Source organism: Fontimonas sp. SYSU GA230001 (assembly GCF_040066175.1).
Taxonomy (GTDB): Bacteria; Pseudomonadota; Gammaproteobacteria; order Nevskiales; family Nevskiaceae; genus Solimonas.
In genome coordinates this window covers 1-56,476 of sequence record NZ_JBEAAM010000023.1, presented here as the reverse complement: position 1 = coordinate 56,476, position 56,476 = coordinate 1, and the positions used below count along the sequence as shown (strand labels likewise).

General features: G+C 68.3%; 52 protein-coding genes (1 of these 52 cut by a window edge). 27 read left to right on the top strand and 25 right to left on the bottom strand.

The features are described from left to right. The 5 genes in view from AAG565_RS12405 to AAG565_RS12385 are tightly spaced (at most 45 nt apart) and all read left to right on the top strand, a layout consistent with a single transcriptional unit that may run on beyond the window. Positions 1-547 carry the 3' portion of a DUF1302 family protein gene (locus AAG565_RS12405; protein ID WP_348819916.1) on the top strand. The gene continues 2,021 nt to the left of window position 1, outside the view, so the window shows 547 of its 2,568 coding nt (coding positions 2,022-2,568); its start codon lies off the left edge, out of view; its stop codon occupies positions 545-547. Positions 548-561: 14 nt separating this feature from the next. Next, the gene (locus tag AAG565_RS12400) at positions 562-1,917 is read left to right on the top strand and encodes a DUF1329 domain-containing protein (protein WP_348819915.1); all 1,356 of its coding nucleotides are present in this window, start codon (positions 562-564) and stop codon (positions 1,915-1,917) included. 34 nt (positions 1,918-1,951) lie between these two features. Continuing rightward, positions 1,952-3,091 (top strand): acyl-CoA dehydrogenase family protein, encoded by a 1,140-nt coding sequence (locus tag AAG565_RS12395; RefSeq protein WP_348819914.1) that lies wholly within the window; start codon positions 1,952-1,954, stop codon positions 3,089-3,091. A 45-nt stretch (positions 3,092-3,136) separates the two neighbouring features. Then, on the top strand, positions 3,137-3,355 hold the full coding sequence (locus tag AAG565_RS12390) for a DUF4266 domain-containing protein (RefSeq protein ID WP_348819913.1): 219 nt from the start codon (positions 3,137-3,139) through the stop codon (positions 3,353-3,355). A 1-nt stretch (position 3,356) separates the two neighbouring features. After that, positions 3,357-4,526, top strand: a complete 1,170-nt coding sequence (locus AAG565_RS12385) for a DUF3570 domain-containing protein (RefSeq protein WP_348819912.1) — start codon at positions 3,357-3,359, stop codon at positions 4,524-4,526. A gap of 7 nt (positions 4,527-4,533) precedes the next feature. Here AAG565_RS12385 and AAG565_RS12380 read toward each other — a convergent pair whose 3' ends face one another. Further along, positions 4,534-6,252, bottom strand: a complete 1,719-nt coding sequence (locus AAG565_RS12380) for a potassium/proton antiporter (RefSeq protein WP_348819911.1) — start codon at positions 6,250-6,252, stop codon at positions 4,534-4,536. An 89-nt stretch (positions 6,253-6,341) separates the two neighbouring features. Between AAG565_RS12380 and AAG565_RS12375 the strand changes: the two genes are divergently transcribed. Together AAG565_RS12375 and AAG565_RS12370 are read left to right on the top strand one after the other, a co-directional pair. Next, complete coding sequence (locus AAG565_RS12375) at positions 6,342-6,827, top strand: c-type cytochrome (protein ID WP_348819909.1); 486 nt, start codon at positions 6,342-6,344, stop codon at positions 6,825-6,827. Between the two features lie 262 nt (positions 6,828-7,089). Further along, positions 7,090-7,803 (top strand): TorF family putative porin, encoded by a 714-nt coding sequence (locus tag AAG565_RS12370; protein WP_348819908.1) that lies wholly within the window; start codon positions 7,090-7,092, stop codon positions 7,801-7,803. Positions 7,804-7,847: 44 nt separating this feature from the next. On the opposite strand, the gene AAG565_RS12365 is transcribed toward AAG565_RS12370, so the two are convergent. The 3 genes from AAG565_RS12365 to AAG565_RS12355 form a co-directional block, all read right to left on the bottom strand. Continuing rightward, entirely contained in the window at positions 7,848-9,356 is a 1,509-nt protein-coding gene (locus AAG565_RS12365) for a YifB family Mg chelatase-like AAA ATPase (protein WP_348819907.1), read from the bottom strand. Positions 9,357-9,454: 98 nt separating this feature from the next. Continuing rightward, positions 9,455-9,703 carry an accessory factor UbiK family protein gene (locus AAG565_RS12360; RefSeq protein WP_348819906.1) on the bottom strand — a complete coding sequence of 83 codons (249 nt, stop codon included), beginning with the start codon at positions 9,701-9,703 and terminating at the stop codon, positions 9,455-9,457. Between the two features lie 51 nt (positions 9,704-9,754). Next, a complete protein-coding gene (locus tag AAG565_RS12355; RefSeq protein ID WP_348819904.1) occupies positions 9,755-11,002 on the bottom strand; it encodes a sodium:proton antiporter in 1,248 nt (415 codons plus the stop codon). A 239-nt stretch (positions 11,003-11,241) separates the two neighbouring features. Here AAG565_RS12355 and glnK point away from each other — a divergent pair, with 239 nt between their 5' ends. From glnK to AAG565_RS12335, 4 genes are all read left to right on the top strand, one after another. Continuing rightward, entirely contained in the window at positions 11,242-11,580 is a 339-nt protein-coding gene (glnK, locus tag AAG565_RS12350) for a P-II family nitrogen regulator (RefSeq protein WP_348819902.1), read from the top strand. Positions 11,581-11,805: 225 nt separating this feature from the next. Beyond that, a complete protein-coding gene (locus AAG565_RS12345; protein ID WP_348819925.1) occupies positions 11,806-13,032 on the top strand; it encodes an ammonium transporter in 1,227 nt (408 codons plus the stop codon). A gap of 117 nt (positions 13,033-13,149) precedes the next feature. Further along, complete coding sequence (locus AAG565_RS12340) at positions 13,150-13,488, top strand: P-II family nitrogen regulator (protein WP_348819901.1); 339 nt, start codon at positions 13,150-13,152, stop codon at positions 13,486-13,488. A 49-nt stretch (positions 13,489-13,537) separates the two neighbouring features. Continuing rightward, positions 13,538-13,984 carry a DUF4124 domain-containing protein gene (locus AAG565_RS12335; protein ID WP_348819900.1) on the top strand — a complete coding sequence of 149 codons (447 nt, stop codon included), beginning with the start codon at positions 13,538-13,540 and terminating at the stop codon, positions 13,982-13,984. A gap of 3 nt (positions 13,985-13,987) precedes the next feature. Here AAG565_RS12335 and speE read toward each other — a convergent pair whose 3' ends face one another. Then, complete coding sequence (gene speE / locus AAG565_RS12330; protein ID WP_348819899.1) at positions 13,988-14,839, bottom strand: polyamine aminopropyltransferase; 852 nt, start codon at positions 14,837-14,839, stop codon at positions 13,988-13,990. A 50-nt stretch (positions 14,840-14,889) separates the two neighbouring features. Between speE and speA the strand changes: the two genes are divergently transcribed. Next, on the top strand, positions 14,890-16,782 hold the full coding sequence (speA, locus tag AAG565_RS12325; protein WP_348819898.1) for a biosynthetic arginine decarboxylase: 1,893 nt from the start codon (positions 14,890-14,892) through the stop codon (positions 16,780-16,782). Positions 16,783-16,787: 5 nt separating this feature from the next. Here the strand turns inward: speA and AAG565_RS12320 are convergent, their stop codons facing one another. The 3 genes from AAG565_RS12320 to icmF form a co-directional block, all read right to left on the bottom strand. Next, a complete protein-coding gene (locus tag AAG565_RS12320; protein WP_348819924.1) occupies positions 16,788-17,684 on the bottom strand; it encodes an alpha/beta hydrolase in 897 nt (298 codons plus the stop codon). Positions 17,685-17,788: 104 nt separating this feature from the next. Then, entirely contained in the window at positions 17,789-18,973 is a 1,185-nt protein-coding gene (locus AAG565_RS12315) for an acetyl-CoA C-acyltransferase family protein (protein ID WP_348819896.1), read from the bottom strand. 26 nt (positions 18,974-18,999) lie between these two features. Then, positions 19,000-22,266 carry a fused isobutyryl-CoA mutase/GTPase IcmF gene (icmF, locus tag AAG565_RS12310; protein ID WP_348819895.1) on the bottom strand — a complete coding sequence of 1,089 codons (3,267 nt, stop codon included), beginning with the start codon at positions 22,264-22,266 and terminating at the stop codon, positions 19,000-19,002. A gap of 103 nt (positions 22,267-22,369) precedes the next feature. Between icmF and AAG565_RS12305 the strand changes: the two genes are divergently transcribed. Beyond that, positions 22,370-23,410 carry an AraC family transcriptional regulator gene (locus AAG565_RS12305; RefSeq protein ID WP_348819894.1) on the top strand — a complete coding sequence of 347 codons (1,041 nt, stop codon included), beginning with the start codon at positions 22,370-22,372 and terminating at the stop codon, positions 23,408-23,410. A gap of 1 nt (position 23,411) precedes the next feature. Here the strand turns inward: AAG565_RS12305 and AAG565_RS12300 are convergent, their stop codons facing one another. After that, complete coding sequence (locus AAG565_RS12300; RefSeq protein WP_348819893.1) at positions 23,412-24,161, bottom strand: SDR family oxidoreductase; 750 nt, start codon at positions 24,159-24,161, stop codon at positions 23,412-23,414. Between the two features lie 80 nt (positions 24,162-24,241). Between AAG565_RS12300 and AAG565_RS12295 the strand changes: the two genes are divergently transcribed. Further along, the gene (locus AAG565_RS12295; protein ID WP_348819892.1) at positions 24,242-24,778 is read left to right on the top strand and encodes a zinc-binding dehydrogenase; all 537 of its coding nucleotides are present in this window, start codon (positions 24,242-24,244) and stop codon (positions 24,776-24,778) included. A 5-nt stretch (positions 24,779-24,783) separates the two neighbouring features. Here AAG565_RS12295 and AAG565_RS12290 read toward each other — a convergent pair whose 3' ends face one another. The 6 genes from AAG565_RS12290 to argH form a co-directional block, all read right to left on the bottom strand. After that, positions 24,784-26,571, bottom strand: a complete 1,788-nt coding sequence (locus tag AAG565_RS12290; protein WP_348819891.1) for a GMC family oxidoreductase — start codon at positions 26,569-26,571, stop codon at positions 24,784-24,786. A gap of 9 nt (positions 26,572-26,580) precedes the next feature. Continuing rightward, positions 26,581-27,486, bottom strand: coding sequence for a hypothetical protein (locus AAG565_RS12285; protein ID WP_348819890.1), 906 nt, complete (start codon positions 27,484-27,486; stop codon positions 26,581-26,583). Then, positions 27,483-28,307, bottom strand: coding sequence for a gluconate 2-dehydrogenase subunit 3 family protein (locus tag AAG565_RS12280; protein ID WP_348819889.1), 825 nt, complete (start codon positions 28,305-28,307; stop codon positions 27,483-27,485). The genes AAG565_RS12285 and AAG565_RS12280 overlap by 4 nt, the downstream gene beginning before the upstream one ends. 14 nt (positions 28,308-28,321) lie before the next feature. Continuing rightward, positions 28,322-29,035 carry a sterol desaturase family protein gene (locus AAG565_RS12275; protein WP_348819888.1) on the bottom strand — a complete coding sequence of 238 codons (714 nt, stop codon included), beginning with the start codon at positions 29,033-29,035 and terminating at the stop codon, positions 28,322-28,324. Continuing rightward, positions 29,032-29,778, bottom strand: coding sequence for a GntR family transcriptional regulator (locus AAG565_RS12270; protein ID WP_348819887.1), 747 nt, complete (start codon positions 29,776-29,778; stop codon positions 29,032-29,034). Before AAG565_RS12270 ends, AAG565_RS12275 begins: the two co-directional genes overlap by 4 nt. A gap of 81 nt (positions 29,779-29,859) precedes the next feature. Then, positions 29,860-31,251 carry an argininosuccinate lyase gene (argH, locus tag AAG565_RS12265; protein ID WP_348819886.1) on the bottom strand — a complete coding sequence of 464 codons (1,392 nt, stop codon included), beginning with the start codon at positions 31,249-31,251 and terminating at the stop codon, positions 29,860-29,862. 117 nt (positions 31,252-31,368) lie between these two features. On the opposite strand from argH, the gene AAG565_RS12260 reads away from it, so the two are divergent. The 5 genes from AAG565_RS12260 to AAG565_RS12240 all read left to right on the top strand — a co-directional run bounded on the left by AAG565_RS12260 (position 31,369) and on the right by AAG565_RS12240 (position 37,313). After that, positions 31,369-32,469 carry a histidine kinase gene (locus AAG565_RS12260; protein WP_348819885.1) on the top strand — a complete coding sequence of 367 codons (1,101 nt, stop codon included), beginning with the start codon at positions 31,369-31,371 and terminating at the stop codon, positions 32,467-32,469. Between the two features lie 30 nt (positions 32,470-32,499). Continuing rightward, positions 32,500-33,243: a LytTR family DNA-binding domain-containing protein gene (locus AAG565_RS12255; protein ID WP_348819884.1), complete on the top strand. Its 744-nt coding sequence runs from the start codon at positions 32,500-32,502 to the stop codon at positions 33,241-33,243. A 107-nt stretch (positions 33,244-33,350) separates the two neighbouring features. Further along, a complete protein-coding gene (hemC, locus tag AAG565_RS12250) occupies positions 33,351-34,274 on the top strand; it encodes a hydroxymethylbilane synthase (protein ID WP_348819883.1) in 924 nt (307 codons plus the stop codon). 13 nt (positions 34,275-34,287) lie between these two features. Further along, positions 34,288-36,129 carry a uroporphyrinogen-III C-methyltransferase gene (locus tag AAG565_RS12245; protein ID WP_348819882.1) on the top strand — a complete coding sequence of 614 codons (1,842 nt, stop codon included), beginning with the start codon at positions 34,288-34,290 and terminating at the stop codon, positions 36,127-36,129. Then, complete coding sequence (locus AAG565_RS12240; protein WP_348819881.1) at positions 36,126-37,313, top strand: heme biosynthesis HemY N-terminal domain-containing protein; 1,188 nt, start codon at positions 36,126-36,128, stop codon at positions 37,311-37,313. The genes AAG565_RS12245 and AAG565_RS12240 overlap by 4 nt, the downstream gene beginning before the upstream one ends. A gap of 138 nt (positions 37,314-37,451) precedes the next feature. Here the strand turns inward: AAG565_RS12240 and AAG565_RS12235 are convergent, their stop codons facing one another. Further along, a complete protein-coding gene (locus tag AAG565_RS12235) occupies positions 37,452-38,474 on the bottom strand; it encodes a 2Fe-2S iron-sulfur cluster-binding protein (RefSeq protein ID WP_348819880.1) in 1,023 nt (340 codons plus the stop codon). A 10-nt stretch (positions 38,475-38,484) separates the two neighbouring features. On the opposite strand from AAG565_RS12235, the gene AAG565_RS12230 reads away from it, so the two are divergent. Further along, positions 38,485-39,360 (top strand): NAD-dependent epimerase/dehydratase family protein, encoded by an 876-nt coding sequence (locus AAG565_RS12230; RefSeq protein ID WP_348819879.1) that lies wholly within the window; start codon positions 38,485-38,487, stop codon positions 39,358-39,360. Positions 39,361-39,435: 75 nt separating this feature from the next. Beyond that, positions 39,436-39,837 carry a large-conductance mechanosensitive channel protein MscL gene (mscL, locus tag AAG565_RS12225; protein WP_348819878.1) on the top strand — a complete coding sequence of 134 codons (402 nt, stop codon included), beginning with the start codon at positions 39,436-39,438 and terminating at the stop codon, positions 39,835-39,837. Here the strand turns inward: mscL and AAG565_RS12220 are convergent. Next, positions 39,824-41,365 carry a DUF3336 domain-containing protein gene (locus AAG565_RS12220; RefSeq protein ID WP_348819877.1) on the bottom strand — a complete coding sequence of 514 codons (1,542 nt, stop codon included), beginning with the start codon at positions 41,363-41,365 and terminating at the stop codon, positions 39,824-39,826. The two genes, mscL and AAG565_RS12220, sit on opposite strands and share 14 nt — an antisense overlap. A 100-nt stretch (positions 41,366-41,465) precedes the next feature. Here AAG565_RS12220 and AAG565_RS12215 point away from each other — a divergent pair, with 100 nt between their 5' ends. Beyond that, positions 41,466-41,957, top strand: a complete 492-nt coding sequence (locus tag AAG565_RS12215) for a DUF456 domain-containing protein (RefSeq protein ID WP_348819876.1) — start codon at positions 41,466-41,468, stop codon at positions 41,955-41,957. Positions 41,958-41,963: 6 nt separating this feature from the next. Here the strand turns inward: AAG565_RS12215 and AAG565_RS12210 are convergent, their stop codons facing one another. Next, positions 41,964-43,838, bottom strand: a complete 1,875-nt coding sequence (locus AAG565_RS12210; RefSeq protein ID WP_348819875.1) for a LysM peptidoglycan-binding domain-containing protein — start codon at positions 43,836-43,838, stop codon at positions 41,964-41,966. A gap of 148 nt (positions 43,839-43,986) precedes the next feature. Between AAG565_RS12210 and pip the strand changes: the two genes are divergently transcribed. Then, on the top strand, positions 43,987-44,934 hold the full coding sequence (pip, locus tag AAG565_RS12205; RefSeq protein WP_348819874.1) for a prolyl aminopeptidase: 948 nt from the start codon (positions 43,987-43,989) through the stop codon (positions 44,932-44,934). Positions 44,935-44,944: 10 nt separating this feature from the next. Here the strand turns inward: pip and AAG565_RS12200 are convergent, their stop codons facing one another. The 5 genes from AAG565_RS12200 to AAG565_RS12180 all read right to left on the bottom strand — a co-directional run bounded on the left by AAG565_RS12200 (position 44,945) and on the right by AAG565_RS12180 (position 50,697). Continuing rightward, the gene (locus AAG565_RS12200) at positions 44,945-47,002 is read right to left on the bottom strand and encodes a prolyl oligopeptidase family serine peptidase (RefSeq protein ID WP_348819873.1); all 2,058 of its coding nucleotides are present in this window, start codon (positions 47,000-47,002) and stop codon (positions 44,945-44,947) included. 67 nt (positions 47,003-47,069) lie between these two features. Beyond that, the gene (locus AAG565_RS12195; protein ID WP_348819872.1) at positions 47,070-48,590 is read right to left on the bottom strand and encodes a DHA2 family efflux MFS transporter permease subunit; all 1,521 of its coding nucleotides are present in this window, start codon (positions 48,588-48,590) and stop codon (positions 47,070-47,072) included. Between the two features lie 14 nt (positions 48,591-48,604). Next, on the bottom strand, positions 48,605-49,702 hold the full coding sequence (locus AAG565_RS12190) for an HlyD family secretion protein (RefSeq protein ID WP_348819871.1): 1,098 nt from the start codon (positions 49,700-49,702) through the stop codon (positions 48,605-48,607). Positions 49,703-49,706: 4 nt separating this feature from the next. After that, complete coding sequence (locus AAG565_RS12185; protein WP_348819870.1) at positions 49,707-50,177, bottom strand: MarR family transcriptional regulator; 471 nt, start codon at positions 50,175-50,177, stop codon at positions 49,707-49,709. 49 nt (positions 50,178-50,226) lie between these two features. Next, complete coding sequence (locus AAG565_RS12180) at positions 50,227-50,697, bottom strand: Lrp/AsnC family transcriptional regulator (RefSeq protein WP_348819869.1); 471 nt, start codon at positions 50,695-50,697, stop codon at positions 50,227-50,229. Between the two features lie 133 nt (positions 50,698-50,830). Between AAG565_RS12180 and phhA the strand changes: the two genes are divergently transcribed. The 3 genes from phhA to AAG565_RS12165 all read left to right on the top strand — a co-directional run bounded on the left by phhA (position 50,831) and on the right by AAG565_RS12165 (position 54,048). Next, positions 50,831-51,688 (top strand): phenylalanine 4-monooxygenase, encoded by an 858-nt coding sequence (phhA, locus tag AAG565_RS12175; protein ID WP_348819868.1) that lies wholly within the window; start codon positions 50,831-50,833, stop codon positions 51,686-51,688. Positions 51,689-51,827: 139 nt separating this feature from the next. Beyond that, entirely contained in the window at positions 51,828-52,907 is a 1,080-nt protein-coding gene (gene hppD, locus AAG565_RS12170) for a 4-hydroxyphenylpyruvate dioxygenase (RefSeq protein WP_348819867.1), read from the top strand. A 4-nt stretch (positions 52,908-52,911) separates the two neighbouring features. Continuing rightward, positions 52,912-54,048, top strand: coding sequence for a homogentisate 1,2-dioxygenase (locus tag AAG565_RS12165; protein ID WP_348819866.1), 1,137 nt, complete (start codon positions 52,912-52,914; stop codon positions 54,046-54,048). Positions 54,049-54,268: 220 nt separating this feature from the next. Here AAG565_RS12165 and AAG565_RS12160 read toward each other — a convergent pair whose 3' ends face one another. Together AAG565_RS12160 and AAG565_RS12155 are read right to left on the bottom strand one after the other, a co-directional pair. Then, positions 54,269-55,066: a DNRLRE domain-containing protein gene (locus AAG565_RS12160; protein ID WP_348819865.1), complete on the bottom strand. Its 798-nt coding sequence runs from the start codon at positions 55,064-55,066 to the stop codon at positions 54,269-54,271. A gap of 32 nt (positions 55,067-55,098) precedes the next feature. Next, positions 55,099-56,205, bottom strand: a complete 1,107-nt coding sequence (locus AAG565_RS12155) for a hypothetical protein (RefSeq protein WP_348819864.1) — start codon at positions 56,203-56,205, stop codon at positions 55,099-55,101. Positions 56,206-56,399: 194 nt separating this feature from the next. On the opposite strand from AAG565_RS12155, the gene AAG565_RS12150 reads away from it, so the two are divergent. Continuing rightward, on the top strand, positions 56,400-56,476 hold a 77-nt coding region (locus AAG565_RS12150; RefSeq protein ID WP_348819923.1), incomplete at its 3' end, for a hypothetical protein.

Genomic DNA, 56,476 nt, shown 5'->3' with positions numbered 1-56,476 from the left:
GCTGCTGTTCGCCGACCAGGTGATCTGGCTGTTCGAGAGCGGCGCGACCTGGGTACCCGGCCTGCCGGCGCTCGACGAGCTGCAGCTCGAAGCGCCGGGTACCTACCTGCACGCCAGCGCCGGCGCCGACGGCAGCGGCGCGTACTGGACCGATGCGGCCGCGCAGCGCCAGGCCTGCTCGACCAACATCGCCTGCTCCTACGGTCCCGACGGCATCCGCTTCAATCCGCACCAGGAAGATCTCGACCTGTATCCGGACCGGCTGTCCTGGGGCTACGACATGATCGCGATCATCAGCTACGAGTCGGTGCTGCCCGGCATCAGCCTGCGCCCGACGATCCTGTGGAAGCACGACGTGAAAGGCACCGCGCCGGGACTGGCCAGCAACTTCGTGCAGGGGCGCATGCTCGCCGACGTGAACCTGGAGATCCGCTACAAGGCCAGCCTGTCGCTGAACCTCGGCTACAACCTGCAGGCCGGTGGCGGCAGGGCCAACCTGTGGCGCGACCGCGACACCGCGCGCGCCTTCATCAAGTATCAGTTTTGACCGGGAGAATCACCGTGCGCTTCAAGCCGCAGTCGTGTTTGCTGTTCGCCGCTCTGCTCGGGCTGGCGTGCCCCGTGCACGCGAAAGTGTCGGCCGACGAAGCGGCGCGCCTGGGCAAGGACCTTACGCCGGTCGGCGCCGAGCGGGCCGGCAATGCCAGCGGCTCGGTGCCGCCGTGGACGCCGGCGCCGCGGCGCGGCGCACTGACCGGCGAGTATCCGGCGGACCCGATGATCGATGCGGAACAGCCGCTGTTCACGATCACCCGGGCGAACATGGCGCAGTACGCCGACCAGCTGACCGAGGGCCACAAGCAGCTGCTGTCGTCGTACGACAGCTATCGGATGAACGTCTATCCGAGCCATCGCGTGGTCTCGTTTCCGCAGTTCATCTATGACGCGACGATCGCCAACGCGACCCGCTGCGAACTGATCGGCACCGACAGCCCGGACAATTGCAGGCAGGGCTTCACCTTCCCGATCCCGAAGAGCGGCGCCGAAGTGATCTGGAATCACCGCGTGCGCTATCGCGGCGACGGCGCGCGCCGCTACAACAACCAGATGATCGTGCAGGCCAATGGCGACTTCCAGCTGACCAAGATCGTCGAGGAGGTGAACTTCTACTACGCGACCGACAAGGACCCGGTGCCTTTGACCCGGGACAGCGGTCTGTTCCTCAAGTACTTCTCCAAGACCATCGCGCCGCCGCGCCTGGCCGGCACGATGATCCTCGTGCACGAGAAGGCCGGCACCGGCGGCGAGGGCCGCGCGGCGTGGCTGTACTCGCCGGCGCTCAAGCGCATCCGCCGCGCACCGACGGTGTGCTGTGACAACCCCTATGAGGGCACCGACGGTCACCAGTTCTACGACCAGGTGGACATGTTCAACGGCGTGATGGACCGCTTCGACTGGAAGCTGCTCGGCAAGAAGGAGATGATCGTTCCGTACAACGCCCACCTGATCGGCGGCCCGAAGGTGAAGTTCAGAGACCTCGCGCGGCCCAAGCATCTCAACCAGGACCTGCCGCGCTACGAGCTGCACCGCGTCTGGATCGTCGAGGCCGGCATCCGCCCGGGCACCAACCACACCTTCCACAAGCGCCGCTTCTACATCGACGAGGACAGCTGGTATCCGGCGGCGATCGACAACTACGACAGCCGCGGTGGTCTCTACCAGTTCCAGGAAGGGCATACGGTGTTCGTGCCCAACGTGCAGTCGGTCGGCGGCGTGCCCGAGGTGATCTACCACTTCAACTCCGGCCGCTACTTCGTCACGGCGATGGCCAACGAGGACAAGCCCAACGACTTTTCCGTGCGCTTCCCCGACGAGTACTTCGAGGCGGCGTCGGTGCAAAAGAAATCGCTCAAGTAGCGCCACCCGACACGACCACCGGCACCCGACCGTCATGCAAAGAAAGCCCCTGTCTGCCGAGATGGAACTGTTCCGTGATTCGGCGCGCAAGTTCTTCCGGACCGAGATCCGTCCGCATTCCGAACGCTGGCGCGAGGCGGGCATCGTCGATCGCGAGGCCTTCCTCAAGGCCGGTGCCGCCGGCTTCCTGTGCATGTGGGCCGACGAGCGCTACGGCGGCCTGGGGATCAAGGACTTCCGCTACGAGCAGATCCTGATCGAGGAGAACGTCCATCACGGCGATCCCGGCTTCTTCATGTCGGTGCACAGCCGCCTGATCGCGCCGTATCTCGGCACCTTCGGTACGGACGAGCAGAAGCGGCGCTATTTCCCGGACATCATCAGTGGCCGCAAGATTCTCGCGGTGGCGATGACCGAGCCGGATGCCGGGTCCGATCTCGCGGGGATGCGGACGCACGCGGTCGATCGCGGCGACCACTGGCTGCTCAACGGCGCCAAGACCTACATCTCCAATGGCATCCTCAGCGACCTGGTGTTCGTCGCGGCGCGCACCGACGCCAGCAATCCGCATGGCATCACGCTGTTCATCGTCGAGCGTGGCATGGAGGGCTTCGAGCGCGGCCGCAACCTGAAGAAGATGGGCCTGAAGTCGCAGGATACCGCCGAGCTGTTCTTCCGCGATGTGCGCGTGCCCAAGGAGAACGTGCTCGGCCAGGTGAACAAGGGCTTCTATCACCTGATGCATGCGCTGGCCGAGGAGCGCCTGATGTCCGCGGCCGGCAACGTCGCGGCGGCCCGCGCGGCCGTGGACGTCACCGCGGAGTTCGTGCGCAACCGCAAGGTGTTCGGCAAGCCGCTGAGCAAGATGCAGAACACGCGCTTCAAGCTGGCTGCGCTGGACGCCGAGATCGAGATCGCGCAGACCTTCGTCGATCGCTGCGTCGAGGTGCACAACGAGGGCAGGCTGTCCGCCGAGGACGCGGCGCGCGCCAAGCTGTTCGCCAGCGAAGTCTATGGACGTGCCGTGGACGAGGGCGTGCAGCTGCATGGCGGCGCCGGCTACATGGACGAGTATCCGATCTGCCGCATGTACCAGGACGAGCGCATCAACCGCATCTTCGCCGGCACCTCGGAGATCATGAAGGAGATCATCGCGCGCTCGATTCTGGATTAGCATGCGGGCGCGGTGCGGAAGTTCGACTGCAGACGGGGAGAGTCGATGAACAAGGTGGTCCGGTGCGCGAGCCTCGTGCTGCTCGCGGCGATGTGCACGGCCTGTGCGACGGTGCAGCCCTGGCAGCGCGGCGATCTGGCGCGCGCGGAAATGGCCTTCGAGCCCGATCCGGTGCTGTCGTCCTATCGCCGGCACGTCGAGTTCAGCAAGGAAGCGGCCAGCGGCGGCGCCTCGCTGGGCGGCGGCGGCTGCGGGTGCAACTGACATGACCACACCGACCAGACCTTCGCTGTCCGCACTCACCGCCGCGGCCCTGGCGCTGCCGGGCCTCGCGCAGGCCGACGTGCAGACCGATTACCTGTATTCGCACTACCAGGAAGCCGATCTGCCATCCGGCCGCGCCGCCAGCGGGCGGAGTTCGGAGCGCTACACGATCGACTCGCACCTGTTCCGCGTCGTCGCGCCCTTCGGCGAGCAGACGCTCAGCGTCAATGCGACCTACGAAACCATGAGCGGCGCCTCGCCCTGGTGGGTGCAGCCGGATGCGGACGGACGACCCGTGCAGGTGATGAGCGGCGCGAGCATCGAGGAGGAACGCGCCGACGTGCAGGCGTCCTGGAGCCTGCCGTTCGCGGATCTCGACTGGAGCGCCTCGCTCGGCTACTCGACCGAGGACGACTACGAGGCCATCAACGGCGGCATCGAGTCCGCGTACACGCCGCCGCACGGCCAGTACACGGTCAGCGGCGGTCTGGGCTACTCCTACGACCGGCTCGATCCGGTGGTCGGTGCCAGCAGCACCGACGTGATCGACACGGCGGACAAGGACAGTGTCAGCGCCTACGGCGGCGTGTCGTGGATCGTCGATGCGCAGACCGTGCTGCAGACGGCGCTGAGCTACACGCTGCACGACGGCTACCTGAGCGATCCGTACAAGCGCGCGTTCATCGTCGAAGACGCCGGCACGGTGCGCGACGCGCGGCCCGACCGCCGCGCACTGTGGGCGCTGAGTGCGCGGCTGCGTCACTACGTCGGCGCACTGGGTGGCGCACTGCACGTCGATTACCGCTATTTCCACGACGACTGGAAGATCGAGGCGCACACGCTGGAAGTCGCCTGGAACCAGGTCATCGCCGACAGCTGGCGCCTCACGCCGGCGCTGCGCTGGTACAGCCAGTCGCAGGCCTACTTCTACGCGCCGTATTACGCCAGTGCGCGCGGCGACGGGCTCGCGTCCAGCGATTACCGGCTGTCGCCCTACGGCGCGCTGTCGCTGCGCGTCGATCTGCGCAAGGCGCTCGGCGACTGGGAACTGGGCGCCGGTGCCGAGTGGTACGACGCCAGCGCCGGCTACGCGATCGGCTCGGTGGATGTCGCCAACCCCGGCCTGGTCGATTACCTCGTGCTGAATCTGCGGCTGGCGCGCCGCTTCTGAGCGGGCCTCAGTCGCGTGGCAGGCGCAGGCCGAGATCGACCGGGCGATCGCCCTCGACCTTGCGTACGACCAGTTCCAGCTCGCCCAGGCGCAGGCGGTCGCCGACCACCGGGTGCGGCAGATGGCGCTGCACGACGTCGCCCAGCGTCCGGCCGCTGCTGTCGGGCGGCGGCGCGAGTCCGTAAGCCGCACACAGCTCCTCGATCGACGCGCTGCCGCTGACGATGAACTCGCCGAAGTAGCGTCGCGCGCTGGCGCTGTCCGGCTGCTGTGCCGATTCGAACAGGCGGTCCAGCGCCGGCAGCTGGGACTGCGCGGTCAGCAGCGAGACATAGTCGCCGGCGCGCAGCGCGCCCCATTCGCGGTAGCCGAGCATGCGGCCGCCACGCGAAATGCAGATCACGCGCGCGAGTTCGGGCAGGTTCAGATCCTTGGCGCGCAGGCCGACGAGGCCGCTGTTATGCGCGAGCCGGTAGCTGACGACCTCGAAGCCGCTCTGGCCCGGCAGGTCGATATCGACGCGATGCACGCGCGCCGAGGTCGCCGGCACCTGCAGGCCGAGCAGGCTCGCCATCGGCGCGACCGTCGTGCCCTGTACCAGCAGCGACACCAGCACGATGAAGAAGGCGATATCGAAGAACAACTCGGCCTGGTCCAGTCCCGCCAGCCACGGGTAGGTGGCGAGCACGATCGGCACCGAGCCGCGCAGCCCGACCCAGGCGATGTAGAGCTTCTCGCGCCACGGGAAGCGGAACGGCAGCAGGCTGATCCACACCGCCAGCGGCCGTGCGCCGACGATCAGCGCGGCGGAGATCAGCAGCCCCGGTTCGACCAGCGGCAGCAGCTTGCTGGGCGCCACCAGCAGGCCGAGGATCACGAACATGCCGATCTGGCTCATCCAGGCGATGCCGTCGTGGAAACGGCGGATCGCCGCCGCGGCGCGCACCGGGCGGTTGCCGAGGATCAGCCCGGCCAGATAGACGGCGAGAAAGCCGCTGCCGCCGGCCAGGGCGGTCAGGCCGAAGACCAGCAGGCCGCCGAACAGGGCCAGCAGCGGATACAGCGAGTCGGCCAGCGGCAGGCGGTCGAGCGCGCGCACCAGCAGCAGCCCGCCGGAGAGCCCGGTCGCCGCGCCGATGGCGAACTGCTGCACGAACATCCAGACCGCGGCGCCGGCGCCGAAGTCCGCGGGCGTCTGCAGGTAGAGGATCAGTGCCAGCGTCAGGAATACCGCCATCGGGTCGTTGGTGCCGGACTCGATCTCCAGTGCAGCGCTGACGCGCTGGTTGAGCGACACCGCGCGCGTGTGCAGCAGCGAAAACACCGCGGCGGCGTCGGTCGATCCGACGATCGCGCCGATCAGCAGACCCTCGGCCAGACTCAGGTCCAGCAGCCAGGCGCTGAAGGCGCCGGTGATGCCGGCGGTGACGAGCACGCCGACCGTCGCCAGGCTCAGCGCCGGCTTGAGGCCGACGCGGAAACTATCGAAGCGTGTGCGCATGCCGCCGTCGAACAGCACGACGGCCAGTGCGGCCGTTGCCGCCAGATTGGCGAGCGGATAGTTGTCGAACGCGATGCCGCCGGGGCCGTCCTGGCCGGCCAGCATGCCGATCAGCAGGAACACCAGCAGCAGGGGGATGCCCAGGCGCGGCGTGATGACCGTCGCCAGGATGCTGACCAGGAACAGCAGGCCGGCGAGCGCGATCAGCTGGTTGGTGAAGTCCATTGCCGAGAGTGTAGCGGGCGCCTATGCGCTGGCAGGTGCCGCGGCTATACTTTGCCGCCGCTCACGGCGGGCGTCCCAAGGAGTTTTCGGTGGAACACAAGGACCACGACAAGGTCTTCTTCGCCAATTTCGGCAAGGTCATGGCCGGGCTGTTCGGCATCTTCTTCGTCTGCATCGTCGCCGCGGCGATCGTCAGCGGCCACGACAAGAAGGCCGATCCCGATGCGCTGGCGCGCATCGACGAGCGCACCCGGCCGGTGGGGCAGGTGGTCACCGACCCGGCGGCGCTGATCAAGGTCGCGGCCGCGGCGCCGGCGCGCGAGCCGATGAGCGGCGAACAGGTCAACGGCAAGCTCTGCGCCGGCTGCCACGGCGCCGGCGTGCTCGGCGCGCCCAAGGCCGGCGACAAGGCGGCCTGGTCGGCCCGCCTGAGCGCCGCCGGTGGCGTCAACGGCCTGGTCACGCATGCGATCCAGGGCAAGAACGCGATGCCGCCCAAGGGCGGCGATCCGAGCCTCAGCGACGACGAGATCCGCGCCGCGGTGGAGTTCCTGCTCAAGCAGGCGGGCGTCTGATCGCTCGGGATTCCCGTCGTTCGAGAGAAAAGGCCGGCTCTGCCGGCCTTTTTCGTTGGTGTGGGTGTTCGCCGCACGCGCTGCATTGGGGCGCGCCGCGCAGTGGCGGGCACCCGCGGTGCGTGTCTGCACCGATGTGGGGCATCGCGTGCGAGGGTGTGACCGCCGCCGGTGGCATGGGGCTTGCGTTCAAGGCTCCGGGCCGCGGCAGTCCGTGAGTGCCGACCGCGGATTCATCCAGAACTTTGAGAGAGGCAATCCGATGACATTCAAGCGTTCGGTGTGGGGCACGGCGGTGTTGGGTGCGGCCCTGTTTTCGGGCAGCGCGGCGGCCGGCGTCAGCGTCAATGTGGGGGCGGTCAGTGAGTACATGTTCCGCGGCATCGCGCAGACCGGCGGCGCGGCCGTGCAGGGCGGCATCGACTACGCGCACGACTCGGGCGTGTATTTCGGCACCTGGGCGTCGAACATCGGCTTCGGCGGTGGCACCGAACAGGATCTGTATGTCGGCTTCTCCAAGGCGTTCGGCGACGTCTCCTTCGACGTGCACAGCACCTACTACTGGTATCCCGAGGAAGACGAGGACGGCTCCGATCTGAGCACGCTCGAGTTCGCCGTCGGCGTCGGCTATGGCCCGGTGAGCCTGAGCTATGCGTATGCGCCGGAGAACAATTTCTTCATCGGCGACGGTGACGGCAAGGAGGCCGGCTATCTGTCCCTGTCCGGTTCGTTCCCGATCACCGACAAGCTGTCGTTCGACGCTTCGGTGGGCTATTACCACGGCAAGGAGATCGAGCGCTTCCTCGCCGGCATCGGCAGTTCCGACGACACCTACATGGATTACATGCTCGGCCTGTCGGCGACGCTCGACGGCGGCTTCACGATGAGCCTGCAGTACATCGCCACCGACATCGATGCCGGGACCAACGACGATCCGAAGTTCGTCGTCGGTCTGAAGAAGTCCTTCGATCTGTAAGCGGTATCGCAGCCGTTCCACGGGGCCGCGCGAGCGGCCCTTTCTTATTGCGGACTGCGGTCCAGTTCGCGATAGCGCAGCGCCTCGGCGGCGTGGGCGGCGCCGATGTCCTGCGCCCCTTCGAGATCGGCCAGCGTGCGCGCGACGCGCAGGCAGCGATGGTACGAACGCGCGGTCAGCAGGTGGCGCGCCAGCGCCGACTGCAGCAGATTCTCGGCCTCGGCGGCCGGGCGCGCATGGGTTTCGAGCGCGCGCCCGTGCAGTGCGGCATTGGTCGTGTGCTGGCGCTGGTGCTGGAGCGCGCGGGCCTGCACGACGCGCGCCCGGACGGCGGCGCTCGATTCGGCCGGCGCGGCATCGCCACGCAGGGTTTCCGCGGCGACGCGCGGCACGAAGATCTGCAGGTCGATGCGGTCGAGCAGCGGCCCCGACACCTTGGCGCGATAGCGCAGCACCTGGTCGGGCGTGCAGCGGCACTTGCCGGAGACGTCGCCGAGCCAGCCGCAGGGGCAGGGATTCATCGCCGCGACGAGCTGGAAGCGCGCGGGGAAATCGACCTGGCGTGCCGCGCGCGACACCGTGATCTGGCCGCTCTCCAGCGGTTCGCGCAGCACCTCCAGCGAGCGGCGCTCGAACTCGGTGAGTTCGTCGAGGAACAGCACGCCGTGATGGGCCAACGTGATCTCGCCGGGACGCGGGCTGCTGCCGCCACCGACGAGCGCGACGCCGGAACAGGAATGATGCGGTGCGCGGAACGGGCGCCGCCCCCAGTCGCGCGCGTCGAAGCCGCCGCGGCCGATCGACGCGACGGCCGCGACTTCGAGCGCCTCGTCGCCGGTCAGCGGCGGCAGGATGCCGGGCAGGCGCCTGGCGAGCATCGACTTGCCCGCGCCGGGCGGGCCGACCAGCAGCAGCGAATGGCCGCCGGCGGCGGCGATTTCCAGCGCGCGCCGTGCCTGCGCCTGGCCGCGCACGTCGGCGAGATCCAGTTCCGGTTCAGCGGTCTGCGGCTGCGGCGCGGACCTCACGGGGGTGAGCGCGCCGGCGTGCAGGTCCGCACACAGCGCGCCCAGATGGCGGGCGGCGAGGATGCGCGCGCCGGGTGCGAGGCAGGCTTCGCCGGTGTTCGCCGCCGGCACCAGCAGCGCGCGACCGGCCTGCGCGGACTTGAGCGCGGCCGGCAGCGTGCCGGGCACGGTGCGCACGTCGCCGGACAGCGACAGTTCGCCGAGCACCTCGACGCCGTCGAGCCGCTGCAGCGGAATCTGCTCCGATGCGGCGAGGATGCCCAGCGCGATGGCGAGGTCGAAGCGCGTGCCGTCCTTGGGCAGATCGGCCGGGGCGAGATTGCAGGTGATGCGCTGGACCGGGAAGCGGTAGCCGCAGGTGGCGATCGCCGCCTTGACCCGATCCTTGGCTTCGCGCACCGCGGCCTCGGGCAGTCCGACGATGTTCAGGCCCGGCAGGCCCGGCGCGAGGTGCACCTCGACGGTGACCAGGTCCGCGTCGAGTCCGTTCTGCGCACGCGACAGCAGGGTCGCGAGCTGGGCCATGCCGTTCTCCCGCCGCCGTTTCTCGTGTACGAGCCGCAGCTTCGGCAAACGGCGCAGGCGCCGTCAACCGGACGTGCCGGCGAATCGAGACGGGTGTCTCAGCGGATGCCCAGCTTCTGTTCCAGCTCGGCCAGCCGTCGTTCCATCGCGGCGAGCCTGGCCTGGGTGCGTGCCAGCAGCTCCGCCTGGGTGTCGAAGCGCTCGCGTGACACCAGGTCCCATTTTTCCAGGTTGGCGCGCAACACCGCGCGGAAGTTGTCCTCCAGCTCGCGGCGCAGGCCGTTCAGGCCCGGGGGCAGCAGCCGGGACAGCTTGGCGGCGAGATCTTCGAGCTGGCGGGTGTCCATGACGTGCAGTGTCGAGGCTGGAGCCGTGCCGAATCAAGCGCGTGCCGGCCTTCAGTCCTGCCAGTCCTCGACCAGCACGCCGAGCTTGCCGGCCAGCCACGGCGTCGTCGTCGCCTGGATCAGGATGGTCATCAGGATGGCGATGAAGGTGACGGAGGCGACGATCTCGGCGCCCGGTGCCTTCATGCCGACCAGCAGGCCGGCGAGAGCCGCGGGGATCACGCCGGTCTCGCGCGTCCAGCACATGAACAGGCGCTCCTTGAGGCTCCAGCGCGCGCGCCGGTCGGGCAGCGTGCAGACGAACACCGTCAGCGGGCGGGCCACGAACATGAAGACCAGCACCAGCAGCATGCCCTGCAGCCAGTACTTCTGCATCAGCCCGAAATCGACCTGCGAGCCGAGCAGCACGAAGATCATCAGGCGCATGATCAGCGCCATCTCGGCGACGAAGTGCTCCATCTTCTCCGACTCCGCCGGCGCCATGCGGAAGCCGAAGCTCTCCTTGTTGCCGACCAGCATGCCGAACACGAACACCGCCATGAAGCCGGAGGCATGGTAGTTGTCGGCGGCCAGGTAGGCGCCGGCGACTGCCATCAGCGTGACGACCGGGCCGAACTCGCCGAGGAAGGCGTAGCGTTCGTGGCCGATCAGCAGCGCGGCGCCGTAGCCGACCACGCCGCCGATGAGGATGCCCAGGCTGGCCTGCTTGAGCAGTTCGAGCAGCGAGCCGGACAGCGAGAACTCGCCCTGGCCGAGCGCGATCGCGAGCACGGTGAAGGTGACGATCGCGCCGGTGGCGTCGTTGAACGCGCTCTCCGACATGATCGTCTGCGAGATGCGTTCCTTGATCGGGATCTGCTTGAAGATCGGCACCAGCGTCGCCGGGTCGGTCGAGGCGGTGGCGGCGCCGACCAGTGCGGCGACGATCAGCGGCAGGCCCATGATCAGGTGCGCGGCCGTGGCGGTGATCGCCGCGGTGATCAGCACGCCGAGCGTGGCGATCACCGCGATCGTCACCCAGACCTCCTTGAGCACGCGGAAGCGCAGCGAGGCGCCGCCGTCGAACAGGATGTAGCAGGAACCGAAGATCAGGATGATCTGGTTGAGGCCGCTGTCGGCGCGGATGTCGATCAGGCCCAGGACCTCCGGTCCGAGGGCGATGCCCACCAGCAGGAAGATCGCCACGTCGGGCACGCGCAGGCGCTTGGCGAGCACGCCGCCGAGGGTGCCGGCGGCCAGGATGATGCCAAAGGCGTGCAGCAGCTCCTTGGCCGCCAGCAGGGAGGGCGAGGATTCCATCTTCGGGACGCCTGGCGCGCGAGGCGCCTGTCGGGGGGTGCGATTGGGCGCGCATTGTACGGTGCGCGCTCCCCTTTTCAACGGCGCACCATCGTGGTGCGCCAGCGCGCGCAAAATGCGCTGATTCGGGTCAATCCGGCCCGAATGGCGCTGGCATGTTCCGTGCTTTTCCCCAGTCCGGCCGCCGGAGTCAAAGGCTCCTCTGGCGGAAGACTGCTTTCCGACTCAGGAGTGATGTCATGAAACTAATCGCAGCCATCATCAAGCCGTTCAAGCTGGACGAGGTGCGCGAAGCGCTCTCGGATATCGGCGTGGCCGGCATCACGGTGACGGAAGTGAAGGGATTCGGCCGCCAGAAAGGGCACACCGAGCTGTATCGCGGTGCCGAATACGTCGTGGATTTTCTGCCCAAGGTGAAGATCGAAGTCGCCGTCACCGACGACAAGGTCGATCCCGCGATCGAGGCGATCACCAAGGCGGCCCATACCGGCAAGATCGGCGACGGCAAGATTTTCGTCTTCAGCCTCGACCAGGCCATCCGTATCCGCACGGGTGAGACCGGTCAGGACGCACTGTAACGGGGAGCAAACGAAATGATGCGCAAATTGTTGGGTGCACTGACCCTGGCTGCGGTGTGCGGCCTCGCACCGGCCTGGGGCCAGGACGACGCGGCAACGGCCGAACCGGCTGCGGTCGAAGCGATCGTGGTGGAAGCCGCGCCCGCCGAGGCCGCTGCGTCCGCCGCGGAGGAGGCGCCGGCCGCCGAGCCGACGCCGACGCTGAGTGCCGGCGACACCGCGTGGATGCTCACCGCCACCGCGCTGGTGCTGCTGATGACGATCCCCGGACTGGCGCTGTTCTACGCCGGCATGGTGCGGGCGAAGAACGTGCTGTCGGTGATGATGCAGTGTTTCGCGATCACCGGCCTGGTGTCGGTGCTGTGGACGATCTACGGCTACAGCCTGGCGTTCGACACGACCGGCATGGAGGCGGGCGTCGTCAACCTCAACAGCTTCGTCGGCGGCCTCGGCAAGGCCTTCATGTCCGGCATGAGCGTGGACAGCCTGACCGCGGCGATCCCCGAGTCGGTGTTCGCCACCTTCCAGATGACCTTCGCGATCATCACGCCGGCGCTGATCGTCGGTGCCTTCGCCGAGCGCATGAAGTTCTCCGCGCTGCTGGTGTTCATGGCGCTGTGGGTCACGATCTGCTACTTCCCGATGGCGCACATGGTGTGGAGCGGCGACGGCGGCCTGATGTGGGACTGGGGCGTGCTCGACTTCGCCGGCGGGACCGTGGTGCACATCAACGCCGGTATCGCCGGCCTGGTCGCGGCGATCATGCTCGGCAAGCGCAAGGGTTACGGCCGCGACGCGATGCCGCCCAACAACCTCGGCTACACCATCATGGGTGCGAGCATGCTGTGGGTCGGCTGGTTCGGCTTCAACGCCGGTTCGGCGGTCGCCGCCAACGGCTCGGCGGGCATGGCGATGTTCGTCACGCAGGTGGCCACGGCCACCGCGGCGCTGGCGTGGATGTTCGCGGAATGGATCACGCACAAGAAGCCTTCGGTGCTGGGCATCGCCTCGGGTGCGGTCGCCGGCCTGGTTGCGATCACGCCGGCTTCCGGCACGGCGGGCCCGGTCGGCGCGCTGTGGATCGGTCTGGCCGCGGGCGTGATCTGTTTCCTGGCCTCGACCAAGCTCAAGAAGGCGGCCGGCTACGACGACTCGCTCGACGTGTTTGGCGTGCACTGTGTCGGCGGCATCGTCGGCGCGATCCTCACCGGCCTGTTCGCGTTTCCGTCGATGGGCGGCGTCTGGTCGCCCGCGGAAGGCGCCACGATCGCCGGCCAGCTGTGGATCCAGACCAAGGGTGTCCTGTTCACGCTGGTCTATACCGGCGTGCTCAGCGCGCTGCTGCTGTACATCACCGGCCTGATCACCGGCGGCCTGCGCGTCGCGGAAGAGGCCGAGACCGAGGGCCTGGACGTGACCCAGCACAACGAGCGCGGTTACATCCTCTCGTAAGGCGTTCGACGATTCTCCTGTGGGCCTGGGGCGGACCATGCGGTCCGCCCCTTTTCTTTGCCCTTTTGGGCACGCGGCAATAAACTCGCGCGCAAGTCGGAACATCGGGTGTGCGTCATGAAAATGCTGATTGCGATCATCAAGCCCTTCAAGCTCGATGCGGTGCGCGAAGCGCTGGCCGACATCGGCGTGCAGGGCATGACCGTGACCGAGGTGCGCGGCTTCGGCCGCCAGAAAGGGCATACCGAGCTGTACCGCGGCGCCGAGTACACGGTCGATCTGCTGCCCAAGATCAAGATCGAGGTCGCCGTCGCGCCGGAGATGTGCGACAAGGCCGTCGAAGCGATCCTCAAAGCCGCCAAGACCGGTCAGATCGGCGACGGCAAGATCTTCATCTACGACCTCGACCAGACCGTGCGCATCCGCACCGGCGAGTCGGGCGTCGAGGCGGTATGAAGCCTGACGCCGAAGCGAGATCGCAGCGCTGCGAGGATCCGAGATGAACGTGAAGGCGACCATTGCGGCGCTGTCGTGCACACTCGCGGTGTGCGTGGCCCAGGCGCAGGCGGTGTACAAGTGGGTGGACCCGAACGGCCGCGTCCACTTCAGCGACACGCCGCAGCCGGGCTGGAAGCGGATCGACCTGAATCAGGCCGGGCCCGCGGCGGCCACGCCGACGGATGCGACGGCAGGCGTGGACGACGGCGCCGGGAGCGACGAGAGCACGCCGGCCGACGCCGCCGATGTCGCCGACAACGGCACGCGCGACCAGCTGCGCGCCGAGGAGTGCAAGCGCGCAAAGGAGCAGCTGGCGTCCTACAAGCAGGCGACGCGGATCGTCGAGCGCGACGAGCAGGGCAAGGAAAAGGAATACAGCAGCGCCGAGCGCCTGCGCCTGCTGGAGCAGACGCAGAAGCGCGTCAACGAGATGTGCGGCCCGGCGCCGCGCTGACGCTCAGGCGCCGAGCGCCTTCCTGACGTAGGTCGGCAGCGCGAACGCGCCGCGGTGCGTGTCGGCGTTGTAGAACTTGCAGTCCAGCGCCGCGATCGCCTCGGCATCCAGGCGCTGCGCCAGCGGCCCGGCCTGCTTGCACGCGATCGAGCCCGACCACCAGCCGGACGGATAGATCACCTGCGGGAAGTGCAGCAGATGGGTCTGCGCAAAACCGGCCTCGCGCATCGCCTGATGCATTTCCTTGATCAGCTCCAGATGCAGCAGGGGCGACTCCGACTGCTGCACCAGCATGCCGTCCGGCTTCAGCGCCTTGATGCAGTCCAGGTAGAACTTCTTGCCGAACAGGCCCTCGGCCGGACCGACCGGGTCGGTCGAGTCGATGATGATCAGATCGATCGAACCGGGCCGGGCGTCCTTCATCCACTGGATGCCGTCGCCGAAGAACAGCGTCGCGCGCGGGTCGGCGTTCTTGTCGCACAGCTCGGGGAAGTACTGCTCCGACAGGCGCGTGACGCGCTCGTCGATCTCGACCTGCGTGGCCGACGTCACCTCGGGGTGCTTGAGCACCTCGCGCAGCGTGCCGCAGTCACCGCCGCCGACGATCACGACGGTCTGCGGGTTCGGGTGCGAGTTCAGTGCCGGGTGCGACATCATCTCGTGGTAGAGGAAGTTGTCGCGGGTCGAGACCATCGTGCAGCCGTCGATGGTCATCAGATGGCCGAAGGTCTCGGTCTTCCAGATCTCGATCTTCTGGTAGGGCGTCTGCTCCTCGTGGAGCTTCTCGGCCTTGAGCGAAAACGCGGTTCCGGTGGCTTCGATGGCCTCGGTGAACCAGCTGCGATCCAATGACATCGGCGAACCCCTAAAATGTGCGGCGCGAGTATAGCCACTGAAGAAGCCGAATGAATGACAGCCGCCGTGCCTGGACCCCGGACCAGGCGCTCGACCTCTACAACATGCCGTACTGGGGCGAGGGCTATTTCGGCGTCAGCGAGGCCGGCCACGTGATGGTGCGGCCGTACCGCGATCGCTCGCCGGTGGCGATCGACCTCTACGAGCTGGCACGCCGGCTGCCGCAGGAGGGCCTGCAGCTGCCGGTGCTGCTGCGTTTCACCGACATCCTGCACGATCGCGTCGATGCCCTGACCGGCGCCTTCGCCGGGGTGATCGAGGATCTGGGCTATGGCGGCCGTTACACCGCCGTGTACCCGATCAAGGTCAACCAGCAGGCCGACGTGATCCGCGAGATCGTTGCCCATGGCGGCGAACGCGTCGGGCTGGAGGCCGGCAGCAAGCCCGAGCTGGCGGCGGTGCTGGGCATGGCACGGCCCGGCAGTGTGATCGTCTGCAATGGTTACAAGGATCGCGGCTACATCCGTCGCGCGCTGATCGGCGAGAAGCTCGGCCACCAGGTGTACATCGTCGTCGAGAAGCGCTCCGAGCTGCCGCTGGTGATCGAGGAGGCGCGCAAGCTCCAGGTGGCGCCGCGCATCGGTCTGCGCGTGCGCCTGGCGTCGATCGGCGCCGGCAAATGGCAAAACACCGGCGGCGAGAAGTCCAAGTTCGGCCTGTCCAGCGCGCAGGTGCTCGCCGCCGTGGACGAGCTGCGCGCGGCGGGCTGCCTCGACGCCGTGCAGATGCTGCACTTCCATCTCGGCTCGCAGGTCGCCAACGTGCAGGACATCGCGCGCGGCATGCGCGAGGCCGCGCGCTTCTACACCGAGCTGCGCGCGCTCGGCGCGCCGGTGCGCGTCGTCGATGTCGGCGGCGGCCTGGGCGTGGACTATGAGGGCACGCGCTCGCGCTCGTACTGCTCGATGAACTACACGCAGCGCGAGTACGCGCGCAACGTCGTGCGCACGCTGCAGGAAGTCTGCGCCGAGGCGAACCAGCCGGAGCCGGACCTGATCTCCGAATCCGGACGCGCGCTGACCGCGCACCATGCGGTGCTGGTGACCTCGGTCATCGACCACGAGACGGTGCAGGTGCCGACGCCGCCACCGCCGGATGCCGCTGCGCCGGCGGTGCTCCACGATCTCACCGGACTGCTCGGCGCGATCGACGTTCATGGCCCGCTCGAATGCCTGCACGACGCCGCCTCGCTGTTGCAGGATGCGCAGGCGCAGTACACCCACGGGCGCCTGACGCTGGCGCAGCGCGCCTACGCGGAGAGCATGTACTACGCGATCTGCCGCGCCGCCGAACCGAAGCTCGATCCCGGCATCCGCGCGCACCGCGAGGCGATCGACGAGCTGCGCGAGAAGCTCGCCGAAAAGTACTTCTGCAATTTCTCGGTGTTCCAGTCGGTGCCGGACGCCTGGGCCATCGACCAGGTGTTCCCGATCCTGCCGATCCACCGCCTCGACGAGCGCCCGGATACGCGCGCGAGCCTGTGCGATCTGACCTGCGATTCCGACGGGCGCATCGATGCCTACGTCGATCGTGGCGGACTGGAGCCGACCGTGCCGATGCACAAGCTGCGTGAAGGCGAGCCTTACCTGGTCGCGTTCTTCATGGTCGGCGCCTACCAGGAAATCCTCGGCGACATGCACAACCTGTTCGGCGACACCAACGCCGTCAACGTCGTGCTCGACGACAAGGGGGGGTGGCATCTGAGCCACGCCGAGCGCGGCGACCGCACCGACGAGCTGCTGCGCTACGTACACCTCGAACCCGAGGCGCTGGCCGCCGCCTACCGCAGCAAGCTCGCGGCGACCGGCTTGCCGGCCGCGGAGCGCGATGCGCTGTTCCAGGAGCTGGAGGCCGGCTTGACCGGCTACACCTATCTGTCCTGAAGGGATCAGGTCGTCGCGAGGAAGCGGCGCAGTTCGCGGTTGAACTGGCGCGGCGCCTCGAACGGGATCGCGTGGCCGCAACGTTCGAAGTTGACCAGCCTCGCGTGCGGAACGAGGTCGGCGATCGCGCGCTGGCCTTCGGCCGGATACATGATCGAGTCCTCGCCGATCAGCGCCGTCATCGGCACGCGCAGCTGCGGCAGCGTCGGCCGCCAGTCGTAGTCGTCTTCGAGGTACGAGCGCACGCTGTCGAGATAGATCGGCCAGTTGCTGGTCGGCGCGATGCGGCGGATCAGCCGCTCATGCCGTGCCAGGCGCGTGACCCACTTCCAGCCGCGGTGGTGGAAGGCGTAGTCGAAGAACTCGCTCAGACTCGCCCACAGCTCGCGGCGCAGATCGGCCGGCAGCGCCTCGTAGGCCAGGTCGCGATACGGCTCCATGCGCGTCATCAGGTCCTGCCAGCCGCCGAGGCGCGCGGACTGCAGTTCGCCGAGCAGGCCGTGGCGCCAGTCGTCGGTGTTGCGCACGCAGGGTGACTGGTCGATGTGCAGATAGCTGCGCACCCGTTCGAAGCCGTGCAGACGGTGATACTGCATCGCCGTGCACGCGCCCATCGACAGGCCGCCGAGCCGCACGCCGCGCAGGTCCAGCGTCTCGAACAGGTCGGCGACGTCGTTGGCGTGCTGCGTCAGCAGGCAGTCGTCGCTCAGCTTCACGCCATGCGAACGGCCGAAGCCGCGCAGGTCCGGCAGGATGAAGCGGAAGCGGTAGGCCAGCGGCAGCGCAAACGGCAGCCACAACGCGGCGGGCATCGCGAAGCCATGCAGCAGGACGACCGGCTCGCCGCGGCCGACATCGTGGTAGTGGAGCCGGGCGCCGTCGCGCGTCTGGATGTAGGGCATGGACACCGACTCTATCGGGAATCCGGATTTTTGCCACCACATGAACGGATGAGGCGGCCCATGGGCCGCCTCATCCTCGTACCGAGTCCGCACCCCGGACGGAGCTACGCGCGCTCGAACACCGCGGCGATGCCCTGGCCGCCGCCGATGCACATCGTCGCCAGCGCGTAGCGTCCGTTGACGCGCTGCAGTTCGTGGATCGCCTTGGTCGCGATCATCGCGCCGGTCGCACCGACTGGATGGCCGAGCGAGATGCCGGAGCCGTTCGGGTTGACCTTGGCCGGGTCGAAGTCGAGTTCGCGCGCGACCGCGCAGGCCTGCGCGGCGAAGGCCTCGTTGGCCTCGATCACGTCGAGCTGCGACACCTTGAGGCCGGCGCGCTGCAGCGCCTGCCTCGTCGCCGGGACCGGGCCGATGCCCATGTAGGCCGGCTCGACGCCGGCGTGGCCGTAGGCGACCAAGCGCGCGAGCGGCTTGAGGTTCAGCGCCTTGAGCTTCTCGCCGGAAACCAGCAGCAGCGCGGCGGCGCCGTCGTTGAGGCTGGATGCGTTGCCGGCCGTCACCTGACCATCCTTCTTGAACACCGGCTTGAGCTTGGCCAGTCCTTCGACCGTGGTATCGGCGCGCACGTTCTCGTCGGTGTCGAACACGACCACGCCCTTGCGTGTCTTGAGTTCGACGCCGACGATCTGCGACTTGAAGCGGCCCTCGGCGATCGCCCGCGCGGCGCGCTTCTGGCTCTCCGTCGCCAGCTCGTCCTGCATCTGCCGCGTGATGCCGTAGCGCTCGGCGACGTTCTCGGCGGTCACGCCCATGTGCATGCCCTGGAACGGGTCGTGCAGGATGCCGTTCATGTAGTCGAGCAGTTGCGTGTCGCCCAGGCGCGCCCCCCAGCGGCCGGTCGGCAGGATGTAGGCACCGCGGCTCATCGACTCGGCGCCGGCGGCGAGCGCGATGTCGGCGTCGCCGAGCAGCACGGTCTGCGCCGCCGACACCAGCGCCTGCAGCGACGAGCCGCACAGGCGGTTGACGTTGAACGCCGGCGTCTCCTTGGGAATGCCGGCATTCATCGCGGCGACGCGACCCAGGTAGGCATCGCGCGGTTCGGTCGGGATCACATGGCCCATGACGACATGGCCGACCGCATCCGGCGCGACGCCGGCACGCTCGACCGCGGCCCTGACCGCGGTGGTCGCGAGATCCGACAGCGGCAGATCCTTGAGCGAACCGCCATAGGAACCGATCGCGGTGCGCACCGCGGAGACGACGAAGACTTCCTTCTGCGACATGAGTACTCTCGTGGGACAACAGGGGATTACATGTTGCGGCGGTATTTCCCGCCGACTTCGTAGAGCGTGTGCGTGATCTGCCCGAGCGAGCAGCAGCGCACCGCGTCCATCAGCACATCGAAGGTGTTGCCATTCTCCATCACCGTGCGGCGCAGGCGCTCGAGCGTCGCCGGGGCCTGCGCGGCGTTGCGCTGCTGGAACTCGGCGAGTCGCCGGAGCTGCGACTGCTTTTCGTCGTCGGTCGAGCGTGCCAACTCGATCTGCTCGGGGATCGCATCGCCGTGCGGGTTGCGGAAGGTGTTGACGCCGATGATGGGCAGCGAGCCGTCGTGTTTCTTGTGTTCGTAGTGCAGCGACTCTTCCTGGATCTTGCCGCGCTGGTAGCCGGTCTCCATCGCGCCGAGCACGCCGCCGCGGGCGGCGATGGCCTCGAACTCCTTGAGCACGGCCTCTTCGACCAGATCGGTCAGCTCGTCGATGATGAAGCTGCCCTGGTTCGGGTTCTCGTTCTTCGCCAGTCCCCACTCACGGTTGATGATCAGCTGGATCGCCATCGCGCGGCGCACCGATTCCTCGGTGGGCGTCGTGATCGCCTCGTCGTAGGCATTCGTGTGCAGGGAGTTGCAGTTGTCGTAGATCGCGATCAGCGCTTGGAGGGTGGTGCGAATGTCGTTGAACGCCATCTCCTGCGCGTGCAGCGAGCGGCCCGAGGTCTGCACGTGGTACTTGAGCTTCTGGCTGCGCTCGTTGGCGCCGTAGCGGTTCTTCATCGCCACCGCCCAGATGCGACGCGCGACGCGTCCGATCACCGAGTACTCAGGGTCCATGCCGTTGGAGAAGAAGAACGACAGGTTCGGCGCGAAGTCGTCGATGTGCATGCCGCGCGCCAGGTACGACTCGACGTAGGTGAAGCCGTTGGCGAGCGTGAACGCGAGCTGGCTGATCGGGTTCGCGCCGGCCTCGGCGATGTGATAGCCCGAGATCGACACCGAGTAGAAGTTCTGCACCTTGTGGTGCACGAAGTATTCCTGGATGTCGCCCATCATCTTCAGCGCGAACTCGGTCGAGAAGATGCAGGTGTTCTGGCCCTGGTCCTCTTTGAGGATGTCGGCCTGCACCGTGCCGCGCACCACCGACAGCGTCCAGGCCTTGATCTTCTGGTACTCGTCGTCGGTCGGCTCGCGGCCGTTCTCGGCCTTGAACTTGTCCACCTGCTGGTCGATCGCGGTGTTCATGAACATCGCCAGGATCATCGGCGCCGGGCCGTTGATCGTCATCGACACGGACGTTGACGGCGCGCACAGGTCGAAGCCCGAGTACAGCACCTTCATGTCGTCGAGCGTGCAGATCGACACGCCGGAGTTGCCGACCTTGCCGTAGATGTCCGGGCGCAGGTCCGGGTCCCAGCCATACAGCGTCACCGAGTCGAAGGCCGTGGACAGGCGGTGCGCGGGCATCCCCTCCGACACCTTCCTGAAGCGGCGATTGGTGCGGAACGCATCGCCTTCGCCGGCGAACATGCGCGTCGGGTCCTCGTTCTCGCGCTTGAACGCGAACACCCCGGCGGTGTAAGGGAACGAGCCGGGCACGTTCTCCTTCATCAGGAAGCGCAGCGTCTCGCCGTCGTCCTCGAAACTCGGCAGCGCGACCTTGCGCAGCCTGGTGCCGGACAGCGACTCGTGGGTGAGCCGGGTGCGGATCTCCTTGTCGCGGATCTTCACGACGTACTCGTCCTGCGCATACAGCGCCCGCGTCGTCGGCCACTGTTCGAGCAGCTTGCGCGCGGCGGGCAGCAGCTCGCCGTCCTTGGCGGAGATCATCTGATCGAAGCCGGCGACGGGTTGCCCGGCCTGTTCGAACAGCGCCCTGGCGATCTTCAGCGACTGGCGCTCGCGGGCGACGCGCGCCTGCTGGGCGATGGTCTTGTGGTAGTCGCGCACGGTCCCGGCGATGTCGGCGAGGTAGCGCACGCGCTCGGTCGGCACGATCGCGCGGCTCTGCGATGAGAACTTCACGGCGACGGCCGGCAGCTTGCCGGGCTGGGCCTTGAGGCCCTTGGCCTGCAGCTTCGGCAACAGCGCCTGGTAGAGCGCGGTGACGCCGTCGTCGTTGAAGCGCGACGCCATCGTGCCGAACACCGGCATCGTGTCCGGCGCCTGCGCGAACAGTTCGCGGTTGCGCTGGTACTGCTTGCGCACGTCGCGCAGCGCATCTTCGGCGCCCTTGCGGTCGAACTTGTTGATGGCGACGAAGTCGGCGAAGTCGAGCATGTCGATCTTTTCCAGCTGCGAGGCGGCGCCGAATTCGGGCGTCATCACATACAGGGACAGATCGACGAAGGGCACGATCGCGGCATCGCCCTGGCCGATGCCCGAGGTCTCGACGATGATCAGGTCGAAGCCCGACAGCCTGCATGCGGCGATCACTTCCGGCAGCGCCGCCGAAATCTCGGAGCCGGTGTCGCGCGTCGCCAGCGAGCGCATGTACACCTGCGGCGTGTCGATCGCGTTCATGCGGATGCGGTCGCCGAGCAGCGCGCCGCCGGTGCGCTTGCGCGACGGATCGATCGAGATCACGGCGACACGCAGGCGGTCGTCCTGGTCGAGGCGCAGGCGCAGCACCAGTTCGTCGGTCAGCGAGGACTTGCCGGCCCCGCCGGTGCCGGTGATGCCGAGCACCGGAACGGTGACTTTCGAGGCGGCGTCGCGGATCGCCTGCTTCGTCGCGTCGTCGTAGGCGGAGTTTTCCAGCGCGGTGATCACGCGCGCGAGCGCGCGGCGGTCGCCGGACTGCAGCGCGGCGATGGCGTCGCCGGCCCGGGGCGCGAGCGCGCTGAGGTCGTAGTCGCTGGTCTGGATGACGTCGTCGATCATGCCCTGCAGGCCGAGCTTCGCGCCGTCCTCGGGCGAGTAGATGCGGGCGATGCCGTAGTCCATCAGCTCGCGGATCTCGGCGGGCACGATCACGCCGCCGCCGCCGCCGAAGACCTTGATGTTGTCGCCGCCGTTGGCGCGCAGCAGATCGACGATGTACTTGAAGAACTCGATGTGGCCGCCCTGGTAGGACGTGATCGCGACGCCCTGCACGTCCTCCTCGAGCGCGGCCTTGACGATCTCGCCGGCCGAGCGATTGTGGCCGAGGTGGATCACCTCGGCGCCGCTGGCCTGCAGGATGCGGCGCATGATGTTGATCGAGGCATCGTGGCCGTCGAACAAAGCGGTCGCGGTGACGAAGCGGACCTTGTGCTTGGCCTTGTACGGCTTGAGTTTGTGCGCGACGGACAGGTCGGTCATGGCGGTATCCGGAAGACACGGATGCTGAAACGTTCAAATTTTAGGCGCCTCGACCCGGGCGGGCGATGTCCGAAACTGACGCGGCCCGTGTGAAAATCGGACAGTGCCCAGCCTGCAAGCCGAGAAAGACAGCGTTGCCATCCACTTCGTCCGCGAGGCGCTGAGGGAGGTGTACCGGCGTGGCCTCGATGCCGACCGGCTGCTGCAGGACACCGGCATCTCCGCGCGGCTGCTGGACTTCGATCAGGCGCGGGTTCCGGCCGAGCGCTTCAGCGCGCTGTGGTTGGCGGTTGCCGCGGCACTCGACGACGAGTTCTTCGGCCTCGATGCCCGGCGCATGAAAGTCGGCAGTTTCGCGGTGCTGACCCGTTTCATGCTCGGCGCGAAGCACCTGCGTGGCGCGCTGCAGCGCGCCCAGCGGCTGTTCGAGATCGTGCTCGACGACACGGCCGTCGCCCTGAACGAGGACGGTGGCGACGCCGCGATCGAGCTGCGGCCGACGCTGCGCTCCGCCGCGCGATCCGTGGTGCCGTTCGCGCATGAAACGCTGCTGATGCTGCTGCATGGCCTGATGTGCTGGCTCGCCGGCCGCCGCATTGCCATCCGGCAGGCCGAATTCGCCTATCCGCGGCCGGCACACTGGCGCGAGTACACGCTGATGTATTCGCCGCAGCTGCATTTCGATCAGGCGCGCACGCGCATCGTCGTCGATGCCGAGGTGCTCGATGCGCCGGTCGTGCAGAACGAGCGCGGCGCGCGCGCGTTCCTGCGCGAAGCGCCCTACAACATCGTGCTCAAGTACAAGGACACGCATGGCTGGTCGGCGCGCGTGCGCCATGCCCTGCGCGAACGCGCACCGCCGGACTGGCCGGATTTCGCGCGTCTGGCGGCGGTCCTCGGCACGACGCCGTCCGTGCTGCGCCGCGGCCTCGAACGCGAGGGCACGAGTTTCCGTGGGATCAAGGACGCGCTGCGCCGCGACCTGGCGATCGAGCACCTGAGCCACTCCAGGCTGCCGGTGCCGGCGATCGCGCAGGCGGTCGGTTTCACCGAGCCCAGTGCCTTCCACCGCGCGTTCAAGCAATGGACCGGCGTGCGGCCCGGCGAGTACCGGCGCCGCCAGGCGCGACGGGATCCGTCCTGAGTCAGCGGTCGCGGTGGATCGCCAGCGGCGCGAACGCCTGGTCCACCGGCATCAGCGAGATCGTGTTGACGTTGACGTGCGGCGGGCGTGTGGCGATCCAGTGCACGGTGTCGGCGATGTCCTCCGCTGTCAGCGGCGTGGTGTTTTCATACACCTTGGCGGCGCGCGCATCGTCACCGTGGAAGCGCACGTTCGAGAACTCCGTGCCGCCGCACAGGCCCGGCTCGACGTCGGTGACGCGCACCTTCGTGCCGAGCAGGTCGGCGCGCAGGTTCAGCGAGAACTGGCGCACGAAGGCCTTGGTCGCGCCATAGACGTTGCCGCCGGGGTAGGGCCATTCGCCGGCGATCGAGCCGATGTTGATGATGTGGCCCCGCCGCCGCGCGACCATGCCCGGCAGCACGGCGCGGGTCATGGTCATCAGGCCCTTGATGTTGGTATCGACCATCTGCTCCCAGTCGTCGAGCAGCGCCTGGTGCGCCGGTTCCAGGCCCAGCGCGAGTCCGGCGTTGTTGACCAGCACGTCGATCGCGGCGAAGTCGGGCGGCAGGCCCGCGAGCACGGCGTCGATCGCTCTCCTGTCGCGCACGTCCAGCTCGACCGGCAGCGTCCGTGGCCCCAGCTCCGCGGCGAGCTGGCGCAGGCGCTCGCCGCGGCGGCCGGCGATGACGACGTGCGCGCCATCCTTGGCGAAGCGCCGTGCGATGGCGGTGCCGAAGCCGGCGCTCGCTCCGGTGACAAAGACGACCATCAGAGGTTCCTGCAATCTGGATTCGCGGCGAGACTACGCCAAACCTCGTGCCGCCGCAGCGGCTCCGGAGCCAGCATCCCATGCGGAAGATCGTCATTCACAGGCTGGGCGGCTACGAACGCCTGCAGATCGAGAACGGCCCGGACCCCGTGCCCGGGCCGGGCGAGGTGCGCGTGGCGGTGAGCCACATCGGCGTGAACTACGCGGACTGTGTCGTGCGCATGGGGTTGTACGCTTCGGCGAGGGCCCTGGTCGGCTGGCCGATCACGCCCGGCTTCGAGGTGGCCGGCACGGTCGATGCCATCGGCGCAGGCGTGACAGACCTGACGGTCGGTGCCCCGTCGTCGGCGTCACGCTGTTCAACGGCTATTCGACCGCGCTGGTATTGCCACGCGCGCAGGTGTTCGCGATGCCTGCCGGACTCGATCCCGCGCAGGCTGCCGGGATTCCGAGCGTGTTCCTGCATGATACCGGCGATGGACGCGGTGCTCGCCGGGATCACTGCAGGCGATCTGCGTCCGGCGCCGGTGACGGTCCATCCCTTTGCCGAAGCCTCACGGGCGCTCCGGGATCTGGAGTCCGGCCGGACGCAGGGCAAGCTCGTGCTCCGCGTCTGACCCGATCAGTGCCCGGTGAGCATCGCGCGCGCGGTGCGCCAGGCCATCGCCTGGATGGTCAGCGTCGGGTTGTAGCCGCCGGAGCCCGGCAGCACCGAGCCATCGGCGATGTACAGGTTGGGAATGCCGTGGAAGCGGCAGTGCGCATCGACGACGCTGGTGTCGGGATCGTGCCCGCAGCGCATCGTGCCGTGCTGGTGGTTCTGCAGGCCGGCGATGGGATTGGGCACGCCACGCAGCGGTCCGCGCTGCAGCAGGTCCTGCGGCAGGAACTGCGGGATCGCGCTCGGCGACACCAGCGGTCCGAACACCTGCGTCGAGGTGGCGCCCATCGCCGTCAGCAGCGCCGCGAAGTGCGGCAGCACCTGCGCGGCGACGGCGTAATCGTTGGGGTGATGGCGATAGGTGATGCGCGCGACCGGCAGGCCGTAGGCGTCGGTCACCGACGGGTCGAGATCGACGCGGTTGGTCGCCACCGGCGGATCCTGGCCGATCATGCCGAACCACTGCATGTGGCCGAACATCAGGCGCATCGCGGTCTTGTGGTTCGCGCCCCAGGGCGCGAACTTGGCGGTGGCGATGATGCCGCCATTGGTCAGTGGATAGCCCGACGACGGGCCGATGGTCTGCACGTTGCCGAAGCCGTACTGACGGCCGCCGCCGCCGAGCACCGCGGGCACGCCGAAGTAGAAATCGTCGAGGCAGCGCATCGACCAGAAGCCGCGATGAAAGTCGATGCGCTCCTGGAAGATGCCGATCGCGCCGGGGAAGTGGTGCACCGTCAGGTAGCGGCCGAGCACGTCGTGATTGACCAGATCGCGCGGCATTTCCGACAGCAGCGCCAGACGCGGCGTATCGACGACGCCGCAGGCCAGCACGATGCGGTCGCCGGCGACCGACTGCAGGCGGCCGCGGCCGTCGATATAGACGACGTGCTGCGCGCGTCCGTCCCTGATCTCGACGTGGATCGCGTTGCAGTCTGGCAGGATCGTGCAGCGCCCGGTGCGCTGCGCCAGCTCCAGCGCGCTGACGCGCGTGTCGCCCTTGGCCTCGTGCGGGCAGCCGTGGCTGGAGCACATGCCGCAGTACGAGCAGCCGTGCCGGCTCAGCGGCGCGCTGCCGGCCAGCAGCTCGGGGTCGTCCAGCGTGTAGCGGCCGTTGTTGATGCACACCGGCGTCGGGAACGGGTGGAGGCCGAGGCTGCGCGCGGCCTGCTCGAACAGCTTCGCGCCGTAGTTGGCCGGATGTCCCGGCATCGGATAGCGGCTGCGGCGCCATTCGGCGCCCGGCACCGGCGCGCCGGGATCGGCGTCGCCGCGCATCTGGCCACCGGCGACGCCGAGCAGGCGTTCGAGCCGATCGTAGATGCGCCAGATCGAATCGGGATGGTTCTCGTCGAGTTCGTCGTCGGACAGCGGCCAATCGACGATGTCGGCGCCCGAGAGGTTGCCGAACACACTGCGCGCGCGGAAATCCTCGGGACGGAAGCGGAAGCAGACACCGCCGTAGTGGACCGAGCCGCCGCCGACGCAGCGCGACACCGGCAGCACCTGGCCGACGAACTGGCGGTCGCCCGCTTCCGGCCCGTCGCGGAAGCTGCGCGGCTCGATCAGCGGGTCCTGGTCGTAGAAGGTGCGCTCGCCGGTCTTGAGCTCGTCGTCGGAGAAGTCCTCGGCGGTCAGCCACGGCCCCTTTTCGAGCACCGCCACGCGCATGCCGCCGCGCGCGAGGACATAGGCGGCGATGCCACCGCCCGCGCCGGAGCCGACGATCACCGCGTCGTAGCGTTCCATGCGCGCGGCTTACGGGAACGGGTCGATCGCGACGGCGCTGGTGCCGGGATGCGTCGCGCATCCGGCGTAGAGCAGGTTCGCGCCGGCGTAGTCGCCGAGCAGGTTGTCCGGGCAGCTGGCGGTGCCGTCGTTGTAGCCGGCGACGTAGCGCATCGCGTTGAGCTCGGCCGTCCCCAGGTTCTGCGCGCTGGCGACATCGACATCGACGTACACGCCGTTGATGCGCTGGCCGTCGCGGTTCACATACCAGGGCCCGATGTAGAACGGACCCTGCAGCGCGGTGTGCGCGAACCGGGTCGTGTGTGTCACGTAGGCCTTGAAGTAGGCGTCGCCGGCGTTGACCAGCATGGCCAGCGGCGTGCCCGGCGGCGACACCAGCTCGTCGTTGGTGAAGTTCTTGGTGTTCGGGCTGTGCGCGAACGGGTCGATCGTGTAGCTCGGATTGAACGAGGCGATCGCGTAGAAGGCATGGCCGCGTGCACCGCCCTCGGGAATCTGCCCCAGGTCGATGAACAGGCGCCGGCAGCCGGGACACAGCGGCGGTGTGTCGATCGCGACCTTGTACAGGCCCGTTGCGTCGGCGTCGAAGCCGGAACTCGCGCAGGCCGGATCGCGGCCGTCGGTCAGGGTGCCGGTGCCGCCGGGGGTCAGCTCCGCGGCGTCGAGTTTCACGCAGAACGTGCCGGCGGGCTGGTAGTGCGTCCATGCGCAGGTGACGTCCTGCAGCGGGCCCAGCGGATCGAGCGTGAACAGCGGGCTGTCGGGGATGGGATAGCGGACTTCGGCGCTCAGAACGCAGGGCGCATCGCCGGCCGGGTCGGCGGGGGGCGCGGGATCGGCGCCGTCGTCCGACGCGCAGGCGCACAGGAGAGTCGTGAGCGCCGCGAGCGCGGCGCGGGCCAGCCATCGGTTCATGTGCGTGCCTTCGGGGCGGGTGGTGAGGGAGCGCCGGGACATGCGGCGCCGGGCTGCGCCATTTCCTCCGGCGAATAGCCGCCGAAGCGGTCCCAGGGCCGGTCGTCGGTCGTCGGGTCGTGGCCGTTCGGGAAGCGCCGGCCATGCACGTCGCCTTCGTAGCAGAACGTGTTCCAGCCGACATAGTCGCGGTTGCCGCCGTACACCGGATGGCTGTAGACGCCTTCCATCGTGTGCGTGAACACGGCGACGAAGAACGGCGTGTTCTGCAGGTCCAGCGATTCGAGCAGCGCGTCCTGCGCGGCGGGCGGAAGGTCGGCGAACTCGCCGGGCACCAGCGCCAGCGGGCCGCGCGCGAGCCGGTTCAGTTCGTCGAGCCCGCCGGCATAGACCTCGCGCAGGCGCAGCACTTCCTGCATCCAGCCCTGCGCCTTGATCCGCGACAGCGGCTGGAACTCGGCGAAGCGTGCGCGCGTCGGACCATGCGCGTAGATCCGCGGCGCACCGCCCACGGAAAAGCTGTTCAGCAGCTGCTCGATGTAGTCCACGGCGCCGGCGTCGGCGGCCGACCAGTCCGTCTCGTTCTGCGCCGGAATCAGGCGCGCGACCGTGGCGACCAGCGCGCGTCGCTGCGCTTCGGTGAAGGCGAACGCGGGCAGCGCGGCTTCGGCGTCGCCGCCAGCCGAGGGCGAGATGCGCGTGGACTCGCCGCAGCCGGCGAGTGTGGCGGCGACCGCCAGACCGCCGAACTGCGCGCCCTGCGCGAGAAACGCGCGCCGCGACAATGGCGGGGCGGGGCCTTCGTCCTCGTCGCGGCGCATCGGCGGCGCGTCCTTCAGCGCAGGCCCAGATTGCGGGTCGTGCCCGAGCGGGCGATGTCCTCGACCCTGGGCGCGGTGCCGAACAGGCGGTCGCCCAGGCCCATCGACACGCCCCACCAGTAGTTCTCGTTGCGGAAATGGTGGTAGCGGTGCTCGCGCACACGGCGCTGGTAGTACGAGATCTCCGGGCACCACGGAATGTGGCTCAGGTAGTGCACCCATTCGTAGTGCAGACCGAGCAGCAGGTAGGTCGTCACCGCGGTCAGCGCCCATTGCTTCCACGGCCACAGCGCCCACAGCAGCAGGCCGATGGTCGGCAGTACCAGCGCGTGGACGTGACGCGGGATGAACACCCACTTCAGGTTCCACGGATCGGCGTGGTGGCGGCGATGCGTCACCGGCAGGTAGAAGTCGATCGTGCGGCCGAAGAGCTTGCGCGGCTTGTAGTGCAGCATGAACACGTGGATCAGCCACTCGTTGACCGGGAAGTAGGCGAGGACGCCGAACGCGATCGCCGCGTCGATCCAGCCGAGGCCGCCCAGCGCGACGCGCCAGATGCCGAACAGCAGCACGAAGCCGGCGATCAGCAGGCTGCTCGGATGCGACCAGAACAGCTTCAGCGCATCGCCGCGTGTGCGCGGCAGCGTGTCCGGCGGACGCATCGGATTGCGCTGCGCGGTTTCGCTGGCGGACACCATGCGGCGATCTTCGACATGCACGGTCTTCACAGGCGGCCTCCGTTTCTTTCCACGGCATCGAGCGCGCGCTCCAGCGCCTGGCGGCCGATCTCGACATGGCGATGGCCGGCGGCGCGCGCGGCTTCGGGCTCGCCGCTGCGCACCGCGACCGCGATCGCGGTCAGGTTGTCGAGGTCGCGGAACTCGGCTTCGAGCACGCCCGACAGCACGTCCCAGACCTGGGTGTAGGTCTTGGTCATCGAGTTGAACGCGAGGCGGAAGGCGATGTTGCCGCCGCGCTCGACCAGTTTCTTCCAGTAGTCCAGCGCGTACTGCTGCAGTGCGCGCAGGTCGCGGGCGTCGGCGCGCATGCGCGCGAGCAGCGTGTCGAGCTCGTCGGCGAGCCGCTGCCCGCCCTTGCGCGCCGCCGCCGCGGCGATGTCCGGCGCCAGCGACGAGCGCATCGCCATGATCGAACGCACGACCGTGCCGTTGAGGCGGCCGTCCTTGTGAACGAGCAGATTCGGCAGCAACTCCAGTCCTCCTTCCGTCTGGAAATCGAGCACGACGCTGTTGCCGCCCTGACGCACGGCCACCAGCCCCGCCTGCTGCAGGCGCTTGATCGCCTCGCGCACGGCGCCGCGGTTGACGCCCAGCACCTCGGACAGTTCGCGCTCCGCGGGCAGCGCTTCGCCGGCCGGCAGCTCCCCCGACAGGATCTTGTCCGCCAGCTGGCGGTACACCGAGTCGGACAGCGAGGCCTTGTGGACGGCGGAAAAGGCGTGACGTGTCATGCGGTCAGCTTGTCATACCAGTTGCGACCGGCGCAAGCCGAACAGCCGGGTCGTCCGGCCTTTCCTCGTCGATTCAGGGTGTCAGCGCGCCGACCGCGCGCGGGCGATGGCGGCGCGGACCTGCTCGGGACTGGTCGCGCCGTAGTGGTTGCGCGCCGCCAGAGAGCCTTCGAGCGTGATGCGCGCATAGACATCGGCCTCGATCAGCGGCGAGAACCGGCGCAGCTCGTCGAGCGACAGTTCGGCGAGGTCGCGGTTCTTCTGCGCCGCATAGCCGACCGCGCTGCCGACCGCGTGGTGCGCGTCGCGGAACGGCAGGCCCTTCTTCACCAGGTAGTCGGCGAGATCGGTCGCGGTGGAGAAGCCCCTGGCGGCGGCGCAGCGGCAGTTGTCACGCCTGACGACGATGTGCGGAATCATCTCCGCATAGACCTGCAGGCAGATCGTCACCGTATCGACGCTGTCGAACAGCGGCGGCTTGTCTTCCTGGTTGTCGCGGTTGTACGCCAGCGGCTGGCCCTTCATCAGCACCAGCAGCGCGTTGAGGTTGCCGATCACGCGGCCGGTCTTGCCGCGCACCAGCTCGGGCACGTCCGGGTTCTTTTTCTGCGGCATGATCGAGCTGCCGGTGCAGAAGCGGTCGGGCAGATCGACGAAGCCGAACATCGGCGTCGCCCACAGGATCAGCTCCTCGCTCCAGCGCGACAGGTGCACGAGGATCAGGCTCGCCGCGGCGCAGAACTCGATCGCGTAGTCGCGATCGGAGACGGTGTCGAGCGAGTTCTCGGTGACGCCGTCGAAACCGAGCTGTTCGGCGACGAAGTGCCGGTCGATCGGATAGACCGTGCCGGCCAGCGCGGCCGCGCCCAGCGGCAGCAGGTTCAGGCGCCTGCGGCAGTCGAGCAGGCGGCTCTTGTCGCGCAGCATCTGCTCGCGCCACGCCAGCATGTGGTGACCGAAGGTCACCGGCTGCGCGATCTGCAGGTGGGTGAAGCCAGGCATCACGGTGTCGGCCTCGCGCTCGGCCAGGTCCAGCAGCGCGTCGGCGATGCGGTCGATCAGCGGCACGAGTCCGTCGATGACGTCGCGCACGTACAGGCGCATGTCGGTGGCGACCTGGTCGTTGCGGCTGCGGCCGGTGTGCAGGCGCTTGCCGGCGTCGCCGATGCGCTCGGTCAGCCGCGCCTCGATGTTCATGTGCACGTCTTCGAGCTGCTCGCTCCATTCGAAGCGTCCCGCCTCGATGTCCGCGAGGATGGCGTCGAGGCCATCGACGATCGCCCGCGCGTCTGCTTCGGACAGCACGCCGACCTTCGCCAGCATGCGGGCGTGCGCCTGCGAGCCGCGGATGTCCTGACGATACAGGCGCGCGTCGAAGCTCACCGATTCCGAGAATTTCTCGACCAGCGCGGAGGTCGATTCGGCGAAGCGGCCGCCCCAGAGCTTGCCGGCGGGATTCGAGGACGAGGACATGACAGCACGCGGGTGAGAAGACGGCGCGCATTATAGGCGCGCGGTCGCCGGCCCGGCTTGATCCGGCTGCGGCCGCTTGCCAAGCTTCGCCACCGTCTGCCGAGTCCGTCCGCATCCGTGCAACGCATCCGTCCGCCGACCGCACCGGCGTCGAATCTGATCCCCGACTTCTGCGCGGGGCGCGGCGTGCTGACGCTGGCCTTCACGATGGAACTGGTGGCGATCGTCGTCACGCTGGTCGGCAATGCGACCGGCCTGGAGGTGCTGGACCGCCTGCTGCTGGTGTCGCTGTACCTGCAATGGATCAGCCTGTGCTCGGCGGCCGCGCTCTGCCTGATCCGCCGCCGCCTGCGTTACGCCCGGCCGGGCATGGTGTTCTTCGTCTGCTGGGCGGTGGTCGTCAGCATCGTCATGGTCGTCGCCTGGGTCTCGCACTGGATCAGCACGCTGCTGGACTGGCGGTTCATCCTGCCGACGCAGGCGCGCATCGAGTTCGTGCTGCGCCACATGGGCGTGGCCGCGATCGTCGTGCTGCTGCTGCTGCGCTACTTCTGGGTGCGCACCGAGTGGTCGATGCAGGTACAGGCCGAGGGCGAGGCCCGCTACCAGGCGCTCAATGCGCGCATCCGTCCCCATTTCCTGTTCAACGCGCTCAACAGCCTCGCCGCGCTGATCCAGGTGCGACCGAACGATGCGGAGATGATGGTCGAGGATCTGTCGGACCTGTTCCGCGCCAGCCTGGAGAAACGCGGCCAGGTCGCGCCGCTGGTCGAAGAGATCGGTCTGTGCCACGCCTACCTGCGCATCGAGAAGCTGCGTCTGGGCGACAAGCTCAAGGTCGAGTGGGACGTGCCGGAGGAGCTGCTGTCCTGGCCGGTGCCCAAGCTGGTCGTGCAGCCGCTGATCGAGAACGCGGTGCACCACGGCGTCTCGCGTCTGGCCGACGGCGGCGTGATCCGCATCGCCGGCCGCGAGATCTTCGGCCGCCTCGTCATCGAGGTGACCAATCCGATGATCGGCGGCGACGGCAAGCCGAGTCGTGGCAACCGCATCGCCATCGACAATATTGCCCAACGCCTCAACCTGATTTACGGTGAAGGGGCTCGCCTCGAAATGGGGCGGGACATGCGTCTGGAGGGGGGATTGTTCCGTTCGCGCCTGATTCTGCCCAAGGAATTGCGCAGCCAGGCTCCCACCGACGCCGCAGCAGCGGCCTGAGCCGCGTACACGCACGAGAGGGGACTGACGATGCGCGTGGTGATCGTTGACGATGAACCGCTGGCGCGCGAGCGCCTCAAGCGGCTGCTGCAGGAGTTCCCCGGCTACGAAGTCGTCGGCGAGGCCGGCGACGGCGAGTCCGCGCTCGACATCATCGACGAGGAAGAGCCCGACCTGGTGCTGCTCGACATCCGCATGGGCGGCATCGACGGCCTGCAGGTCGCGCGCCAGCTCGCCGAGATGGACGTGCCGCCGGCGGTGATCTTCACGACGGCCTACTCCGAACATGCGCTGTCGGCCTTCGATGCGAATGCGCAGGCCTACCTGCTCAAGCCGATCCGGCTGGAGAAACTGCGCGACGCCCTGCAGCGCGTGCGCAAGCCGACCCGCGCGCACAAGCCGCAGGCCGCCGCGGCCGTTGAGGGCGCCAAGCCCAAGCGCGAGTTCGTGCTCGCGACCACACGCGACGGCCTGGTGCGCGTGCCGGTGGACGACATCCTGTACTTCCTCGCCGACCAGAAGTACACGACGGTCTATCACCTGCACGGCGAGGTGCTGATCGAGGAGTCATTGAAGACGCTCGAACAGGACTTCGAGCCGCTATTCCTGCGCGTGCACCGCAAGGCGCTGGTCAACACGCGCTACATCGCCGGACTCGAACGCGACCGGCAGGGCGATCAGCACCACTGGCTGAAGATCAAGCACGTCAACGATCCGATCCCGGTTTCGCGACGCCGTCTGGCTGAAGTGCGGCGGTTCCTGACGGATACGTGAGGCGCGAATCGGGAATGGAGGATCGGGAATCGTAGACGCCTGGGCGCGCCCGGTTGCGGCATTTCTTTTACGATTCCCCATTCTCGATTCCCGATTCCCGTCTTTTCATGCTTCTCCGCATCGCCACCCGCGAATCGCCGCTCGCCCTGTGGCAGGCCGAGCACGTGCGCGCGCGCCTGCGGGCCGTGCATCGCGGGCTGGACGTCGTCCTCGTGCCGATGACCACGTCCGGCGACCAGCTGCTGTCGGCGCCGCTCGCCCAGGTCGGCGGCAAGGGACTGTTCGTCAAGGAGCTGGAAGCGGCGATGCTCCAGGGCCACGCCGACATCGCCGTGCATTCGATGAAGGATGTGCCGGTGCATCAGCCGGAGGGTTTGTGCCTCGCGGCCTTCCTGCAGGGCGAGGATCCGCGCGACGCCTTCGTCTCCAGCCGTCATGCCAGCCTCGATGCGTTGCCGCAGGGTGCGCACGTCGGCACGTCGAGCCTGCGGCGCCAGGCGCAGTTGCACGCGCTGCGCCCGGACCTGCGCATCACCGAGCTGCGCGGCAACGTCGGCACGCGCCTGCGCAAGCTCGACGAAGGCCAGTACGACGCGATCCTGCTCGCGGCGGCGGGCCTGCTGCGTCTGGGTCTGGACGCGCGCATCCGTGAAGCGCTCGATCCGGCGCGCTTCGTGCCGGCGATCGGCCAGGGCATCGTCGGTATCGAATGCCGCGAGGACGACGCAGCGACGCGCGCGCTGCTCGCGCCGCTGCACGATCCTCCATCGGCGCTGCGCTTGGCCGCCGAACGTGCGATGAATGCGCGCCTGGGTGGCGCCTGTCAGGTGCCGGTCGCCGGGCACGCCACCGTGTCCGGCACGCGCCTGCGCCTGGACGGACTGGTCGGCGCGCCGGATGGTTCGCGCGTCGTACGTGCGCAGGTCGAAGGCGAGGCCGCCGCGGCGCGGTCCCTGGGCGAGCAGCTCGCCGGGCGCCTGCTGCGCGATGGTGCGCGCGACATCCTCGCCGCGCTCGGCATCGCGGTCTGAATCGGCCGGCGCCGTGAAGCCGCAGACCAGCCTGCGCGGCCTGCGTGTCCTGGTGACCCGGCCCGCCGACCAGGCCGAGCTGCTCTGCCGCCTGCTCGAAACGCATGGCGCCGCCGTCGTGCGCCTGCCGATGCAGGCCATCGAGCCGGTGCGCCAGGACGCGGCGGCACGCGCGCTGCAGCAGGCGCGCGACGCCTGGGTCTGGATCTTCACCAGTGCCAACGCAGTGCGCCACGCGCGACATCTCGACGCCGGGGTCTGGCCGCGCGCCATCGCCGTCGGTCCGGCAACAGCCGCGGTCCTCGAACAGATCGGCGTGGACGTCGTCGTGCCACAGCAACACGACAGCGAAGGTGTGCTGGCGCTGCCGGAGCTGCAGGACGTGCGCGACCGGCGCATCGCCCTGATCACCGGCGAGGGCGGACGCGGACAGATCGAAGCCGGACTCGATGCGCGGGGTGCGCGCGTCGAGCGCATCGAGGTCTATCGGCGCGTGGCGCTGCCGCATGCCGCCGAGACGCTGGCGCAGGCGGTCGCGGGTGTCGATGCGGCGATCGTCACCAACGGCGAAGCGCTGCAGCAACTGGTGCGGCGCGTGCCCGACGCCGCGCGCGACGCCTTGCTCCGCGTGCAGCTGGTTGTGCCCAGCCGCCGTGTGGTAGAACTGGCCCGCGAAATGGGCTTCACCGCCCCTCCCCTGATTCCCGAACAGATCGCCGATGCCGGCTATTTGCACTGTCTGGAGCGATGGTGGGATGGCGCACGCAGAGACTCGCGCATGACGGAACATCAAGACGACCAGCCCGCGGCCGCTGCCCAGAACGATGAGCCGGCGCGTGCGCCCGCAGTCGCCCCCCGCCGTGCCGGTGGTGCCTGGCTGGTGCTGGCGCTCCTCGTGCTGGCCGTGCTCGCGGCCGGCGCCTGGCAGGCCTGGCGAGCCGGCAGCGCGTGGATCGCCGAGCGGGACGAGCGCATTGCCGATCTGGCGCAGAGCCTCAAGGCGGCCGAGGCGCAGATCGACCGGCTGCAGACGCGGCTGTCGGATCAGGCCGTGGCGGTGCAACGTGCCGCCGCCGAACTGGCGCGCATCCCGGACCGCCTGCAGGCGCAGGACCAGGCGATCGGCGAGCTGCGCGAGGAACTCGGCGGCGGACGCGCCCGTGTACAGCTGGCGCTGGTCGAGCAACTGCTGCTGCTCGCCAACGACCGTGTGCAGGTCGCGCGCGAAGTGACGCCGGCGATCGCCGCGCTCGACGCCGCGGACGCACGCCTGGCGGCGTTGAAGGATCCCCGCCTGTTCGAGCTGCGCGAAACCATCGCGCGCGAGCGCGCCGCGCTGCAGGCCGTGGCGCAGCCCGACACGGTCGGTGCGGCGCTGGTCCTGTCCGGCCTGGTCGCGCGCGCCGCGCAGCTGCCGCTGGCGACCCAGGTGCCCGAGCATTTCCATGCGCAGCCCGGCGCGGCGCTGCCGCTGCCCGCGGACGCCGGAGCCTGGGCGCGCGCGTGGGCCGCGATCAAGCGCGCACTGGCCAGCGCATTCAGCGTGCGCCGCGCGGATGGACCCCAGCCGCGCCTGCTCGGCGACGAACAGACTGCTTTGGTCCGACAGGTGCTGATGCTCAAGCTGGAGGGCGCGCGCGTGGCCTTGCTGCGCCAGGACAGCGCGAGCTTCCGCGATCTGTGTGCCTCGGCGGCGGGCTGGCTCGACCAGTACTTCCATGCCGGCGATCCTGCGGTCGCCGCGGCGCGGGCGGAGCTGCTGCGCCTGCAGGGGATGCAGCTGCAGCCGCCGCTGCCGGACATCAGTCGCAGCCTGACGCTGCTGCGCGCGCGCCTGGAAGCGACGCCACAATGATCCGCAACCTGCTGCTCGCGGTCATCGCGCTCGCGGCCGGCGCCGCGGCCGCGTACTACCTGCGCGAAGAGACCGGCTACGTGCTGATCCATTTTCGCGGCTGGATCATCGAGACTTCGCTGCTCGGCCTGGTGCTCGGCGTCGGCCTGGGCGTGTTCGCGCTGGGCATCGCCGCGCGCCTGATCGTCGGCAGCCTGCGCCTGCCGGAGACGATGCGTGAACTGATCAACCGCCGTCGCCGTGAACGCGCGCAGCGCTCGTTCGAGTCCGGCCTGCTGCATCTGCTCGAAGGCGACTGGAAGCGCGCGGAAGTCGAGCTGGTGCGGCGTGCCGCCGATCACCATGCCGCGCATCTGAACTATCTGGGCGCCGCGCGCGCCGCGCAGCGCCTCGGTGCGGGCGCGCGCCGCGATCACTACCTGCAGCTGGCGGCCGGCGAGGCGCCCGAGATCGAACGCGCGACGCTGCTGACCCAGGCGGAGCTGCAACTCGAGCGCGGCGAATTCGTCGCCGCGCGCGAAACCGCGCTGCGCCTGCGCAAGCTCGACGCGCGTCACCCCTACGCGGTGGAGCTGCTCGCCGAGTCGCTGTTCGGCCTGCGCGACTGGGAGGCGCTGCGCCAGCTCCTGCTCGAAGACCTTGCGAAGTCCGCGCTGACCGCGCAGCGGCGGCGGCAGATGCTCGAACAGGCCGTCGGCGAGCGCATGCGCGAAGCCGAGGGCGCAGTGCGTCTCGATCAGCTCAAGGCGCTGTGGAATGCCTTGCCCGCGGACTGCCGGCAGTGGCCGGCGCTGCGCCTGCAGTACGCGCGCAGCCTGACGCGGCTCAATGCCCAGGCCGAGGCCGCAGCGCTGGCCAGCGACGCCCTGGCGCGCGAATGGGACGCGGGACTGGCCGCGCTGTACGGCGCGCTCGAGCTGACGGACGTGCTCGCGCAGCTGGCCGCGATCGAGGAGTGGCTGACGCGCTACGGCGAGCGCCCCGAACTGCTGATCGGCGCCGGCCGCGCCTGCCTGCGCAACCGCCTGTGGGGCAAGGCGCGCAGTTACCTCGAGGCGGTCGTGCGCGTCGCGCCGACACCGGCGGCCTACCTCGAACTGGCGCGCGTCTGCGAACAGACGCAGAACGCCGAGGAGGCGCAGAAGTTTCTCCGGCAGGGGCTGGAACTGGCTTCGCAGGGTTGAGCGCGTACTCTTCCCGTTGTTTCGCGGCCGTCCATGGCGCGGCCGTGTCGATATCGGGAGAGCCCGGCCCGGCCATCCATGGCCGGGCGTTCGCCGCGGCCGACGATGCCATTCAAGGCATCGTCGAAGCGCCGCCGCTCACCCCAGGCTCGGCCAGGTCTCGAAGGCGTAGTCGAACGAGTCGTAGAACAGGTGGTCGGCATCGACGCCGGCCTTGAGGAAGGCATCCTTGCCGGCGCGCACCATGACCGGCGGGCCGGACAGATAGGCCTCGAAACCGCGCAGGTCGGGATGTTCGCGCAGCACCGCTTCGTGCACCAGACCGGACGCGCCGGTCCAGCCGGCGTCGGCTGCGGACAGCACCGGGGTGTAACGGAACCCGGCATGGGCCGCCGCCCACTGCCGCAGACGTGCGTCGAGATACAGGTCGCGCTGCGCGCGCACGCCCCAGAACAGGTGCAGCGGACGTGCGAACGCCGGGCGCGCAAAGATGTCCTGCAGCATCGCGTGGATCGGCGCGATGCCGGTGCCGCCGGCCATCATCAGCACGGGTCGCGACGAATCTTCATGCAGGTAGAACGCGCCGAGCGGGCCTTCGAAGCGCAGGATCGCGCGCTCCGGCATCTCGTGCGCGGCCCACTGCGCGAACTTGCCGCCGGGCGTGACGCGGATGTGCAGTTCGAGCGTGTCGGTGCCCGGCGCACAGGCGATCGAGAAACTGCGCCGCTTGCCGTCGTCGAGCAGCAGGTCGATGTACTGACCGGGCATGTAGCGGAAGCCGCTGTCGCGGGGCAGCTTGAGCGTCAGGCCGAGCACGTCGTGCGCGAGCCACTGCCGCGACTGCACGCGGCATGGCAGTTTGCGTGGCCGCATCGATTCGAGTTCGGCCGGCTGGTGCAGGTCGATGACCAGGTCGCTGGTCGGCCGCGCCAGGCACATCAGGATGTAGCCGGCGTCGATCTCCGCGGCCGACAGCGCCGGCGGCGGGAACGGATACTCGACACGGCCGCGCAGCACGCGCACCCGGCAGGATGCACAGCCGCCGGACTGGCAGCCGAAGGGCAGGGCCAGATGGCTGCGCAACCCGGCCTGGAGCACGGTTTCGCCTGCTTCGACCTCGAAGCTCTGCGGGCGTCCCTCCAGATACACTCGTCGGTTCATGAACGCATGCTTGGAAACGTCGATCGGGACGCCGTCCCGCGCGCTGATCGCCGGCTGCGGCGACATCGGCCTGCGCGTCGCACGCCGGCTCGCGGGATCGGGCGGCGAGGTTACGGCAATCCTGCGCGACCCGCAAAAGGCTGCGGCGCTGGAATCCGCCGGCGCGCGGGTGCGGATCGACGATCTCGATACGCCGCGCGACGCCGGGGACTGGCCGTGGCTGTTCTGGTTCGCGCCGCCGCCGGCCACGGGGGTCGCGGACACGCGCTTGCGCGCATGGCTGGCCGCGCAGCGCGGCCGCATCGGGCGCCTGATCTATGTCTCGACCTCCGGCGTGTACGGCGACTGTGGCGGACGCTGGATCGACGAGGACGAGCCGCTCAAGCCGCAGACCGACCGTGCGCGCCGTCGCGCCGACGCCGAAGCGGCGCTGACGCAGTGGAGCGCGACGACCGGCAGCGCGGTCGTCGTGCTGCGCGTGCCGGGCATCTACGGGCCGGGCCGCCTGCCGGTCGAGCGCCTGCGGCAGGGACTGCCAGTGCTGTGCGACGCAGAGGCGCCGTACAGCAATCGCATCCACGCCGACGACCTCGCCGAGGCGGCCGTGCGCGCCGCGGCGCGCGGCCGCGCCGGTGCGGCCTACAACCTCAGCGACGGCCAGCCGACGACGATGGCCGACTACTTCCGCCGCTGCGCGCAGCTGCTCGGCCTGCCGCCGCCACCGACCGTGCACCTCGACGAGGCGCGGCGTCGCTTCACGCCGGCGATGTGGTCGTTCGTGGAGGAGTCCAAGCGGCTGCGCATCGACCGCGCGCGGCGCGAACTGGGCTATGCGCCACGTCACCCGGACCTCGAACGCGGCCTGCCGTCCTGTCTGCCCCGCTGAGCGCCGGCGCTGGCGATCGGGTGCGCGTCCGGCTCACAATCGGTCCTCCAAGGACCACCGACCGGGAGTGAATCGATGGGCATGCTTCAGGAATTTCGCGCATTCGCGATGCGTGGCAACGTCATCGATCTCGCCGTCGGCGTGATCATCGGCGGGGCCTTCGGCAAGATCGTGTCCTCGCTGGTCGCGGACGTGGTGATGCCGCTGGTCGGCCTGCTCGTCGGCGGCGTCAACTTTTCCCATCTGGCGATCACGCTCAAGGACGCGGCGGGCGACCATCCCGCGGTGCTGCTCAGCTACGGCAAGTTCATCCAGGCCAGCGTCGATTTCGTCATCATCGCCTTCGCGATCTTCATCGCGATCAAGGCGATCAACCAGCTGAAGAAGAAGGAAGAGGCCGCGCCTGCCCCGGCGCCGGCGCCGAGCGCCGAGGAGAAGCTGCTGACCGAGATCCGCGACCTGCTCAAGAAGAGCTAGCAGGTTCTCTCGCTTGGATCCCGGGGCCATGGACGGCCCCGGCCTGCGCTGGACGCACGAGCGGCCGTGTCGGCTTGCGCCGCGGCTGCTGCAGCAGTTCGTGTTCGCGCGCCTTGAGCAGGCGCAGGCAGTTCTCGAAGGTGCGCGAGATGCGCGTCTGGTTGCGGATGCGCTCGATCTTCGGCCAGGTCGCGCGCTCGCCGGAGCGCACGTAGCGCTGGATGTCCTCGGGCGCGGGATTGGTGAAAGTGCGGAACACGCGGCGCGGCGTGCTGCGCGGGTAGATGTTGATGTCGCCGGAGTAACGCTGGCGCACGATGTTGTCGATCTTGCCGATCACGCGGCCACCGGCATAGGGGTCGAGGTGCTTGCGCGCCAGCCGCAGCGCACCGCTGCCGCCGTGCTTGACGAGTTCCGCCGCCAGCGGTGCGAGCCCGCGGCTGCCGCTCTGTTCGCGGTCGATCTGCGCCATGAACGGCACGATGTGCGGATTGGTCTGGCTGACGATGTAGTGGTTGACGTTGTGCAGGCGCGCCAGCCGCAGCATCGGCAGGTCGGAAGACAGGCTGCCGTCGATCCAGCGCTTGCCCGGCATGTAGGGCACGACGGCGCCTTCGTAGTTGCGCGCCTCCAGCATCACCGGCGGAAACACGCCGGGCACCGCGCAGGACGCCAGCACGGCGCGGCGCATCAGCACGTGCGGCGCGGTCAGGTAATTCAGCAGGCGGCCCTGCTGGTGCGGCTCCGACGGCGACACGGTGACACTGACGATGCGCTTGGTGCGGTCGAAGGCCTCGACGAAACTGTATTCGCCGATGTTGCTGGCCAGGCAGCGGTCGAGCTGGGCGCCGTCCATCACGGCACCGCCCCGGAGCGCCTCGCGCAGGCCCAGGGACTGGAAGGCTTCGAGGTCGAGACCCCCCGGCTGGAAGATCGCCGAGATCTCGTCGTCGAGGCGCGTGCCGACGGTGGCCGCGATGATCGAGCCGGCCGAGGAGCCGGACAGCACGCGCGGCAGCAGGTCCTGCTCGTGCAGCGCCTTGATGACGCCGAGGTGGAACATGCCCAGCGTGCCGCCGCCCGACAGCATCAGCGCCGAGCGGCCGAAGGCCGTCGCCGTGCGCTTGAAGAACTGGATCTTGTCCTCGAAGGAGAAGTCCGGGAAATCGCCGGCGCAGAGGAAATCGAGACAGCGCGCGACCTCGCCGATGTAATCCTCGATCAGCTTCTTGGTGCCGACGCGGGCGACGGCGTACAGGCCCGGGTTGGACATGTTGCCGAGGTTGCCGTGCAGTCCCTCGTACAGGTCGAAGGCGAGCTGGCGCGCGTCGCCGGCCTGCCGCAGGCGGCGCAGCTCGGCCAGGCGTTCCTTGATCAGCAGGTAGTCGAAATCCTCGCTGGTGTCGTCGAGCTTCCAGGCATCGGCGCCTTCCAGCTGGTCCAGTTCCAGCGCGATTTCGCGCCAGGACCGATAATCGGCGGCGTGGTCGAGATCCTTGAGGCGCTGGGCGAGCAGCCGGCGGGTCATGCGGGGCGGGATCCTCATCGGGACCGAGTGTAAGCGATTTTGTGCAGTGCAGAATCCGCCGGTCCGGTGGCCGGACGGGCGGCGCGGAGTGAGGCGACGGATGGACCCTGTGGTGCTGGTGCTGCTGTGGCTGCTGGTCGTCGCTCTGGTCGGCGTCGGCCTGGCCGGCGTCGTCGTGCCGGCGCTGCCGGGCGTGCCGATGATCTTCATCGGCCTGTGGCTGGCGGCGTGGATCGACGACTACACGCGCGTCGGCGCAGTGACGCTGGTGGCGCTGGGCCTCATCGTCGTGCTGGCGATCGTGGTCGATTTCGTTGCGTCGGCACTCGGCGCGCGGCGCGTCGGTGCCAGTCCGCAGGCGCTGTGGGGGGCGGTGCTCGGCAGCCTGGTCGGCGTGTTCTTCGGTCTGCCCGGCATCGTGCTCGGGCCCTTCGCCGGCGCGGTGCTCGGCGAGCTGTCGGCGCGCCGCAGCCTGGGTCAGGCGGCCAACGTCGGCATCGCGACCTGGATGGGCCTGCTCTTCGGCGCGATCGCCAAGCTGGCGCTGTCGCTGACGATGATCGGCATCTTCCTGTTCGCGTACTTCGTCTGACGGCGGTCAGCCGTCGCGCGGCACGCGCAGCGTCTGTCCGACCTTGATCAGGGTCGATCCGTCGAGGTCGTTGGCTGAGCGCAGATCGGCGACGCTGACGCCGTAGCGGCGCGCGATCGATTCGAGGGTCTGGCCCTTGCTGACCGTGTGCTGGCGGTACCCGCTCCGGGCCGGAGTGCCGCGCTGCGGAATCGTCAGCTGCTGGCCGACGCGGATCTTCTCCGACGATTCGAGACGGTTGACACGGCTCAGTTCGGCGACGCTGACGCCGTAGCGACGCGCGATCGCGGCGAGCGTGTCGCCCTGGCCGACGACATGGGTCGAGCCATCGGCCTCGCGCTGCGCGGCGGCGGCCTGCGTGCGCGTCAGCGACGGCGTCGATTCGCCGACCGCGACACTGATCGGACCGGGCCGCGTCTCCTCGCGCGGCGGGATCTTCAGCACCTGGCCGACACGCAGCGCCGAGCCGCGGATGCCGTTGGCGCGGCGGATGGCGTCGATGCTGACGCGATACTGCTTGGCGATGCCGCCGAGCGTCTGTCCCTTGTCCACCTTGTGCAGCAGGTAGAAGACACGCTGCCGGTCGAAGCGTTCGTGCGCGCCGAGCTTGGCGTAGGCGAGATCGAAGGCGCGCGCCGAACCGGCCGGCACGCGGATCAGGTGGCCGGGCGGAACATAGAGCCGGCCGTCGATCACTTCCGGGCGGTAGGCCGGATTGAGGCGGCGGAAGTCCTCGTCGCGGGCGCCGCACAGCCGGCGCAGCGTCTCGTAGGGGACGTAGTGCCGGGTTTCGACGATCTCGAACTCGATCGGGTCGTGGCCGTCGCGGTTCTCGCGCTCGCGCCACTTGCGCTCGACGTCCAGCGCGGCGAGGAACTCGGCGTAGTAGTTCTTGCCGGCGAAGCCGAAGCGCGGGTTGTCGTAGCGGTCGATCAGGTCGATCAGGTTCTTGCCGTTGGTCGCCTTCAGGCCGCGGGCGATGCCGTTGCGGCCGTGGTTGTACGCGGTCAGCGCCAGCGGCCAGTCGCCGAGCATCTGGTAGTCGTCGCGCAGGTGCCGCGCGGCGGCGTCGGTCGAGGTCCACGGATCGCGACGGTCATCGACGATCTCGTCGAGGCGCATGTAGATGCGCGCCGACGACGGAATGAACTGCCAGACGCCGGCGGCGCCGGACTTGGAATAGGCATCGAGATTGAAACTGGACTCGACGATCGGCAGGCGCGTCAGCTGCTGCGGCAGGCCGTAGTTCGAGAAGATGCGCTCCATGTACGGCAGGTAGCCGTCCGAAACCCGCAGTGCCTTCTCGGTGCGCTCCTTGATGCCGCGCTGCGTGCGGACCGTGTCGCGCATGCGCAGGAACTTGTCGTCGCCGGCGACGTCGGCGTACAGGTCGAAGATGCGCCGTTCCTCGGCGCTCATCTGCTGCGGTGCCGCGCGCTTGGCGTGCACCGCGCGGATCAGCTTCTCGAACTCGTCGCGCGCGTCCTGTTCGGCCTTCTTCCGGTAGTTGGCGAGCTGGATCTCCGACATGACCGTCGCCTGGCCGCGGAAGTCGAGCACGCGCAGGACCTTGTGCGGATATTCGGTCGAATGCACCACGCTCTGCAGTTCGGAGTATTCGGAGAACACGCGCGACCAGAACTTCACCGCCGGTGCGAGGCGCTCGTAACGCGGGAACAGCAGGTCGTCGCGCATCGCCTGCGCACCGCCGGGCAGCGTCGGGAACGGCACCGACGACAGTTCCGCTGCCTGCGGGTCGGGTACGGAGATCAGCTGCGGCGTCGCTTCGTCGGCGGTGTTCTGCGCCTGCGCGTCGAGCGCGGCGAGGATGGCCAAGGGGATCAGCAGGAGGTGGAAACTGCGGGACGCGACGACACTCACTGCATCTATTCCATCCGGGACCGGCGTGCGGCGTGGCTGCAGAAGATGTTAGGTGCAGCGCGCAGCAGCGGCAACGGTTTGATCGATTTGTGCGCAGCGCGGACCGCCGGGCGGTAAGCTAGCCGTCTGCCCGACCAAGACGACCACGATGGCGCAACCGTATCCGGCGATCGAACCCTACCGCACGTACCGGCTGCGCGTGTCGGAACTGCACGAGCTGCACATCGAGGAGTGCGGCAATCCCGACGGCGCGCCGGTCGTCTTCGTGCACGGCGGGCCCGGCGGCGGCACCGAACCCTGGCAGCGCCAGTTCTTCGATCCGCAGAGCTACCGCATCGTGCTGTTCGACCAGCGCGGCTGCGGCAAGTCCACGCCGCACGCCGAGCTGCGCGACAACACGACCTGGGACCTCGTCGCCGACATGGAGAAGATCCGCGAGCTGCTCGGCATCGACCGCTGGGTCGTGTTCGGCGGCTCGTGGGGCTCGACGCTGGCGCTGGCCTACGCGGTCACCCATCCGCGCCGCTGCAAGGCGCTGGTGCTGCGCGGCATCTTCCTGCTGCGCGAGGCCGAGATCCGCTGGTTCTACCAGGAAGGCGCGAGCTGGATTTTTCCCGACGCCTGGGAGGGCTATGTCAAGCCGATCCCGGAAGCCGAGCGCGGCGACTTCGTCAAGGCCTACTACAAGCGCCTGACCAGCCCCGATCCGGCGGTGCGGCGCGAGGCGGCGAAAGCCTGGAGCGTCTGGGAAGGCGTCACCAGCAAGCTGTTCCCGAGCAGCGAGATGGCGGCGCGTTTCGGCGAGGACCATTTCGCCGAGGCCTTCGCGCGCATCGAGTGCCATTACTTCATCAACAAGGGTTTCTTCGACCGCGACGACTACCTGCTCGCGCACGTGCACAAGATCCGGCAGATTCCCGGCGTGATCGTGCAGGGCCGCTACGACGTCGTCTGCCCGATGAAGTCGGCCTGGGATCTGCACCGCGCCTGGCCGGAGGCCGAGCTCGTCGTCGTGCCCGACGCCGGCCACGCCGCCAGCGAACCCGGCATCCTGTCCAGGCTGATCGAAGCGACGGATCGCTACCGCACGCTCTGAGCGTGCGGCATCAGAAACTGCCCTGGTGCGCGCCGGCGCCCGGCAGGTTCAGCACGCGGCCGTCGGAGAGCTTCAGCGTGGTCGGTCCGTCCACCATGAGCTCGTACTGCACCGGCGCCGACGTCAGGCAGGTGCCCGTGGTGTCGATCGTCAGCGTGGCGACATTGCCCAGGCTGCCGCCGAGATGGTTGGCCGGTACGATCGCCGTGCCCGTGGATGCGGTGCGTCCGGTGGACACCCAGGTCAGCGCCGCCGGGCCGACGCCGGCGTCCTGGGTCGATGTGAACGTCGGATCGCTGCCACCGCAGCCGCGGCTCATCAGATCGACGTCGATGTAGCCCGCGCCGCGGCCGCGGATCGCCGACACCCAGTACGCGCGGTCGTGCGTGATGCCGTACTCGGGATAGTCCAGCGACGCATCGGTGCGGTAGGTGACCCGCGCCGGATGGTGCACGCGTGCGCGTCCGGACGAGTACGCCGCTTCCTTGGCCCAGTCGTCGAGCACGGCGAAGGTCAGGTGCTCGGCCAGCGGATGGAAGAAGAATTCATGGACGACCCCGTCCGCGTTGGCGAAAGCCTGTTGCAGCGCCAGCGCGGTCGTCACTGTGACCAGTTCGTCCTCGCCGCCATACAGGTTGGCGGTCGGCACGTGACGCAGGTTGCCGATGAAGTCGATGACGTTGCCGATCGCGCCGACGCTGCTGCCCTGGTCGCCGGTCTGCGGCGGAATCGGATTGCCGGGGATCGGTGTGTTGAAGATGTCGCCGGTGAAGCCGACCCAGTTCACCGCGCCGGCGAAGCGGTCCGGGTACAGCGCGGCCATGCGCAGCGTGCCGTAGCCGCCCATCGAATAGCCGCCGGCATACACCTGGTCCGGATCGACGTCGTAGTGGTCGAGCACGTCCTGCCAGGCGTCGAGGTTGTCGCGCTCGGCGATGTCGGAGTTGAAGCCGACCGGACCCCGGCCGAGCGGCACCAGCAGGATGCGGTTGAGGTCCTCGCCGAACTGCCGCTGCATGCCCGGGGCGTTGATCAGGCTGGCGTGGTTGGCGTTGCAGCCGTGCATGACGAACTGCAGGCCGTGCGGGCCGTCCTTGGCCGGCAGGTACAGGCCGTAGGGCTGGTACTTGCCGAGGAAATGGAAGTACTGCTCGCAGGGATTGCCGGTGTCGCCGTGGCGGCCCGGCACGCCATCGACGCTGATGCCCTCGCCGGGCGGCAGCGTGTACGCCGAGGTATAGACGCGCTGATGCAGGCCGGGCGGAATCGTGTCGAGCACCGTGCGCCGCTGCACCAGATCATCGACGCGGACGGTGGCGCCGAATTCGGAGATGTCACCGGCGGCCAGAGCAGCCGCCTGCCGGTCCTCCCACCAGGTCCCGCCGGTCAGACCGTCCGTGGTGTTGGCGGCGACCAGCGCCTTGGCCTCCTCCTGCGTGCCGCGGAAGGCGACGTTCATCACCGTGCCGTCGGCCTGTGCGACCACCGCCTGCACGCGCCAGGTCGTCCCGGCCGGCCGCGGGAAGCTGCCGCTGATCCGGTTGGTCGCCGGATCGGCCTGGTCGAGGACGTGGATCTCGTCCCAGCCGGAACTGCGGATGCCCAGGCCGGGCCAGTCGCCGCCGCCGGTCGCGGTGTCGTCGTCGGTGTCCAGCGCGACGGCGACGCGCGTGGAATCGGCGGTGTACAGGGTGTTCAGCTCGGCGCGCACCCGGACCGTGCTGCCGTCCAGCCACAGTTCCAGCGTGACCAGATCGGCGGTGTTCTCCTGGCCGGCCGGATAGGTGGCGTCGCCGGCCACCGGCGAGAGCAGGCCGATCGGTGAGTTGTAGATCGGGCTGGTGTCGGCGCCGTGGTCGTCATAGACGTAGTCGCGGTAGGTCAGCACGCCGGCGCAGATCTCGGTCGTGCCGCCGATCCAGGACTGGCTGCTGCAGTTGCTGCGGTTCGAGAACGGCGTGTCCGGCGTGCCACCGGCGGGGCGGTTCGCGCCGGAACAGGCGGCGAGCAGGCCGACGGCCAGCAGGGCGACCGATGGACGCGCGCGGCGCGGCAGGATCTTGGACATGGCTCTCCACCCCGTATCGTTGTGCGGCGGAGTGTGCCGCTTTTGGGCGGCCGCGGGAATCCCGCGTTCAGTCCATCGCGCCCAGCGCGGATGACGGCACCGCGGTCCGCCGCGGCAGGCGGAACAGCAGCAGCAGCGGCAGGGCCAGCAGCACGACCAGCGCGATCGCGCGGAAGTCGGCGATCAGCGCGAGCATCGCCGCCTGCCGCTGGACCTCGGCCTCGATCAGCGCCAGCCCGGCACTCGACGCGAGCCCCCCGTCGGCGTTGACGTATTGCGCCATCGCCGGATTGAACACGTTGACGTGCTCGACCAGCGCGGCGTGTGCCGCCTGCGTGCTGCGGCTCAGGTAGGCCACGCACAGGGCGAGGCCGATGCTGCTGCCGATGTTGCGCACCAGGCTGAACAGCGCGGTCGCGTCGGCACGGTCGCGGGGTTCCAGCGTCGCGAAACTCAGCGTGCTCAGCGACACGAACATCATCCCCAGGCCGATGCCCTGCAGCACGCCGGAACCGATGATGTCCCGCATCGTCACGTCGAGGCTGAAGCCGGACATCCACAGCAGCGACGCCGCGGAACAGAACAGCCCGGCGACGATGGTCACGCGCGGATCGAGGCGGTGCAGCAGACGCCCGCAGACCAGCATCGCCAGCATCGTGCCGACGCCGCGCGGCGCCATGACCAGACCGATCAGCACGACCGGATAGCCCTTGAGATTCTGCAGGAACGGTGGCAGCAGCGCGGAGGTCGCGAGCATCACGACGCCGACGACGCCGATCATCAGCAGGCCGGCGACGAAGCCGCGGTCGCGGAACAGCCGTGGCGGCAGGAACGGTCGCGGCGCGGTCAGCGTGTGGGCGACGAACAGGTACAGGCCCAGCACCGCGAGCACCGCCTCGACGACGATCTCCGTCGAGCCGAACCAGTCCTGGGTCTCGCCGCGGTCGAGCATCAGCTGCAGGCTGCCGATCGCCAGGCTGAGGAACACGAACCCGGTCACGTCGAGGCGCGCCGCGCGCTGCGGCGCGGTCGCCGGCAGCGCCGCCGTCAGCGCCGCGGCGGCAAACAGGCCGATCGGCAGGTTGATGTAGAACACCCAGCGCCAGTCGTAGTGCTCGGTGAGCCAGCCGCCGAGCGTCGGGCCGAGAATCGGGCCGATCATCACGCCCATGCCCCACAGCGCCATCGCCGGGCCGTGGCGCTCCGGCGGATAGCTGTCGAGCAGCACGGTCTGCGACAGCGGCACCAGCGCGGCGCCGAACAGGCCCTGGAGGATGCGGAACGCGACGATCTCGTTCAGCGAGCCGGCCAGGCCGCACAGAATCGACGCGAGCGTGAATCCGAGCACCGCGGTGACGAACACCTGCTTGCGGCCGAAGCGCAGCGCCAGCCAGCCGGTCGGCGCGGTGGCGATCGCCGCGGCGACGATGTACGAGGTCAGCACCCACGCGATCTGGTCCTGCGACGCCGACAGTGCGCCCTGCATGTGCGGCAGCGCGACGTTGGCGATCGTCGTATCCAGCGTCTGCATGACCGTCGCGGCCATCACCGCGATCGTCACCAGCGCGCGCGACGGGGCGCGTGTCATCGTGGCGCCTGAGCTCAGCGCGTGCCGGCCTGGGCGTCGTTGAGGCCCAGCGTGCGCAGCGCCAGCAGCGCGCGCGGCGCGTGGCCGGTATCGACGCGGATCACCGCGCTCATCCCGGCCCGCAGTGGCGGCTCGTCGCCTTCGTGCCGCAGCTGCACGCGCACCGGGATGCGCTGCACGACCTTGACCCAGTTGCCGCTGGCGTTCTGCGGCGGCAGCAGCGAGAACTCGGCGCCGGTGGCCTGGCCGATGCTGGCGACGGTGCCCTGCCAGACATGCCCGGGATAGGCGTCGATGGCGACACGCACCGGCTGGCCGGCGCGCACGCGCTCCAGCTCGGATTCCTTGAAGTTGGCCTCGACCCAGGACTCGTCATCGGCGACCAGTGCGAGCAGCGGCAAGCCCGGCATCGCGTAGGTGCCCGGTTCCGGGACCTTGCTGGCGACACCGTCGATCGGTGCGCGCACCGTCGTGCGTTCGAGATCGAGCTGTGCCTTGTCCAGTGCCGCTTGCGCCGCGAGCCAGGCCGGATGCCGCTCGGTCGGCGCATCGGCGTCGCCGTTGAGGTTCGCGGTCGCCTGGTCGAGATCGTGCTCCAGCTCCGCCACGCGGTTGTGCGCGACTTCGTAGTCGTGGTGCGCCGCGTCCAGCGCCGAACGCGCGACCACGCGCTGGCGGAACAGTTCTTCGACGCGCCGCTGCTGCGTGCGCTGGTAGTCCAGATCGCTGCGCGCGCGCGAGAGCGCGGCGGCTTTCTGGCCGTAGGCGGCACGCAGCGACTCGATGTGGATGCGCGTCTGCAGCAGGTTCGCCTGCGCCTGCGCGACGGCGACCTCGAACGGGCGGCGGTCGAGCTGCAGCAGCGGCGTGCCGCGGCTCACCGGCTGATTCTCGGCGACGAGCACCTGCGCGACCGCTCCGGCGAGTTCGGCACTGACGTTGACCTTGTTCGACTTGACGTAGGCATCGTCGGTCGAGACATAGCGGCCGCCGAACAGCCAGAGGCCGGCAGCGATCAGCGCGACGGTGGCGGGGCCGGCGATCAGCAGCGGCCTGCGCCAGCGCGGCGGCAGCAGCGATCGGTCGGCGGGAGCAGGGGATTCTTCGCTCATGGCATCACTCGTGGGACATCGCGGCCTGCGCGTCGGCATCCGCGGAAGAAAGATTGTTCTTGACGCGCGCGAGCAGCTGCTCGAACTGGCGGCGCTCGCCCTCACTGAGACCGCGCAGCGCCCGTTCACGGGTCTGCGCGGCGAGGCGGGCCAGCTCGGCCAGCACCGGCTCGGTGGATTCGGTCAGGTGCACGCACTGCGCGCGGCGGTCGGTCGCATGCGCTGTGCGGCGGATCCAGCCGGCCTTCTCCATGCGGTCGAGCAGCTGGGTGACGGTGACCGGATGCACCTCGAGGCGCTCGGCCAGCGCCGCCTGCGTCAGGCCGGGCTCGCGGTGCAGCTGCGCGATCGCGCTCCATTGCGCCTGCGTCAGGCCCAGATGCTGTGCGCGCCGCCTGAAGTCCTGGCGGATCAGGCGGCCGACGTCGAGCACCAGCGAGCCGATCGTGACCGGGGGAAGGCGGGTCTTGGACATGATGATAGTGTACTAATCATAAGTACACTAATCAAATGCGTGCCGGTTGTCAGTCGTCCAGCGTGATGCCCTGGTCCTTCTTGACCGCTTCGAGCACGAGGCTGGAGCGCACGTCCTTCACGCCGGGCAGGCCGATCAGCACTTTCATCGAGAACTCGGCGAAGGCCTGCAGATCCGGCACCGAGACCTGCAGCAGGAAATCGAGGTCGCCGGTCATCACATAGCAGGCGCGCACCTCCGGCCGGCGGCGGATCGCCTCCTCGAAGGCCAGCGTGACGTCGCGCGACTGGCGCTCGATCGACACGCGCACGAAGGCCTCGACCTGCCGGCCCAGTGCGACCGGGCTGAGCACCGCCGCATAGCGCTCGATCACGCCGGAGTCCTCCAGCCTGCGCACGCGGCGCTGGCAGGCGGTGGGCGACAGCGCGACGCGTCCGGCCAGCTCGACGATCGGCAGGCGCCCGTCGCGCTGCAGCTCACGGAGGATGCGCCGGTCGGTGCGGTCGAGATCGGTGTGCATGAAATCACTAAAAAATGTTGTATTGACGCAGAATAGCACCACAAAGCGACGTTATCAGGTGTGAATGTGCAGTCATCCGGCGCCCGTCCGGCGCTAAAGTACACGCACGCATGGCCACGGAACGGAGGAGACCATGTACGGCGCCAACACCGACAGCGAGCTGCGCGGCGACTATTCGCGTGCCCGCAGTGATTTCACCGTCGAGCAGTCCTGGCACGCCTACAGTGAGGCCGACCACGCGCTGTGGCGGCACCTGTACGCGCGCCAGTCGCAGCTGGTGCCGCAGTACGCCTGCCGCGAGTTCGCCGACGGACTGGCCCGTACCGACTGCGCCGATGCCGTCCCCGATCTCGCGCGCGTCAGCACGGCGCTGCAGCGCGCCAGCGGCTGGTCGCTGGTTGCGGTGCCGGGCTTCATCCCGGACGAGCAGTTCTTCCGCCACATCGCCGCGCGCCGCTTCCCGGTGACGGTGTGGCTGCGCACGCCCGAGGAGTTCGACTACCTCGTCGAGCCGGACATCTTCCACGACTTCTTCGGCCACGTGCCGATGCTGTTCGACCGCCGGTTCGCCGACTTCGTGCAGCGCTACGGCGAGCAGGGGCTGAAGGCACTGGACGCCGGTGCGCTGCCGATGGCGGCGCGGCTGTACTGGTACACAGTCGAGTTCGGCCTGATCGACGCCGGTGACGGCCTGCGCGCCTACGGCGCCGGCATCCTGTCCTCGGGCGGCGAGACGCCATACTCGGTGGAGAGCGCGGAGCCGCTGCGTGTGCGCTTCGACATGGCGCGCTGCATGCGCACGCGCTACAGGATCGACGCCTACCAGAAGACCTATTTCGTGATCCGCTCGTTCGACGAGCTCGCCGACGCGATGGCGCAGCCGCTGGCGCCGCTGATCGAACGCCTGCGCGCCGAGCCGGAACTGGAGCCCGACCGGCTGTATCCGGGCGACGTGCCGGTGGCGCCGCGCGCCGCGCGGCTCGCCGCCTAGATCCCTGTGATCGTCATGCCCGCACGGGCGGGCCTCCAGTACCGCCGGCGCGCGGCTGGATTTCCGCCTTCGCGGGAATGACGTGAAGCGCAAGTCAGACTAAAGTCCCCGTACGCATCGGGGCGGAGAACCATTCGCCATGAGCAAGACCCAGACGCTCAACCCGCTCGGCACCGACGGCTTCGAGTTCGTCGAATTCACTGCGCCGAGCGCCGCCGGCATCGCGCAGCTGCACGCGCTGTTCGAGATGATGGGCTTCACCGCGGTCGCCCGGCACCGCAGCAAGGACGTCACGCTCTACCGCCAGGGCGACATCAACTTCCTGGTCAACGGCACGCCGTACACGCACTTCGAGCAGTTCGCCAAGGCACATGGTCCGAGTGCCTGTGCGATGGGCTGGCGCGTCAAGGATGCAGTCTCGGCCTACGCGCATGCGGTCGCACAGGGCGCGGTGCCGTTCGACACCAGGCCCGGCCTGATGGAGCTGCGCCTGCCGGCGGTCTATGGCATCGGTTCGAGCGTGCTCTACCTGGTCGATCGCTACGGTCCGCAACAGTCGATCTACGACGTGGACTTCCGCTTCTTCGACGGCGTCGAGCGCCATCCCGTCGGCGTCGGCCTGCGCGAGATCGACCATCTGACGCACAACGTCGAGCGCGGCAACATGGACACCTGGGCCGGGTTCTACGAGCGCATCGGCAACTTCCGCCAGATCCGCTACTTCGACATCGAAGGCAAGCTCACCGGCCTGGTGTCGCGGGCGATGACCTCGCCCTGCGGCAAGATCCGCATCCCGATCAACGAGTCGGCCGACGACAAGAGCCAGATCGAGGAATTCCTGCGTCAGTACCGCGGCGAGGGCATCCAGCACATCGCGCTGTCCACGAACGACATCTACAAGACCGTCGAGGCGCTGCGCGCGCGCGGCGTGCAGTTCATGGACACGCCGGACACGTACTACGACAAGGTCGATCAGCGCGTGCCCGGCCACGGCGAGCCGCTGGCGCGGCTGCGCGAGCTGCGCATCCTGATCGACGGCGCGCCGGTCGAAGGCATCCTGCTGCAGATCTTCACCAGCACCGTGATCGGCCCGATCTTCTTCGAGATCATCCAGCGCAAGGGCAACGAAGGCTTCGGCGAAGGCAACTTCAAGGCGTTGTTCGAGTCGATCGAGGACGACCAGATCAAGCGCGGCGTGCTCAAGACCGAAACGGCATGACGCCATGAAAAAGTGGATCTACCGCCCGATCGTCGAAGGCCTGGCTTCGCGTCAGGCGCACGCCGATCTGCCCGCGGGCAGCGTCGAGCGCGAGCTGGGCAAGGAAGGCTTCTTCGGCCCGGCGACGCACATGATCCATCCGCGGCCGCCGACCGGCTGGACGCGCTGGGAGGGTCCGCTGCGCCCGCGCGCCTTCGACCTCAACAAGCTCGGCGCGACCGGGCCGTCGCCGTGGGACGCGCACGCGGTACTGCACAACGCCCACGTCCGTCTGCGCCACTGGGTCTGTCCGCGGTCGATGGACGAGCTGGCGCGCAACGCCGACGGCGACGAGCTGCTGTTCCTGCACGCCGGCAGCGCCGAGTTGTATTGCGACTACGGCCACCTGAGCCTCGTCGCCGGCGATTACCTCGTGCTGCCGCGCGGCACGATGTGGCGCATCGAGTGCGCGCAGCCTTCGACCTGGCTGCTGATCGAGGCGACGAACTCCAGCTATCAGTTGCCGGACAAGGGTCTGGTCGGCGAACACGCGATCTTCGATCCGGCGCTGTTCGACTATCCGCGCATCGACGAGGACTTCAAGGCGCAGCAGCAGGGCGCCAGCGCCGCGCGCGACTGGCAGGTGCGGATCAAGCGTTCGAACCAGCTGTCGACGGTGACCTATCCCTACAATCCGCTTGACGCGCTCGGCTGGCACGGCACGCTGATGCCGGTGCGCATCAACGTGCGCGACATTCGTCCGCTGATGTCGCACCGCTACCACCTGCCGCCGTCGGCGCACACAACCTTCGTCGCGAATCGTTTCGTCGTCTGTACCTTCGCGCCACGGCCCTTCGAGACCGATCCGGGCGCGCTCAAGGTGCCGTTCTTCCACAACAACGACGACTACGACGAGGTGCTGTTCTATCACGCCGGCGACTTCTTCTCGCGCGACAACATCCGTCCCGGCATGCTGACGCTGCACCCCTGCGGCTTCACCCACGGTCCGCATCCGAAGGCGCTGCAGAACATGCTCGTGCAGAACAAGCCGGCGACCGACGAGTACGCGGTGATGATCGACACGCGCGACGCGCTCGACACCGGCGAGATCGCGACGGCGATTGAGTGGACCGGCTATCACCAGTCCTGGACAGGCGGCTAGATAGCAGCCTATGGCGGCCATTCTCCGCAGCATCACGTTTGGGAATAGAACGCCGCAGAAGTTCCACGCTCGGCGACGCAGCATCCTTCAGTCTGTTTCCCCTCGGCGTTGGCCTCGCCTTACTCGCCGGCGCCGTGTTCGCGCTGATAGAACAGATCGCCGCGAGAGCAATGCGGCGCTGAGCTTGAGCCTGCTTCGCCGTCAGCTAGCAGCACACAACTCAACCCCGGCTATAGGTTAGCTCGAGAACCGGGCGCATCGACGGATCCACGCTGTTCGAGCTGTAGAAACCACGCAGCGCATAGGACCCGGTATCAGGAGAAAGAAGAATCCAGCCGAAGTTTTCTTCCGGGCTGTTGACCCACGACTGGACCGTCGTATTCATGTTTCCATCGCCGCCCGAGTTCTCCAGGCAGACCCTCCCCGCAGTTTCCGTAACCTGCTGAACAGAATCAGCGTCAACCGCAAAATCGCCGCCCGGAGTCTCCCAACTTTCCCATGCTCCGGTTCCCGTGTGAAACCAAGTGACGTCCCCGCTCGACGCCATCACCCCGCTGCGCTCATTCCCCGACGCTGCGGTCGGACCTTCGTTCCACGCCTTGACTATCCGGTGCAGTTCGATGGAGATGGTTGCCTCCAGCGCCTGAGACACTGAAAAGCAGAGCCTGCTTCCCGCGATTAGCGCACCCTCCGGCAATGCCTGATCAACTGAAAAATGGATCACCGTCCGCCGTGTCGGGTCGCTTGGTCTTGCGCTAACGAGCAGTTGTTGCCCCTGGCCGTTGGCCACATCGCCCGTCTCATATATGACCGCATCTGCATCGGCCTGCACATCAACACGCTCAAAGCGGTCGCCCAATGGTGGCGATGGAGTTGGCGTGTTGCTCCCAGCGCCGCCGGAACTGTTGCAGGCCTGCAAGGGGCATAGGCCTGCAACAGCCATGATGAGGATCAACATACGCTGCCGGCCAAGGTGAGTGGCAGTATTGCGATTCATATTGAGATCTTCCAGCGACATCGGCGCGCTCGCACTGAACTGGACTGCACACCTCAATCCGTGTCGGCCTCCCAGTAGCTGTTGGGAACAGTCGCGCGAAAGGAATAAGCTCCGCTGGTCCAGCAGTCTCCGTATGGGCCCAGTTGGGACGTATCCGAGGTTGTGAGGTTGCTCCAAGAGTTCGTGCCACGGTCGTACCACTGAATGGCCTTGCTTCGAATGTTCGGGAATCTAGGACAGATAACCGCCTGCTCCGGGTTATCCATGATCCCGTAGGACTCCCACATGGTCCAACCGTTTTCGTAAGGTCCAGCTCCGCAGACCGGGGTAGTTTTTTCTTCCCATCGACCAAGTTGGAAATTGTAGAGCACACCAATCCAGCAATCTTGGCCGTTCTGATAGACCTCGTGAAAGAATGTCAGTTCGCCGTCATAAATGCGGACGTATCGATCTGTCCATCTCGTGTCGATGAACTCAAAAACCTGCCAACCCTGTTCTTCACAGTGGTCCCAGAAACCGTGAGCGTGAACTGTTTCGGGAAATCCTTCGTACCGATAGTGCACTGTGGTTGCCTCGACACAAGAGCCGCGCGGCATGTCTGTCGGGGCGTAGATGACCGCACCAATAGCTTCATTCGGAATTGAAAAATCGAGCTGAGCATCATTCCCGGCGAATAGCCCAGCGCCCTTTCGCACCCAGAATCCTCTATCTCCCGATCCCGGGAGAAACGTGGGTGTTGGAGTTAACGCAAGCGGAAGCGGGTTTGCGGCCAGCTTCGTGATCGCACGGGGCGGATACGGCAGGGGCGCCGATAGATCGTCAACAGCGTTTGAGGATTGTCGCTCCACCATCGGCGCGACATACAGGTCGCCGTGCTTCGTCGGGTTATATGGCTCCGGCGGTAGCGTGATCGGTTGGTCCACCGGAACAGGCTCCCCCATAGTCAAATACTGAGGCGATTCAGCCGCGCTGACGATTATGCTCGTGAATAGATATGCAATCAGCAGCGCACCTGGCGACAGGTATCTTGTCAAAGGCATTGGACTTCCCTCCAAAAATAAGCTGATCTGATCTTCGGAGCGGGCTTCCCCAAGCTCGGCCTGATACTGTGTGCGAAGTGCCTTACAGGCAATTGGCCATTCGGCCATATTGCGCAACACATTGAACTTGTGCTAAGCGGACAGTCGGGGCTGCCCTTCCGGCCATGCCTTCGATGCTTCTGCGCCATGTGCCGCGCCCACCGCCGCGACTGGTGCTGTAGGCAAGCGGCTGACCAAGAGCAGCGCCTCAAGCGCAAAAACACCTAAGGGGAGTTCCGGTAGCCGAGCGCGGCCGAAACGCCGAAAATCGGCGCATGAAACTCGCCACGCTCAAGGACGGCACCCGCGACGGGCGCCTGGTCGTCGTCTCGCGCGATCTGGCGCGCTGCAT

Bases quoted from the DNA above. Each gene is read 5' to 3' on its own strand.
- AAG565_RS12395 (WP_348819914.1), top strand. From the start codon at position 1,952: ATGCAAAGAAAGCCCCTGTCTGCCGAGATGGAACTGTTCCGTGATTCG.
- AAG565_RS12390 (WP_348819913.1), top strand. From the start codon at position 3,137: ATGAACAAGGTGGTCCGGTGCGCGAGCCTCGTGCTGCTCGCGGCGATG.
- AAG565_RS12385 (WP_348819912.1), top strand. From the start codon at position 3,357: ATGACCACACCGACCAGACCTTCGCTGTCCGCACTCACCGCCGCGGCC.
- AAG565_RS12380 (WP_348819911.1), bottom strand. From the start codon at position 6,252: ATGGACTTCACCAACCAGCTGATCGCGCTCGCCGGCCTGCTGTTCCTG.
- AAG565_RS12370 (WP_348819908.1), top strand. From the start codon at position 7,090: ATGACATTCAAGCGTTCGGTGTGGGGCACGGCGGTGTTGGGTGCGGCC.
- AAG565_RS12365 (WP_348819907.1), bottom strand. From the start codon at position 9,356: ATGGCCCAGCTCGCGACCCTGCTGTCGCGTGCGCAGAACGGACTCGAC.
- AAG565_RS12360 (WP_348819906.1), bottom strand. From the start codon at position 9,703: ATGGACACCCGCCAGCTCGAAGATCTCGCCGCCAAGCTGTCCCGGCTG.
- AAG565_RS12355 (WP_348819904.1), bottom strand. From the start codon at position 11,002: ATGGAATCCTCGCCCTCCCTGCTGGCGGCCAAGGAGCTGCTGCACGCC.
- glnK (WP_348819902.1), top strand. From the start codon at position 11,242: ATGAAACTAATCGCAGCCATCATCAAGCCGTTCAAGCTGGACGAGGTG.
- AAG565_RS12345 (WP_348819925.1), top strand. From the start codon at position 11,806: ATGCTCACCGCCACCGCGCTGGTGCTGCTGATGACGATCCCCGGACTG.
- AAG565_RS12340 (WP_348819901.1), top strand. From the start codon at position 13,150: ATGAAAATGCTGATTGCGATCATCAAGCCCTTCAAGCTCGATGCGGTG.
- speE (WP_348819899.1), bottom strand. From the start codon at position 14,839: ATGTCATTGGATCGCAGCTGGTTCACCGAGGCCATCGAAGCCACCGGA.
- speA (WP_348819898.1), top strand. From the start codon at position 14,890: ATGAATGACAGCCGCCGTGCCTGGACCCCGGACCAGGCGCTCGACCTC.
- AAG565_RS12320 (WP_348819924.1), bottom strand. From the start codon at position 17,684: ATGCCCTACATCCAGACGCGCGACGGCGCCCGGCTCCACTACCACGAT.
- AAG565_RS12315 (WP_348819896.1), bottom strand. From the start codon at position 18,973: ATGTCGCAGAAGGAAGTCTTCGTCGTCTCCGCGGTGCGCACCGCGATC.
- icmF (WP_348819895.1), bottom strand. From the start codon at position 22,266: ATGACCGACCTGTCCGTCGCGCACAAACTCAAGCCGTACAAGGCCAAG.
- AAG565_RS12300 (WP_348819893.1), bottom strand. From the start codon at position 24,161: ATGGTCGTCTTTGTCACCGGAGCGAGCGCCGGCTTCGGCACCGCCATC.
- AAG565_RS12295 (WP_348819892.1), top strand. From the start codon at position 24,242: ATGCGGAAGATCGTCATTCACAGGCTGGGCGGCTACGAACGCCTGCAG.
- AAG565_RS12290 (WP_348819891.1), bottom strand. From the start codon at position 26,571: ATGGAACGCTACGACGCGGTGATCGTCGGCTCCGGCGCGGGCGGTGGC.
- AAG565_RS12285 (WP_348819890.1), bottom strand. From the start codon at position 27,486: ATGAACCGATGGCTGGCCCGCGCCGCGCTCGCGGCGCTCACGACTCTC.
- AAG565_RS12280 (WP_348819889.1), bottom strand. From the start codon at position 28,307: ATGCGCCGCGACGAGGACGAAGGCCCCGCCCCGCCATTGTCGCGGCGC.
- AAG565_RS12270 (WP_348819887.1), bottom strand. From the start codon at position 29,778: ATGACACGTCACGCCTTTTCCGCCGTCCACAAGGCCTCGCTGTCCGAC.
- argH (WP_348819886.1), bottom strand. From the start codon at position 31,251: ATGTCCTCGTCCTCGAATCCCGCCGGCAAGCTCTGGGGCGGCCGCTTC.
- AAG565_RS12255 (WP_348819884.1), top strand. From the start codon at position 32,500: ATGCGCGTGGTGATCGTTGACGATGAACCGCTGGCGCGCGAGCGCCTC.
- hemC (WP_348819883.1), top strand. From the start codon at position 33,351: ATGCTTCTCCGCATCGCCACCCGCGAATCGCCGCTCGCCCTGTGGCAG.
- AAG565_RS12240 (WP_348819881.1), top strand. From the start codon at position 36,126: ATGATCCGCAACCTGCTGCTCGCGGTCATCGCGCTCGCGGCCGGCGCC.
- AAG565_RS12235 (WP_348819880.1), bottom strand. From the start codon at position 38,474: ATGAACCGACGAGTGTATCTGGAGGGACGCCCGCAGAGCTTCGAGGTC.
- mscL (WP_348819878.1), top strand. From the start codon at position 39,436: ATGGGCATGCTTCAGGAATTTCGCGCATTCGCGATGCGTGGCAACGTC.
- AAG565_RS12220 (WP_348819877.1), bottom strand. From the start codon at position 41,365: ATGACCCGCCGGCTGCTCGCCCAGCGCCTCAAGGATCTCGACCACGCC.
- AAG565_RS12215 (WP_348819876.1), top strand. From the start codon at position 41,466: ATGGACCCTGTGGTGCTGGTGCTGCTGTGGCTGCTGGTCGTCGCTCTG.
- pip (WP_348819874.1), top strand. From the start codon at position 43,987: ATGGCGCAACCGTATCCGGCGATCGAACCCTACCGCACGTACCGGCTG.
- AAG565_RS12200 (WP_348819873.1), bottom strand. From the start codon at position 47,002: ATGTCCAAGATCCTGCCGCGCCGCGCGCGTCCATCGGTCGCCCTGCTG.
- AAG565_RS12195 (WP_348819872.1), bottom strand. From the start codon at position 48,590: ATGACACGCGCCCCGTCGCGCGCGCTGGTGACGATCGCGGTGATGGCC.
- AAG565_RS12190 (WP_348819871.1), bottom strand. From the start codon at position 49,702: ATGAGCGAAGAATCCCCTGCTCCCGCCGACCGATCGCTGCTGCCGCCG.
- AAG565_RS12185 (WP_348819870.1), bottom strand. From the start codon at position 50,177: ATGTCCAAGACCCGCCTTCCCCCGGTCACGATCGGCTCGCTGGTGCTC.
- AAG565_RS12180 (WP_348819869.1), bottom strand. From the start codon at position 50,697: ATGCACACCGATCTCGACCGCACCGACCGGCGCATCCTCCGTGAGCTG.
- phhA (WP_348819868.1), top strand. From the start codon at position 50,831: ATGTACGGCGCCAACACCGACAGCGAGCTGCGCGGCGACTATTCGCGT.
- hppD (WP_348819867.1), top strand. From the start codon at position 51,828: ATGAGCAAGACCCAGACGCTCAACCCGCTCGGCACCGACGGCTTCGAG.
- AAG565_RS12165 (WP_348819866.1), top strand. From the start codon at position 52,912: ATGAAAAAGTGGATCTACCGCCCGATCGTCGAAGGCCTGGCTTCGCGT.
- AAG565_RS12160 (WP_348819865.1), bottom strand. From the start codon at position 55,066: ATGTCGCTGGAAGATCTCAATATGAATCGCAATACTGCCACTCACCTT.